Source organism: Streptomyces acidicola, assembly GCF_009377235.1.
Lineage (GTDB): Bacteria > Actinomycetota > Actinomycetes > Streptomycetales > Streptomycetaceae > Streptomyces > Streptomyces acidicola.
In genome coordinates this window covers 1-55847 of record NZ_VMNX01000031.1, presented here as the reverse complement: position 1 = coordinate 55847, position 55847 = coordinate 1, and the positions used below count along the sequence as shown (strand labels likewise).

46 protein-coding genes and 2 pseudogenes are annotated in these 55847 nt (G+C 72.0%); 18 read left to right on the top strand and 30 right to left on the bottom strand.

Features of this window, described 5'->3' with window-relative positions; genetic code table 11:
- From FPZ41_RS11860 to FPZ41_RS11845, 4 genes and pseudogenes are all read left to right on the top strand, one after another.
- A pseudogene (locus FPZ41_RS11860) lies at positions 1-211 on the top strand (2-oxoacid:ferredoxin oxidoreductase subunit beta); the annotation flags it as partial.
- Between the two features lie 84 nt (positions 212-295).
- Positions 296-616, top strand: coding sequence for a ferredoxin (gene fdxA, locus FPZ41_RS11855; RefSeq protein ID WP_152861811.1), 321 nt, complete (start codon positions 296-298; stop codon positions 614-616).
- Positions 617-826: 210 nt separating this feature from the next.
- Entirely contained in the window at positions 827-1861 is a 1035-nt protein-coding gene (locus FPZ41_RS11850; RefSeq protein ID WP_152861809.1) for an AfsA-related hotdog domain-containing protein, read from the top strand.
- A gap of 38 nt (positions 1862-1899) precedes the next feature.
- On the top strand, positions 1900-4929 hold the full coding sequence (locus FPZ41_RS11845) for an AfsR/SARP family transcriptional regulator (protein WP_194236068.1): 3030 nt from the start codon (positions 1900-1902) through the stop codon (positions 4927-4929).
- 40 nt (positions 4930-4969) lie between these two features.
- On the opposite strand, the gene FPZ41_RS11840 is transcribed toward FPZ41_RS11845, so the two are convergent.
- The 14 genes from FPZ41_RS11840 to FPZ41_RS11775 all read right to left on the bottom strand — a co-directional run bounded on the left by FPZ41_RS11840 (position 4970) and on the right by FPZ41_RS11775 (position 22871).
- Positions 4970-5173, bottom strand: coding sequence for a hypothetical protein (locus tag FPZ41_RS11840; RefSeq protein ID WP_322620115.1), 204 nt, complete (start codon positions 5171-5173; stop codon positions 4970-4972).
- A gap of 170 nt (positions 5174-5343) precedes the next feature.
- Complete coding sequence (locus FPZ41_RS11835) at positions 5344-6489, bottom strand: alpha/beta fold hydrolase (RefSeq protein ID WP_152861805.1); 1146 nt, start codon at positions 6487-6489, stop codon at positions 5344-5346.
- A 446-nt stretch (positions 6490-6935) separates the two neighbouring features.
- The gene (locus tag FPZ41_RS11830; RefSeq protein WP_152861803.1) at positions 6936-7829 is read right to left on the bottom strand and encodes a 4'-phosphopantetheinyl transferase family protein; all 894 of its coding nucleotides are present in this window, start codon (positions 7827-7829) and stop codon (positions 6936-6938) included.
- Positions 7762-8628: a 2-oxo acid dehydrogenase subunit E2 gene (locus FPZ41_RS11825; protein ID WP_152861801.1), complete on the bottom strand. Its 867-nt coding sequence runs from the start codon at positions 8626-8628 to the stop codon at positions 7762-7764. The genes FPZ41_RS11830 and FPZ41_RS11825 overlap by 68 nt, the downstream gene beginning before the upstream one ends.
- Positions 8625-8852 carry an acyl carrier protein gene (locus FPZ41_RS11820; RefSeq protein WP_152861799.1) on the bottom strand — a complete coding sequence of 76 codons (228 nt, stop codon included), beginning with the start codon at positions 8850-8852 and terminating at the stop codon, positions 8625-8627. Before FPZ41_RS11820 ends, FPZ41_RS11825 begins: the two co-directional genes overlap by 4 nt.
- A 48-nt stretch (positions 8853-8900) precedes the next feature.
- Complete coding sequence (locus FPZ41_RS11815) at positions 8901-9944, bottom strand: 3-oxoacyl-ACP synthase III family protein (RefSeq protein WP_152861797.1); 1044 nt, start codon at positions 9942-9944, stop codon at positions 8901-8903.
- 111 nt (positions 9945-10055) lie between these two features.
- A complete protein-coding gene (locus FPZ41_RS11810; protein ID WP_322620114.1) occupies positions 10056-13106 on the bottom strand; it encodes a type I polyketide synthase in 3051 nt (1016 codons plus the stop codon).
- On the bottom strand, positions 13103-13402 hold the full coding sequence (locus tag FPZ41_RS11805) for an acyl carrier protein (protein WP_131561244.1): 300 nt from the start codon (positions 13400-13402) through the stop codon (positions 13103-13105). The genes FPZ41_RS11810 and FPZ41_RS11805 overlap by 4 nt, the downstream gene beginning before the upstream one ends.
- A 46-nt stretch (positions 13403-13448) precedes the next feature.
- A complete protein-coding gene (locus tag FPZ41_RS11800) occupies positions 13449-15203 on the bottom strand; it encodes an acyl-CoA dehydrogenase family protein (protein ID WP_152861793.1) in 1755 nt (584 codons plus the stop codon).
- A complete protein-coding gene (locus tag FPZ41_RS11795; RefSeq protein ID WP_152861791.1) occupies positions 15197-16987 on the bottom strand; it encodes an acyl-CoA dehydrogenase family protein in 1791 nt (596 codons plus the stop codon). The genes FPZ41_RS11800 and FPZ41_RS11795 overlap by 7 nt, the downstream gene beginning before the upstream one ends.
- Before the next feature lie 3 nt (positions 16988-16990).
- Positions 16991-18793: a fatty acyl-AMP ligase gene (locus FPZ41_RS11790; RefSeq protein WP_152861789.1), complete on the bottom strand. Its 1803-nt coding sequence runs from the start codon at positions 18791-18793 to the stop codon at positions 16991-16993.
- Positions 18794-19882: 1089 nt separating this feature from the next.
- On the bottom strand, positions 19883-20227 hold the full coding sequence (locus FPZ41_RS11785) for a DUF6059 family protein (RefSeq protein WP_228022686.1): 345 nt from the start codon (positions 20225-20227) through the stop codon (positions 19883-19885).
- A gap of 13 nt (positions 20228-20240) precedes the next feature.
- The gene (locus FPZ41_RS11780; protein WP_152861787.1) at positions 20241-22190 is read right to left on the bottom strand and encodes an HAD-IIIC family phosphatase; all 1950 of its coding nucleotides are present in this window, start codon (positions 22188-22190) and stop codon (positions 20241-20243) included.
- 120 nt (positions 22191-22310) lie between these two features.
- Positions 22311-22871: a DUF2087 domain-containing protein gene (locus FPZ41_RS11775; protein ID WP_152861785.1), complete on the bottom strand. Its 561-nt coding sequence runs from the start codon at positions 22869-22871 to the stop codon at positions 22311-22313.
- 233 nt (positions 22872-23104) lie between these two features.
- On the opposite strand from FPZ41_RS11775, the gene FPZ41_RS11770 reads away from it, so the two are divergent.
- A complete protein-coding gene (locus FPZ41_RS11770; protein ID WP_322620113.1) occupies positions 23105-24538 on the top strand; it encodes a condensation domain-containing protein in 1434 nt (477 codons plus the stop codon).
- 133 nt (positions 24539-24671) lie between these two features.
- On the opposite strand, the gene FPZ41_RS11765 is transcribed toward FPZ41_RS11770, so the two are convergent.
- The 6 genes from FPZ41_RS11765 to FPZ41_RS11740 form a co-directional block, all read right to left on the bottom strand.
- A complete protein-coding gene (locus tag FPZ41_RS11765; protein WP_152861783.1) occupies positions 24672-24923 on the bottom strand; it encodes a hypothetical protein in 252 nt (83 codons plus the stop codon).
- 262 nt (positions 24924-25185) lie between these two features.
- Positions 25186-25470, bottom strand: coding sequence for a hypothetical protein (locus FPZ41_RS11760; RefSeq protein WP_152861781.1), 285 nt, complete (start codon positions 25468-25470; stop codon positions 25186-25188).
- A 159-nt stretch (positions 25471-25629) separates the two neighbouring features.
- A complete protein-coding gene (locus tag FPZ41_RS11755) occupies positions 25630-25896 on the bottom strand; it encodes a hypothetical protein (RefSeq protein WP_152861779.1) in 267 nt (88 codons plus the stop codon).
- A gap of 197 nt (positions 25897-26093) precedes the next feature.
- A complete protein-coding gene (locus tag FPZ41_RS11750; protein ID WP_152861777.1) occupies positions 26094-26372 on the bottom strand; it encodes a hypothetical protein in 279 nt (92 codons plus the stop codon).
- Between the two features lie 85 nt (positions 26373-26457).
- Positions 26458-26733, bottom strand: coding sequence for a hypothetical protein (locus tag FPZ41_RS11745; RefSeq protein ID WP_152861775.1), 276 nt, complete (start codon positions 26731-26733; stop codon positions 26458-26460).
- A gap of 295 nt (positions 26734-27028) precedes the next feature.
- Positions 27029-27289 carry a hypothetical protein gene (locus tag FPZ41_RS11740; RefSeq protein ID WP_152861773.1) on the bottom strand — a complete coding sequence of 87 codons (261 nt, stop codon included), beginning with the start codon at positions 27287-27289 and terminating at the stop codon, positions 27029-27031.
- Positions 27290-27610: 321 nt separating this feature from the next.
- Between FPZ41_RS11740 and FPZ41_RS11735 the strand changes: the two genes are divergently transcribed.
- Entirely contained in the window at positions 27611-27901 is a 291-nt protein-coding gene (locus tag FPZ41_RS11735; RefSeq protein WP_152861771.1) for a chaplin, read from the top strand.
- A 196-nt stretch (positions 27902-28097) separates the two neighbouring features.
- Here FPZ41_RS11735 and FPZ41_RS47015 read toward each other — a convergent pair whose 3' ends face one another.
- Positions 28098-28763, bottom strand: a complete 666-nt coding sequence (locus tag FPZ41_RS47015; RefSeq protein ID WP_194236067.1) for a hypothetical protein — start codon at positions 28761-28763, stop codon at positions 28098-28100.
- A gap of 252 nt (positions 28764-29015) precedes the next feature.
- Positions 29016-29747 carry a hypothetical protein gene (locus FPZ41_RS11725; protein ID WP_152861767.1) on the bottom strand — a complete coding sequence of 244 codons (732 nt, stop codon included), beginning with the start codon at positions 29745-29747 and terminating at the stop codon, positions 29016-29018.
- Between the two features lie 375 nt (positions 29748-30122).
- On the opposite strand from FPZ41_RS11725, the gene FPZ41_RS11720 reads away from it, so the two are divergent.
- The 9 genes and pseudogenes from FPZ41_RS11720 to FPZ41_RS11680 form a co-directional block, all read left to right on the top strand.
- The gene (locus FPZ41_RS11720) at positions 30123-31214 is read left to right on the top strand and encodes a DUF3344 domain-containing protein (RefSeq protein ID WP_152861765.1); all 1092 of its coding nucleotides are present in this window, start codon (positions 30123-30125) and stop codon (positions 31212-31214) included.
- 41 nt (positions 31215-31255) lie between these two features.
- Positions 31256-32500: a glycosyltransferase gene (locus FPZ41_RS11715; RefSeq protein ID WP_152861762.1), complete on the top strand. Its 1245-nt coding sequence runs from the start codon at positions 31256-31258 to the stop codon at positions 32498-32500.
- Positions 32497-33939, top strand: coding sequence for an exopolysaccharide biosynthesis polyprenyl glycosylphosphotransferase (locus FPZ41_RS11710; RefSeq protein WP_322620112.1), 1443 nt, complete (start codon positions 32497-32499; stop codon positions 33937-33939). The genes FPZ41_RS11715 and FPZ41_RS11710 overlap by 4 nt, the downstream gene beginning before the upstream one ends.
- 96 nt (positions 33940-34035) lie before the next feature.
- Positions 34036-35337, top strand: coding sequence for an O-antigen ligase family protein (locus tag FPZ41_RS11705; RefSeq protein WP_152861825.1), 1302 nt, complete (start codon positions 34036-34038; stop codon positions 35335-35337).
- Positions 35334-36992, top strand: a complete 1659-nt coding sequence (gene murJ, locus FPZ41_RS11700) for a murein biosynthesis integral membrane protein MurJ (protein WP_152861759.1) — start codon at positions 35334-35336, stop codon at positions 36990-36992. The genes FPZ41_RS11705 and murJ overlap by 4 nt, the downstream gene beginning before the upstream one ends.
- 58 nt (positions 36993-37050) lie before the next feature.
- Positions 37051-37743: a polysaccharide deacetylase family protein gene (locus FPZ41_RS11695; RefSeq protein WP_152861823.1), complete on the top strand. Its 693-nt coding sequence runs from the start codon at positions 37051-37053 to the stop codon at positions 37741-37743.
- A gap of 4 nt (positions 37744-37747) precedes the next feature.
- Positions 37748-38944, top strand: coding sequence for a glycosyltransferase (locus FPZ41_RS11690; protein WP_322620111.1), 1197 nt, complete (start codon positions 37748-37750; stop codon positions 38942-38944).
- A 400-nt stretch (positions 38945-39344) separates the two neighbouring features.
- On the top strand, positions 39345-39947 hold the full coding sequence (locus FPZ41_RS11685; RefSeq protein WP_152861819.1) for a YveK family protein: 603 nt from the start codon (positions 39345-39347) through the stop codon (positions 39945-39947).
- A 17-nt stretch (positions 39948-39964) separates the two neighbouring features.
- Positions 39965-41083: pseudogene (locus FPZ41_RS11680) on the top strand (GNAT family N-acetyltransferase); the annotation flags it as partial.
- 24 nt (positions 41084-41107) lie between these two features.
- On the opposite strand, the gene FPZ41_RS11675 reads toward FPZ41_RS11680, so the two are convergent.
- Positions 41108-42487 (bottom strand): glycoside hydrolase family 26 protein, encoded by a 1380-nt coding sequence (locus tag FPZ41_RS11675; RefSeq protein ID WP_152861757.1) that lies wholly within the window; start codon positions 42485-42487, stop codon positions 41108-41110.
- A gap of 189 nt (positions 42488-42676) precedes the next feature.
- On the opposite strand from FPZ41_RS11675, the gene FPZ41_RS11670 reads away from it, so the two are divergent.
- Positions 42677-43915: a carboxylate--amine ligase gene (locus FPZ41_RS11670; protein ID WP_322620110.1), complete on the top strand. Its 1239-nt coding sequence runs from the start codon at positions 42677-42679 to the stop codon at positions 43913-43915.
- Positions 43915-45186, top strand: coding sequence for an FAD-dependent oxidoreductase (locus FPZ41_RS11665; protein ID WP_152861755.1), 1272 nt, complete (start codon positions 43915-43917; stop codon positions 45184-45186). Before FPZ41_RS11670 ends, FPZ41_RS11665 begins: the two co-directional genes overlap by 1 nt.
- A gap of 52 nt (positions 45187-45238) precedes the next feature.
- Here FPZ41_RS11665 and FPZ41_RS49845 read toward each other — a convergent pair whose 3' ends face one another.
- The 4 genes from FPZ41_RS49845 to FPZ41_RS11645 all read right to left on the bottom strand — a co-directional run bounded on the left by FPZ41_RS49845 (position 45239) and on the right by FPZ41_RS11645 (position 49450).
- Positions 45239-46123, bottom strand: a complete 885-nt coding sequence (locus tag FPZ41_RS49845) for a chaplin (RefSeq protein ID WP_228022685.1) — start codon at positions 46121-46123, stop codon at positions 45239-45241.
- Complete coding sequence (locus FPZ41_RS11655) at positions 46108-46347, bottom strand: chaplin family protein (RefSeq protein ID WP_322620109.1); 240 nt, start codon at positions 46345-46347, stop codon at positions 46108-46110. Before FPZ41_RS11655 ends, FPZ41_RS49845 begins: the two co-directional genes overlap by 16 nt.
- Positions 46348-46565: 218 nt before the next feature.
- Complete coding sequence (locus tag FPZ41_RS11650) at positions 46566-48509, bottom strand: AMP-dependent synthetase/ligase (RefSeq protein WP_152861753.1); 1944 nt, start codon at positions 48507-48509, stop codon at positions 46566-46568.
- A 134-nt stretch (positions 48510-48643) separates the two neighbouring features.
- Positions 48644-49450 carry an SDR family NAD(P)-dependent oxidoreductase gene (locus FPZ41_RS11645; protein WP_152861751.1) on the bottom strand — a complete coding sequence of 269 codons (807 nt, stop codon included), beginning with the start codon at positions 49448-49450 and terminating at the stop codon, positions 48644-48646.
- 231 nt (positions 49451-49681) lie between these two features.
- Here FPZ41_RS11645 and FPZ41_RS11640 point away from each other — a divergent pair, with 231 nt between their 5' ends.
- Positions 49682-50251, top strand: coding sequence for a TetR/AcrR family transcriptional regulator (locus FPZ41_RS11640; RefSeq protein ID WP_152861749.1), 570 nt, complete (start codon positions 49682-49684; stop codon positions 50249-50251).
- A gap of 13 nt (positions 50252-50264) precedes the next feature.
- Here the strand turns inward: FPZ41_RS11640 and FPZ41_RS11635 are convergent, their stop codons facing one another.
- The 3 genes from FPZ41_RS11635 to FPZ41_RS11625 form a co-directional block, all read right to left on the bottom strand.
- Complete coding sequence (locus FPZ41_RS11635; protein WP_152861747.1) at positions 50265-51854, bottom strand: vWA domain-containing protein; 1590 nt, start codon at positions 51852-51854, stop codon at positions 50265-50267.
- Positions 51855-52015: 161 nt separating this feature from the next.
- A complete protein-coding gene (locus FPZ41_RS11630; RefSeq protein WP_152861745.1) occupies positions 52016-52879 on the bottom strand; it encodes an ABC transporter permease in 864 nt (287 codons plus the stop codon).
- Positions 52876-55668, bottom strand: coding sequence for an alpha/beta fold hydrolase (locus FPZ41_RS11625; RefSeq protein ID WP_152861743.1), 2793 nt, complete (start codon positions 55666-55668; stop codon positions 52876-52878). The genes FPZ41_RS11630 and FPZ41_RS11625 overlap by 4 nt, the downstream gene beginning before the upstream one ends.
- Between the last annotated feature and the right edge of the window lie 179 nt (positions 55669-55847).

Sequence of the window (55847 nt, the reverse complement as noted above, 5' to 3'; positions counted from 1 at the left end):
CGCCACCTCCCCCACCACCGCCTTCGCCCTCTCCCGCCTGGCCGACCCCGACACCCTGCACCACACCCCCATCGGCGTCCTCCGCTCCGTCGACCGGCCCGTCTACGACCACCAGATGTCCGAACAACTGGACACCGCGATCGAACAGAACGGCAAGGGCGACCTCACAGCACTGCTGACCGGCGGGGACACCTGGACGGTCGTCGGCTGATCCGCCCGTTCCGCCCGATCCACCTGATACGCCATAGACAGCAGTAAACCGCCGAATACCGCCACATCCCTGGAGAGGGACAGCATGACGTACGTGATCGCGCAGCCCTGTGTCGACGTCAAGGACCGGGCCTGCATCGACGAGTGCCCGGTCGACTGCATCTACGAAGGGCCGAGGAAGCTCTACATCCAGCCGGACGAATGCGTCGACTGCGGCGCCTGTGAACCCGTCTGCCCGGTGGAGGCGATCTTCTACGACGACGACCTCCCGGACGAGTGGGGCGGGTACCGGACGGCGGACTCCGAGGTGTTCGCCGACCTCGGGTCGCCCGGCGGGGCGAGCGCGGCCGGTCCGCTCCCCAGCGACCATCCGCTGGTCTCCGCGCTGGCGGAGCAGGCCGCGTAGAGTGCACAGAACGCGTCGTACATCACAAAACCCGACTGCGCGCAGCTGATTCCCGCTGCGGTCCAGTCCGGCTCCAGGCCAGATACAGGCCGATACCAGTGGTCCAAGACACCGTGGAGGCGGTGGCGGAATCCCGCCACCGCCCTGTGGCGTTGTGCGCGCCGACCGCATGCCTCGCGCACCACGGGGGAACCGCAGAAGGAGCTGACTATGGACACCGCTCTCACGTCTCAGCCCACAGCGTCGGCGCAACGCCCGACAGGGCTCACCGCGCCCCTGCACCTACTGCACAGACCCAACACCCCGGAGGGCTTCCTGCTGGACGCCACGGCGCCGGTGGAGCAGCACTTCGCGCTCTCCGCCGAGCTGCCGAGCCGGCACGGGACGTTCAATGACGGGCCGGACACCTTCCACGACCTGCTCTTCGTCGCCGAGACCCTGTGCCAGGCCACGCACTTCGTCGCCCACCAGTACTTCCGGATTCCCCCCGAGCACCCCGCGGTCTTCGTCTCCAGCGGGCTCGACATCCTGGACCTCGCCCCGTGGCGTCGTACCGGCCAACCGGCCCACATCACGCTCGACATCACCCTGACCCCCGTGGACGTGGTGGGCGGCGTGCCGCGTGGCCTCGACTGCCGGAGCGGCGTGGCGATCGACGGCGTCAGCTGCGGGAGCGCCTCCGCACGGGTGCAGTTCCTGACGCCTCAGGTGTACCGGCCGCACCGCGAGCACGGCCGCCAGGAGAGCCTCCTGAACGCCATACCGGCGCAACGGCGCCCGCTGTCCCCTGCATCCCTGGGTGGGGCGGCCAAGACGGAACAGCGCGCCGTGCGGCCCGAACTGGTCGGGCGCGGCAGTCCGCGGAACGTCCTCGTGGGTCCGCCCCTGCGGGTCACCCACGGGGAGTTCGTGCTGCCCGTGACCCCGGAGCCCGGACACGAGATCTTCGGGGCCGGGCCCGAGGACCACGTCCCCGGTCCGGTGTTCCTGGAGGCGTCCCGGCAGGCCTCGCTGCTCGTCGCCGCGGAACAGCACGGGCTGCGGCCCGCCCACGCCGTAACGACCCGGTTGCGGGCTTCATTCCGCGGTTTCGGGGACGCCGACCTTCCGCTGACCTGCACGGTCACCTCTCAGGATCCGGTCCGCGACGACGCGGGACGGCCCACCGTCCGCACCCGGCTCGCCTTCAGCCAAGGCAGCCGGGTTCTGTGCACCGCCTCCACCGTCCTGCTCCAGGACTGCTGACCGACCCCCCTCGCGCCACCATGATCAAGGAGCCCATGATGCGTTTCCGGGTACTGGGGCCGGTGAGCCTGTCGCCCCGCACTCCGTCCGCGGCGAAACCACGCGCACTGCTCGCCACCCTCCTGGTGCACGCCGGCGAAGTGGTCCCGGTGCACAGCCTGATCGACGAACTGTGGGGGACGGAACCGCCGCGTACGGCCACCACCACGCTCCAGGTGTACGTGTCCCAGCTGCGCAAGGTGCTCGCCGACGGAAGAGACGAAGGCGACGGCGGTGACGGCATCGACAAACGTGACGCGCGTAGAAGTGAACAGCGTATTGACGCGCGTAGAAGTGACGCGCGTAGAAATGAACTGCGTATTGACGCGCGTAGACGTGACAGGGGGTCCGCCGGCGAGCTGCTGACCCGGGCGCCCGGCTACCTCCTGCAGGTTCCCGAGGGGGAGTTCGACCTGCCCCGCTTCGAACGGCTGCGGACCGAGGGCCGTACGGCGTATCAGGAGGGGGACTTCGGCCACGCCTCCCGGCTGCTGCACGACGCGCTCGCCCTGTGGACGGGACCCGCCCTGTCGGGAATCCCGCACGGCGTACGGCTGGAGTCCGCCGCCATCCGCCTCGACGAACTGCGGATGGAGGTCCTGGAACAGCGGATCATCGCCGATCTGCGGCTGGGCCGTCACCAGGAACTCGCCGGTGAACTGCTGGCCCTCGCCAACGAGCACCCCCTGCGGGAGACCCTCCACGCGCACCTCATGGTGGCGCTGTACCGGACAGGCCGCGGATCCGACGCCCTGCGGGTGTACGGCAAGTTGCGCCGCTCCCTCGTGGAGGAGCTCGGCGTCGAGCCGAGCCCCGCCCTCGCCCGGCTGCACGAACGCGTCCTGCGCCGGGATCCGTCACTGGACTGGCAACCTCTTCGGGACACGGCCGGTACGAGCACTGCACCCGGTACGGATGCCGGTACCGGCATCCGTACCGGTGCTGCCACCGGTACGGATGCTGATCCCGGTACGAATGCGAACGGCGCGGGCCGGGACGGCGGCAGCACCGCGCGCGGCCCGGAGGCTTCCCGGCGCGCGACCGCACAGACCACACAGACCGAGCAGGCGCGGCAGGCCGGGCACACCGGGCAGGAAGGGGGCAGGCCGCTGCTCGTCCCCGGTCCGGCCCCGGTACTGCCCGCCGTGACACCCGGATTCGTCGGCCGCCACGAGGAACTGGCCCGCGGGGAACGTGCGTTGCGAGGAAGCGCCGGGCGCCGGCCGGTGCGGGTGCTGGCCGTGTCCGGGTCGGCCGGCGTGGGCAAGACCTCGCTGGCGCTGCAACTCGCCCACCGGGTCGCCGACCTGTTCCCGGACGGTCAGCTGATGATGCGGCTGCGCGGACCGCAGGGCCGCCCCCTGAGCGCCGCACAGGCCGGGGCGACCCTGTTGCGCCGCCTCGGTGACGACACGCCGGGCGCCCCGCCGACCGATCCCGAGGAGGTGACGGACCGGCTGCGGCGGGCCCTGCACGGGCGGCGGCTGCTGCTCGTCCTGGACGACGCGGCGTCGGTGGAACAGATACGGCCGCTGCTCCAGGCCGCCGCGGACTGCGCGGTGATCCTCACCAGTCGCCGCAGTGCCGCCGCGCTCGACGGCGCGGAGCATCTGCTGCTGGACGCGGTACGGCCGGACGAGGCCGTGGAACTCCTGCTCGCCGCGGGAGGCGAGCGGATGGCGCAGGATCCGGTGGCGGTCGCCGAGATCGCCCGGCTGTGCGGCTGCTTCCCGCTGGCGCTGCGGGTGGCGGCGGCGGCCCTCACGGCACGCCCCCACACCACGCCCGCCGCGCTCGCGGGGCGCCTGCGCGACGAGCGGACCCGGCTCGGCGTCCTGCGCGAGGGCGACCTCGACCTCCGGTCCAGCCTGATGACGGGGTATCAGGAGGTCGGCCCGGCGCTGCAGCGGGCGTTCCGGCTGCTGGCCCTGGCCCCGGCCCCCGACTTCGGGGTGTGGACCGCCGCGGCCCTGCTGGACACGGACCGTTCGGTGGCGGAGGAGACGGCCGAGGAGCTCGTACGGGCCCAGCTGCTGGAGGCCCGTACCGACGGACACACGGTCCGCTACGCCTTCCACTCGCTGCTGCGGGTGCTGGCCACGGACCTGGTCGACGGGGAGGCGGACAGCGCCCGCACGCGACGGGACACCGTCGAACGGCTGGGCCGGACCTACGCGACCCTGGCCCGCCACGCGGACCGGCGGCTCACACCCGGGAGGGACTGGAGAACCTCCCTCGAACCCGCGCCCACACCCGCACCCGCCCCCACACCCACGGGTATGGAGCCGGACGCCGAGAGGATCGTCGGGGCCAACCCTCTGCGCTGGTTCCGCGAGGAGGCCACAGGACTGGTGGAGATGGTGCGGCAGACGCACGCGGCCGGACTCTGGCCCCTGGTGTGGCAGCTCGCGGGGGCCGCCGAGGGGTACTTCCACGCCTGCGCCGCCTGGGAGGACTGGGAGGAGACCCATCGCCTCGCGCTGAACGCAGCACTGCGGGCCGGCGACACCGAGGCGGAGGCCGTGATCCGGTACTCGCTGGGCGACCTCGCCTGGCAGCGTCGCGAGGCCGACCGGGCGGTGCGGCACTACACCGACGCCCAGCACGCCTTCAAGCTGGCCGGTGACCGGATCGGGGCGGCGCGCTGCCGTATCGGTGTGGCGGACATCCTGCTCGGCCAGGGCCGCCTGGGGGCCGCGGCACGGCGGTACGGGCGGGCTCTGGCCCTGTGTTCGGCGGGAGGGGACTCGCGGGGCGTCGTGGCGGCGCTGAACGGGCTGGCCCTGGTCAACCTGCGGCAGGGCCGCAAGGAGGCGGCGATGCGTCAGCTGGCGCAGTGCCGGCGCGCCGCGGAACGGCTCGGGGACCGCCGCTGGGCGGAGTACATCCGCCGCACCGCGGCCCGCCTGACGTCGGACGCTCCCCGCCGCCCCGCCCACACCGCCCACGCGGTCGAGGTCCGGCCGGGCATGTGGCTCATCGGAACGGCCGCCCCCGCCCCCTCCCTCACCCGGGCGGGCGCCGCCTGACGTCGCGTCAACCCGTGGCCCGCGAGGCAGGGGCCACGGGTCAGGCCTCGGTGCGGGACGGGACCGGCGCGGACTCGACGACGTCCGGTGCGCCCCGGTACCCACCGGCAGCGGGAGCGGCACGCCGGGCTCCCGCGTCGGGTTCGAGGCCCAGCGACGCCAGGGAACGCCACGGCAGCGCCTGACTCGGCGTCGTGTCGCGCCAGGGCGCGAACACCGGGGCCGGGGAAGGGAGGGTCTTCACGGAGGCCACCGGGGCCAACGAGGCCACGGACGACACAGACGACGACACGGACGGCACTGACGACACAGACGGCACAGGGGACATGAGAGGCATGGCAGCCACCTTTGGGTAGGTGTTGCGAGGGGACGCGCCGGGAGCGGGCACGGGGACGTACGCGCGAAGGTGGTCGTTCACTCGGCGGAGGGCACCCGCGGCGGGTGCCCTCCGGCCTCGGTGGCGCCTGTGTGTCCGGTGGCGCCCGTGTGTCCGGCGGCGATCCGACCGGACGGGCCGGCCGGGCTCGTGGTCCGGCCGGCCCTGTTCGTGAACCGGGCCCGCAGCAGCGACCCGATCAGCCACTTCCGCATGGCGCCCAGGTGCGCCGGCGAACCGTGGACGTCGTCGAACTCCTTGAAGCGCACGTGGGGCAGCAGGGAGCCGAGCAGCTGACGTTCCGTGGGAGGGATGATCTCGTCCCGGGAGCTGACCACGTACGCGACCGGAACGTCGACGGCGCGCAGTACCTCCGGGGCGAGCGCGAAGTCCTTCAGCCGCGCCCGCAGTTCGTCGTGGTCGGGCGCCCCGGTGAGCCGGCACAGCGTGTCGACGGTGATGCCGGGCACCTGGGGCCACCAGTCGGAGTCGGTGAAGAACCCGCCCACCGGGGCGCCGACGGTGTGGATGCTGTGGATGCGCGCGTCCTCGGCCGCGGCACGCAGCGCGAGGTGGCCGCTGAAGCTGAGGCCGAGGACGGAGGTGCGGGTCACCCGGGCGCGCCCGGCCAGTTGATCGAGCAGGAAGGGCAGCAGCCGCCAGGAGTCGGCGTGGTAGCGCAGGGTGTTCTCGCCGACGCCGGGCATCTCGGTGGCGACCGCCGCGTAACCGAGGCGGGCGAGCCGGGGCAGGAGGGGCGCCCACTGCTCCTTGACGCTGACGATGCCTCCCATGATCAGGACCAGCGGCCGTGGCCGACGGGCGTCGAGTCCGCTCGCCCAGCAGGCGAAGGTGCCGTCCGGGTGGTTGAGGACCATGCGGTCGATGCCGCGCCGGCGCCGCCATTCGTCGAAGGACCGCACGCAGTTGTCCTGGGCCTCCCTGCGGTCGTCGTCGCCGTGGTACGGGAAGCGGGCGAGGGCGTAGCGGCGACAGGCGTCGAGCGGGCGGCCCGCGGAGGCCAGCCGGTCGGCCTCGGCGGTCCACACCCGCGCCCAGGACTCGGGGTGTCCCGGCTCGTCGTTGGTGATCCGGGGCAGTACGGCCGCGACCTGGCGTTCGCTGATCCCCTGGCCACGGGCGTGCAGTTGTGCGAATTCCTTCAGCTCTCCGAGGTGGTCCATCAGTCTCCTGGTGAGGGGACCACCGGCAGCTTCAGCCGGTGGGGGAATCACTTCCCTGGCCTGTGATATTTTCCTTCTGTCCCGAAAGGGATCGGTTCGGGCTGGACCGCAACCTTCGGGTCGGAAGCCCCCCTCTCTTCAGGTGGGGGAGCGGAGTCACGGCTGTTCTCCGTCTCCTCCGGGAGGCGAGGGCCACTACCGCCGGGGGATGCGGCCCGGAGGGCTCGGAGGCCTTCCTGGTCGTACCGGCTGCGGGGCGGACTGTCAGGTCGTACGAGGGGGAGACGGGGCGCCCTCCGGGAGCGGGGGACGTCCCCCGGCAGGGCGCCCCGCCTCTGAACCGATGCTGCCCGCCGTCCCTTAAGCCCGCTTGTCGCACGGCTTAAGCCTCAGTGAGCCCCGTAGGCCCCATGGACCCCAACAGCCCACACAGGCACGGCGCCCGCTCACCAGCCCAGCAGGTCGTCCTCTCCCCCGGGTGCGTCCTCGGGTTCCGCGTCGTCGCCGAGCGCCTCGGATACAGCCGCGACCACGAGCGGATCGAGCATGGCGTGCGCCGCCGGGTCCCGGGGTCCGCCGAAGCCGTTGTCGCTCACCGCGACGCCGGCGACGTAACCGCCGTCGACCGAGAAGGTGCGGAACTGCCATTCGTCCCCGGTGCCGGGTGCCCCTTCGGGGGTCAGGAGCCTGACGGGCCGGTCGCCGCCGCTGAAGCCGAACTCGGTGAAGCGGAGCCTCAGCCCCTGCCCGATGGCCTTGGTGTAGGCCTCCTTGAGCGTCCACAGGCGCACCAGCTCGGTGCCCCGCCGGTGGTGCGGGAGTTGCTCCAGGGCGGTCGTCTCGTGGGGTGTGCAGACGTTACGGTGCAGCCCGCGCGTGTAGAGGGGGCGGTCCGCCCGCTCGGCGTCCACCCCGATCAGTCCCTTGGTGGAGAGCCCGACGAGCAGCAGGTCCTCGGTGTGGCTGAGGCTGATGTCCACCGCGTCACAGCCGCGCAGACAGGGGCGCCCGGTGAGGCCGTACCCGAGTTCGACGGTCTCCGGGGGCACCCGCAGCGCCACCGCGGCGGCGTACTTCAGCAGCGCCCGGGAGGCGGCGAACCGCACCCGCACGTGCGGGTGCGTCAGCTCCAGATACCGGTCCCAGTCCCGGCCCAGCAGAGCACGCAGGCGCGGGCCGCCCGCCCGGTCCGGCCGCCAGTCGGCGAGCCGGGCGTGCAGCACCGCCACCGCGTGCTCCTCCAGGTCCGCGCGGACCTGGTCCCAGCCTCCGTCACGGCCGGAGATCCGAACCGGCTCCCCGAGCGAGGAGCTGGGTGCCGTCCTCCTCCGCGCCGTCATCGAAGCCCTCCAGTGCGTCCTTGAGGTCACCGAGTACGTCGGCGGCGGTGGCGCCGTCGATGACCCGGTGGTCGAAGGTGAGTCCGAGCCGCATCACCGGGGCGACGGCGAGCTGCCCGTCCCGGACGACCGGCCGGTCCGCGACGCGGCCCGCGTTCAGGGTGACCGCGGTGCCGCCGCTGGAGTGGAAGCCGTCGACCGGGCGATGGCCCAGCGAGCTGACCGCGACGGTGCCGAAGATCTCCGGCCGTCGGCGCGGGTCGCGCAGTGCGGCGGCGAAGGCGAGCCGCCCGAGCGGCACCGGCAGCCGGCCGAGCAGCCGGACTCCGCGGAACTCGGGCAGTTCCTCGGTGCCGGGGCCGCGGTAGCGGTCGACGCGCTGCTGGATGTCGTCCAGGCCGGCGCTCTCCAGGGCGGGCAACAGCGCGGACAGAACGGTCCGCTCTCCGCCGACCGTGCGGTCCAGCGCCAGCTTGGCGGTGACCTCCGCGAACCGTACGGTCCGTGGTCCGCGCAGCCCGAACAGCCGCGCCGGGACCAGTGCCGCGTTGGCCTCCGGGTGGCGGTGCAGTACACGACCGGTGGCGTGCAGCAGATAGGTGACGACGGAGTAGCGCAGGCCGGTGGCCCGGGCGCCGGCCCGGTGGGCCTCGATCCGGGTCATGTCGATGTCGGTGTCGAGGTGGACGGGCCGCTGCCGGGCGGCGTGTTCCAGGAAGTACAGGGTGTGCCGCCGCCGGCGCTCGGGGTGCACCCGGGAAGGGACCGGCCGGGTCCCGTCCGGCCGGGACCCGGTCATGCCTCGGCCGCCAGCCGGTGGATCTCACCGAGGCTGCGGGCCTCCAGCAGTTTGCCGACGGGCAGCGAGCGGCCGGTGGCCTGCTCCAGGGCGGTGACCAGCTTCAGCAGGTACAGCGAGTCCCATTCGGGCAGTTGGTCGAGGTCGACGGAGACCTGGTGCTCCTCCAGCGGCATGCCGAGCTCGTCCCGGACGAGACGGACGAAGTCATCGATGGTGTGCATGGGGTACGGCCCTCCCGGGCGGGTGCGTGCGGACGGCAGATGGGGGCGTCAGATCTTTTCGAGCGCGAAACCGGACTTGATCCACTTGCTGGACTCGACGGCGACCGCCAGCGCGCGCTGGCCCGGGCCGATCTTCTCCAGCAGCCCCTCCAGTTGGAGGAAGGGCAGGGCGTTGCCGTTGTTGCCGGTGTCCGCGACGCAGGACACCTCGACGGCGTCGGGCAGGTCGAGCTGCTCGGTGATCCGTCGTGTCATCCGGCCGGACAGCTGCGGCGGCAGCAGGAAGTCCACCTGCTCCGGGGACCAGTCGAGGTCCTCCAGCAGCTCCCAGAGGATCTCCACGGCCATGACGGGGACGGACTCCTCGATGGCCTTGTAGTCCTCGCGTACGGCCTGCCGGTCGTCGTACCGGTCGGCGAGCCCGAACCAGTCGATGACCTGGCCGGGTTCCCGGCCGAGGCCCGTGAACCGGTTCAGCACGCCGCGCAGCGCGAGCCGCTCGCCGCGCGCCTCGGAGGTGACCACGGCGGCACCGGCTCCGTCGCCGAACAGCACGTAGTTGACGAGGTCGCTGGGGGCCGCCCCGGACAGGTCCCGGTCGAGGTCCAGGTGCTTGCTGCAGACGTCGCCCCCGATCACCAGACCGGCCCGGTGCCCGCCGCCGGTGACGAGGGTGCGGCCCAGTTCCAGGGCCTGGACGGCGCCGGCGCAGCCGGACTGGAGCTGGTAGGTGGGGATCTGGTCCAGGCCGAGCTGGTCGGCGACGTGGTTGACGGTGGCGGGCATGAGGTGGTCCGGCGTCGCGGTGCCCATGACCACGAAGTCGATCTCGTCCGGGGCGAGTCCGGACGCGGTGAGCGCCTGCTCGCCGGCCCGCGCACACAGATCGGCGAGCGACCAGCGCACCTCACCGCTGACCAGGTCCCGGGCGAAGTGCCGGGTCCGGGTGCCGATGAACACGTCGATCCACTCTTCGTTGACGCCGAGCGTCCGGGCGAGCATCGCGTTGTCGACGGGGTCGCCCGGCAGGGCGGTACCGACCCCGGCGAGGTGGGCGACGGAGGGTGAGGAGGCTTGCTCGGGTGACTGCATGAGAGGGGTCCTTCCTGGTACGGGGCGATCCGGGGCGGAGAAGGCGAGCGAACCCGCCCGTCCCACCACCCCTTGAGCGGGGCGGGTTCGCGGGGCGGGTTCGCGGAGCGGTCAGGCCACGGCCGAGTCGGTCCGGTCCTGGAGATAACCGACGAGATCACCGACGGACGACAACCGCGGCAGCAGATCCTGCACGCTGATCTCCTCAAGGCCGCTCAGCCGCTCCTGGATCCGGTCCTTCAGCTCCATGACCATCACCGAGTCGAAGCCGAGGTCCTCGTAGAGCAGGGAGAGCGCCGACACCTCGTCCGGCGCGTATCCGCCGACCTCCGCGACGGCCTCGATCACGGCACGGGCCACCGGATCCGCCGCCTGGTCCTCCCCGGCGGAGGGCAGCACGGCCGTGCGGACGGCTCCGTGTCCTGAGGCGGCCGACTGCTTCTGTGCGTACGGCCGCACGGTGTGCGCGGCGTCGTCGGTCACGACACCGAGGTCCGCCGGAGCAACGGCCCGTACAGGGGTACGGGTCCAGAACCGCTGGGTGTCGGAGAACGCGTACGGCACCAGCCGCTGCGCCACCCGCTCCTCCTCCGGGTAGGCCTTGTCCCAGTTCGGGTCGACCCCGCCGCGGAAGAGTGCGGCCACGGCTTCGGCGAACGCCCGGCCGTCGGCCTCCTCGTCCGGCACCGGAGCCACGGTGTGGACACCCTCCCCGGCGACGGTGCGCAGGGTACGCGCCATGCGGGTGAGCACGGGACGGGGGCCGACCTCCACCAGGTGGGTGGGCCCGGCCTCCAGCAGCCGCGTCATGGCGTCGCCGAACAGTACGGGGGCGCTGATGTGCTCGGTCCAGTACTTGGCGTCCATCGGCTCGGCCTCCAGCAGCCGTCCGCGCAGGGTGGAGTACACCGGGAGCGTGGGGACGCCGCCGCCGATCTCGTCCGCGAGCGCGGCGAACCGGTCCAGCATCGGTGTCATCAGCGGCGAGTGGAAGGCGTGGGAGACCTCCAGCCGCCGGGTTTTGACGCCCCGTCCGCGGAGCTCGTCCTCGATCCGCTCCAGCGCCGCCAGGTCCCCGGAGAGCACGGTGGCCTGGGGGCCGTTCACCGCGCCCACCCCGACCAGGGGTTCCGTGTCCACGAGCTCGGTCAGCTCGGTGAGCGGAGCCCGTACGGCGAGCATCCCGCCGCCCTCGGGCAGCTCCTCCATGAGGGCGCCCCGGGCGGTGATCAGCCGGGCCGCGTCCTGAAGCGGGAAGACGCCGGCCAGCACGGCGGCGGCGTACTCACCGACGCTGTGGCCGAGCAGCAGCGCGGGCCGCACCCCGAGTTCGGTGAGGCTCGCCGCCAGGGCGTACTCGACGGCGAACAGCGCGGGCTGGGTCCAGCCGGTGCGGTGCACGGCCTCGTCGCCGGAGAGCAGCTTCTCGCGCACCGAGCCGCCGGTGTGCGGGGCGAGTGCCGTGTCGGCCTCGTCCAGGAACCGTCGGTACAGCGGCGACTGCCGGTACAGACGCGCGGTCATCGCCGGGTACTGCGAGCCCTGCCCGGTGAACAGCAGCGCCACCCGCGGCTTTCCCGCGGGCCGGTCGGAGAGCCGGGCCAGCAGGTCGTCGTCGGCCGCGGCCTCGCGCAGCCCCGCGGCCAGTTCGCCGGTGTCCGCGGCGGGCAGCGCGAAACGGTGGCGGTGCCCCGTCTTGGCCCGGTTGCTGGACCAGCACAGCGGCCCGACCGGCGTCCTGCGCCGCTGTACGGCATCGGCCTGCACCAGCAGGTTGCGACGCAGCGCCTCCAGCGAGGGGGCGGTCAGGGTGAAGACCCCGGTGCCCAGACCCGCGGCGCCGCTGTCGGTGTGCCCGGACTCCGGGTCGCCCGCCTCCGGACGTACGGCGTGCGCGGGCGCGGACTCCAGGAGGGCGTGGGCGTTGGTGCCGCCCATCCCGAAGCTGCTCAGGCCCCCGATCGTCGGCCCCGAACGCAGCCGCAGCGGGGCCTTGAGGAGCCGCAGCCCCTGCTTGGCCAGTTTCAGGGCCGGGTTCTCCTTGGCCGCGAACCGGCTGGCGGGGACCACCTTGTGATGCAGGGACAGGGCGACCTTGATGAGGCCCGCGATGCCCGCCGCGCCCTCGGCGTGCCCGATGTTGCCCTTGACGGAGCCGATGGCCATCGGACGCCCGGAGCGCCCGGAGTGCAGATGGCCGAGGGCCTTGACCTCGATCATGTCGCCCAGGACGGTGCCGGTGCCGTGCGCCTCGGTGAAGGCGACCTCGGACGGCTCGACTCCGGCCCGGCGGTAGGCGGCGGCCACCACTTCCTGCTGCGACCAGCGGTTGGGGGCGGTGATGCCGTTGCTGCGGCCGTCCTGGTTGACGGCGGTGCCGCGGATCACCGCGTACACCTGCTGGCCGTCGGCAATGGCGTCCTCCAGCCGGCGCAGCACCACCGCGCCGACGCCCTCGCCCCGGCCGATGCCGTCGGCGTCGGCACTGAAGGGCTTGCACCGGCCGTCGGGGGAGGACAGCCCGGCCTGGGTGTAGAAGATGCCGAGTGCCGGGGTGAGCGCCACGTTGACTCCCGCGGCGATCGCGGTGTCGCACTCCTCCGCCAGCAGGGCGTTGCAGGCGAGGTGGACGGCGACCAGCGAGGAGGAGCAGGCGGTGTCCACCGCCAGGCTGGGGCCCTTGAGGTCGAGGTGGTACGAGATCCGGTTGGCGGTCATGCAGTAGCCGTTGCCGGAGCCGAGCTGGGCGGTGACGCGGGCGTAGTCGGTCATGTGGAGCTGCGCCCACTCGTTGCCCATGATGCCGACGAAGACCCCGGTGTCGGTGCCGGCCAGCCGCTGCGGTGCGACGCCGGAGTCCTCGACGGCACGCCAGGCGCACTGCAGCAGCAGCCGCTGCTGGGGGTCCATCGCCGCCGCCTCGCGCGGCGAGACGGTGAAGAACTCGTTGTCGAAGGCGTCCGGGTCCGAGATGAAGCCGCCCTCGGTGGTGTTGGAGTGCCCGTCCTCGCCCGTGGGCGAGTGGAACTCACGGGCGTTCCAGCGCTGCCCGGGCACCTTGTCGACCCCGTCGCCGGACCGCATCAACATGTCCCAGTAGGCGCCGGCGTCCGGCGCCCCCGGGAAGCGGCAGTCGATGCCGACGATGGCGACGGGCTTCACCGGCTCCCGCCTTCCATGGACTGAAGTTCCTCGACGAGGTGACCGGCCAGCGCCTCGATGGTCGGGTAGTCCCAGGCCACCGTGGGTTCGAGGACGAGGTCGAAGTCCTCCTCGATGTCACCGCACAGGCTCAGCGCGGCCACGGAGTCCAGCCCGTACTCGGCCAGCGGCACGGTGGGCTGGATCTCGGACGGCGACCGCTGGAGGTACAGAGCGATCCGGTCGGCGAGCCAGCTGCTCAGCGACTCGGCGGTGGGCTCGGTGTTCGCGGTGGGGTCGGTCGCGGGAACAGACATGGTGCAACTCCTCGGTGAAGGCGCGTCGGGTCCGGGCGGGCGGCGGTCAGCCGGCCAGCGGGGTGTCGTAGAGGTCGTAGCTTCGGCGTTCGTGGAAGCGCCGGAGCACTTCTTCGTGCACCCGGCCCTCGCACCCGGGCGGCAGGTCGGCCGGGCGCTGCCCGAGCCGGCGGGCCAGCCGGTGCAGTGCGGCGGCCACCCAGGCAGGGTCGGCCAGGAAGGGGTCGTCGCCGTCGCGGGCCCCGCGCCAGACGCCCAGGACGGACGCCGCCGCGAGGAACACCGCGTAGCGGTCGGCGAGCGCGAAGCTCGCCGGGCTGGCGAGTGCGGTGCGGTCCTGGGGGGACAGGTTCAGGCTGTCCTCCTGGATCTGCCGCAGCTCGTCCAGCATCCGCATCACCAGTCCCTGCACCGCGAGTTCCTCGGGGGAGCCGCTGGGCAGGTCGTCGGCGGCGGCGACCAGGGAGGCGCTCAGGCTGTCCCGGCCGCTGGCCAGGGCGAGCCGGTCGAAGGGGATGCCGCCGGGCAGTGACTCGCGGGGGCGGAACAGGCTCTGCGGTGCCTCGTCCCCCGAGAACCAGGCGCGCCGGGCGAGCCGGGACAGCTGGGGGATGATGGTGGCCTGGCAGGCGGCCGAACCGGCGTGGCCGAGGCTGAGCACCGGCAGGTCGCGGACATGCTTCTGGAAGATGCCGAACTCGCCCTCGCGGATGTAGAACCGCGCCCCGAGCACGATCGACAGGTCGTACATGGTGTCCGTGAGCATCTTGGGCACCAGGTACTTCACCGCCGCCGCGTACACGCTGGTCTCGTCGGGCAGCAGATGCACCGCCCGGGTGCCGACCAGCGCCAGGCTGTCGCAGGTGAGCAGGTCGAGGAAGGCACCGGTGAGGGTCGCGGAGGCGTGCGGGATGTCCATGACCGACCGCCGGTAGAGGCGGCGTCCGACGGCGAATCCCACCACCGTGCGCAGGCTGGTGTCGAGGGCGCCGATGGCCATGCCGGGCACCGCGCTGCGGGTGATCTGGAAGGAGCGCAGGGCCAGTTCGACGCCCTGGCCGCGGGCGCCGACCAGGGCGCTGTCGGGTACGGGGCAGTCGGTGAAGTCCAGCCCGGACAGCTTGCAGCCGCGGACGCCGACGGCGCTGTAGCGGGGCAGGACCTTGAAGCGGTCCTGGTCGAGCTGGTCCCGTTCCGCCAGCAGCACCGAGTGGCTGCGGCTGCCGGGGCTGTCGTCGGTGCGGCTGAACAGGGCGAAGGCGTCGGCCCGGTCCGCGTTGTTGATGACTTCCTTGCGGCCGTGCAGCCGGAAGCCGCCGGGCACCGGGTCGGCCCGGAACTCGTTGCGTACGAAGTCGTTGCCGTGGGCGAGTTCGTGGTAGGCGACGGAGACCTTGGAGCCGCCAAGCAGCAGCTCGGCGAGCCTGCGCCGCTGCTCCTCGTTTCCGGCCGTCCACACGTTGGCGGCGGCCATGAACGAGGTGATGCCGTAGCCGAGGCCCAGCGCCACATCGCGCCGGAACACCTGCCGCATCACCCGTGCGAGGGAGTCCAGCCGGTCCAGCCGCCCGCCGAACTCGCCGGGCACGAACTCGGCGTTGAGGACCAGGTCGTCCAGGAGCCGCTCACCGGCGGCGGGCAGTTCCCCGGCCTCGTCGGCGGCCAGCAGCCCGGCGGTGCCGAGCGGGTTGGCCGGGTCGTGGGGGTCGCCGAAACGGCTCTCCAGCTCGGCGACCCGGGCCTGGACCGCGCTCTCCTGCGCCTCGTGCGCGGCCGGGTCGACCGCGGGATCACTCAGCATGACGTCCCCTCAGATGGGTCGGATTCGTCGGTGTGCGGGCTCGCGCCCCCGTGCATCCGGAACGGCAGCAGCGAGAACAGTTCGCCCGCGGTGCGGGTCGCCCGCAGCCGGTCCAGCAGGTGCGGGTAGGCGTCGGGCTCTCCCGCGTCGGGCTCGCCCAGCCGCGTCAGCAGCCGGTCGAGTACGGGCCACAGCCACACCCCGTCGCTCCAGAGCGCTCCGGTGCGTCCCGTGCTCGCGGCGCGGTGGTTGTGCGCCCACAGGCCGAGGGAGGCGGCGCCCGCGAGGCACAGGCTGTACTGCCGGGCTACGTCGAAGGCGGCGGGCGGGACGTCGGAGACCACCGTGCGGTAGGCGTCCATGGCCTCGTGGACCCGGCCGGTGGCGGCGAGCAGCCGTTCGGCCGCTGCCAGCGCTCCCTTGAGTTCCGGCCGCAGGGCGGCCTCGGAGCGCAGCGCCTCCACCGAGTCCGGCAGCGTGGCCATGATGCCGGAGCCACGCCGGGCCACCAGCGACAGCCGTGTCGGGTCCAGCGGAGGCAGCGGCGCGGAGAGGTCGAACGCGCGGGCGGCACCGGCCGTGTCGCCGCTCCCCCGCTGCCAGCCGCGGCCCAGCGAACGGAACTGGTTGACCAGGGAGTTGAGGTTGACGAGGGTGTTGCCGTCGAAGAGGCCGACGATACGGTGGTCGCGGTCGACCTTCTGGAACATCCCCAGCGCGTGGACGTCCTTGAGGAACGCCCGCGCCCCGAGCAGCCGGGTCAGCTCGCCGATCAGGGCCTCGGTGCCGGTGGGCACCAGGTACTTGGTGGCCGCGGCGGCCACGCTCAGCTCGTCGGGGATCGTGTGCACGGACCGGGCGGCCACCGTGGCCAGCGCCTCCCCGGCCAGTACGTCGGCCGCGGCGCAGGCGAGCACGTGCCGGGCCTGCGGCAGGTCCACCAGCCGCCGCCCGAACAGCTCGCGCCGCTCGGCGAAGTCCAGCGCGATACGCAGCGCGTGGTCGGCCGCGCCCAGCGACAGCGAGGCGCACATGGTGCGGGTGAGCTGCAGCGCCTTGAGCACGGTCTCGACGCCGCCACCCTCGCCGCCGACCGCCGCGTCCGCCGGAACCGGAGCATCGTGGAAGGCGATGCCGCTGATGTCGGCGCCCCGGATGCCGTGGGTGCGGATCTTGTCGAGGCAGCGGTAGTGCTCGCCCTCGGTCAGCGGCCGCTTGTCGACCAGCAGGACGGTGAAGCCTCGCGGCCCGCCGTCCGGGCCGGTCCGGGTGAGGACGGAGAGCAGGCTGCCCCGGGTGGCGTTGTTGATCAGCCACTTCTCGCCGCTGACGCGCCAGCCGCCCTCGCCGTCGGGCTCACCCTGCACGTCCCCGGCGAGCAGGTCGCTGCCGTGGGCGCGCTCGGTGAGGGCCAGCGAGACGGGCACACCCGCGCGGATGTCCTCGGCGAGCCGGCGGCCCTGCTCGGGGGTGCCGGAGATCCAGACGCACACCCCGCCCAGATAGGTCTTGCCGTGCCCGACGGCGACGGTCAGATCGCGGCGGGCCACCACCCGCATGACCTGCATGACGGTCTCGTAGTCGGTGAGCCGTCCGCCGTGCTCGGCCGGGATGTAGAACTCCGCCAGGCCCCAGTCCTCCAGCACCCGGCAGATGTCCGCCGGGAACTCCTCGTTCTCGTCCAGTTCCAGGCAGCGGGTGTAGGAGAAGTCCGTGCCGGGGTCCTCGGGATCGCCGAGCAGCAGCTCCAGCTCCTGCGCGACGCGGTAGGGAGGATGCTCCATGCCTCAGCCCACCTCGGCCGGCGCCGGACCGTCGGCCTGGGCGGCCTGCGCGCCCGCTTCGACGAGCGCCGCGACCGCCGGGTCCAGCACGGAGTGCAGGGCGCCGACCGCGCCTTCGAGGAACAGCTTCCGCATCAGCGTCCGCTGGGTCTTGCCGCTGGTGGTCTTGCGTACGGTGCCGGGGCGGACGAACAGCACGTTGCCGACCGGCACGGCGAACTCCCTGCCGACGTGCTGCTGGACCTCGGCGGTGACGGTCTTCAGGTCCGCGCCCGCCGCGGCGGCCCGGATCTCGTGGATCACCACGAGGTGCTCCTGGCCGCCGGTGTCGACGGCGAAGACGGCTCCGGTGCCGATCGCCGGGTTCAGGGCGCGGACGGCGCTCTCCACGTCGTACGGGTAGATGTTGCGGCCGTTGATGAGGACCATTTCCTTCAGCCGGCCGGTCACGAAGAGTTCCCCGTCGCCGAGGACTCCCATGTCGCCGGTGCGCAGCCAGGTACCGAGGTCCTCCTGGTCCACGATCCGGGCGCCGAAGATCTCGGCGTTCACCTCCGGCCGCTCCCAGTAGCCGGAGGACACGCTGGCGCCGCGCACCCAGATCTCCCCGACCTTCCCCTCGGCACACTCGACCAGGGTCTCGGGGTCGACGATCCGCACCTCGAAGTCCTCGGCCCGTGCCACGCCGCTGCTGACCAGGGTGCGCCGCAGAGCGCCCAGGTAGGGGCCCTCCACCACACCGCGCTCCAGACCGGCCGCGTCCACCTCACGCAGCAGTGCGGCACGGTTCCTGGGGATGCCGGTCACCAGCAGCGTGGTCTCGGCCATGCCGTAGCAGGGGAACATGGCCTCGGGCCGGAACCCGTACGGCCCGAAGCGCTCGGTGAACGCCTTGACGGTCTCGGCCCTGACCGGCTCGGCGCCGTTGCAGGCCGTGCGCCACGACGACAGGTCCAGCCCCTCCAGCTGTGCGTCGGTGATCCGCCGGACGCACAGGTCGAACGAGAAGTTGGGGCCGGCGCTGGCGTTCACGCCGTACTCGCTGACCAGCTCCAGCCAGCGGACGGGCCTGCGCAGGAACGACACCGGGGGGATCAGGACGCCGGTGGTGCCCAGCCACAGCGGCTGCAGCACATGCCCCATGAGACCCATGTCGTGGTAGAAGGGCAGCCAGCCGCCGACCATCGACTCCGAGGTGTTGCCGGTGGAGCGGGCGATGGCCGCCTCGTTGGCGAGCAGGTTGCCGTGCGTCACCATCACGCCCTTGGGCTCGCTGGTGGAGCCCGAGGTGTACTGGAGGAAGGCCAGGTCCTTCGGGCTCAGCCCCGGGTCGCGCCAGGCATCCGCGTCGCCGACAGCTCCCTGGTCCGTGGCCAGGCAGGCCACGTCCGAGAAGCCCTCGGCCTTCAGCCACGCCTCCACCTCGGGGGCGTGCTCGGCGAGGGTCAGCACCGCGCCGACGCGGGCGTCACGGACGATCCCGGACACCCGGCGGAAGTGCTGGCCCTGCTCGGAGGGCAGCGGGGCGGGCACCGCGACGGCTCCGGCGTAGAGGCAGCCCACGAACGCCTTGACGAAGTCCAGGCCGGACGGGAAGAGCAGCAGGACCTGACGCCCCGCCAGCCCGCGTTCCTGCAGCCAGGACGCGATGTCCCTGGCCGTGCGGTCCAGGCCCAGATAGGACAGCCGTTCGGGTTCCTTGCCCTTGACTCCGTCCGCGAGGAACAGGAACGCGTCGCCGTCGCCGCGTTCGTCCGACCGTGTCAGCACGAGCTCCGCGAATGAACCGAATTCCGCCACCGTCATTCCCCTTGCCTCGAAGCGCCTCGTATCGCGTTGAAACCGGTTGAACAGACCGGCCGAACGGCTGACCTACCGGCAGGCCGCACTGCCTGCCGGAGCTGTCGTGCCGATGGTCGGACCCGCCTCTAAAGCCCCTCTTGCGGCTCCACCGGCAGCCCTCTCTTGCGGCTCCACCGGCAGCACCCGCTCACGGCTCTGTCAGCGGCCCCCGATCACGGCCCGGTCACGACCGTCGCCCACGGCCCGGTCCCCGGCCCCGGCCTACGGCTCTGTCACCGGCCCTCGCTGACGGCCCAGTCACGGCCGTCACCCACGGCCCAGTCGCGGCCGTTGCCCACGGCTCAGTCACGGCGTCGCTCACGGCCCAAGCTCGGCCGTCACCCACGGCTCAGTCACGGCGTCGCTCACGGCCCAAGCTCGGCCGTCACCCACGGCTCAGTCACGGCGTCGCTCACGGCCCAGTCACGGCCGTCACCCATGGCCCAGTCACGGCCGTCACCCATGGCCCAGTCACGGCCGTTGCCCACGGCCCAGTCGCGGCGTCGCCCATGGCCCAGTCACGGCCGTCACCCATGGCTCAGTCACGGCGTCGCCCATGGCCCAGTCACGGCCGTCACCCATGGCTCAGTCACGGCGTCGCTCACGGCCCAGTCACGGCCGTTGCCCACGGCTCAGTCACGGCGTCGCTCACGGCCCAGTCACGGCCGTCACCCATGGCTCAGTCACGGCGTCGCTCACGGCCCAGTCACGGCCGTCACCCATGGCTCAGTCACGGCGTCGCTCACGGCCCAGTCACGGCCGTTGCCCACGGCCCAGTCACGGCGTCGCTCACGGCCCAGTCACGGCCGTCACCCATGGCTCAGTCACGGCGTCGCTCACGGCCCAAGCTCGGCCGTCACCCATGGCTCAGTCACGGCGTCGCTCACGGCCCAGTCACGGCCGTCACCCACGGCCCGGTCCCCAGCCCCTGCTTACGGCTCTGTCACCGGCTTCCCTGGCGGCTCCGTCACCAGCCGCTGCTCAGGGCTCCCTCACCAGTCCTCTGGCGGCCCTGTCACCGGCGCCCCTCTCACGGCTGCCGAGGCGGCTGCCTCACTCCCGTCGGCCGGGCTTCCCCTCCACGCGCCCGGGACCCTCCAACTGCGCCCACAGCTCCCGTTCGCCCGGGGAGAGCGGCGCGTCGGCGACCAGTCGCTCCGGATGGGCGCCCGGCGGCGCGTCGAGCGGGCGGATGCCGCCCAGAGACCTGGGATCGTCGTCACCGAGCCACCACTGTTTCGCCTGGTCCACGGAGACCGGCGGAACCATGCCGAACATGACGGCCAGCGCGCCGAAGCCGTCAGCCAGGAACGTGGCGGTCCCCCGCCACACCCGCCACGCCGCCCGGCGCACGGTCCACCACCACATGCCGGGCCACCGCATGCCGGGCCACCGCATGCCGCCGCCCACCTCAGGACGCCGGCCGGCCGAAGTCCGCCGTCAGGCGGACGTGTGCCGGCGGCGTGGGCAGCTGCTCCCCGGTCAGGTCGTGGCGGAACGACACGGTGCCGTCCTCGTCCTCGCCCGTCTCCGCGAAGCCCACGGACGGGTACAGGGTGCGTACCCGGTGGTTCTTCGCGGTCGGACGGTAGCGGGCGTGCACGGCTCCGGCTCCGCGTTCCCCGGCCTCGCGCAGCACGGCGGCCAGGCAGGCCTCTTCGATGCCGCGGGCGAACACCCGGCAGCTCAGCAGCATGTTGTCGATGTGCCAGCCGCCGTCCGCGCCGACGCCGCTCACCAGGACGACCCCCACCAGCCCGTTGTCACCGAACCGGTCCGCGGAGCGGATCGCCAGCACCAGCCCGTCGTCGGAGTCCCGCCGGGCCCGTACGTCGGCCTGCTGGAGCCGCTCGGTGGTGAGGTTGAACTGGTTGGTGCGCAGCGTCACCTGGGAGACCCGGGCGATCTCGTGGTCCGCCACGGGCGAGAGGGTGACCTCGACGCCGAGTTCCGCGAGGTACTCCTCCATGGAGCCCGCGCTCTCCATGAGGTCCTGGCGGGCCGCCTCGGTGCGGTACTGCGTCGCCCGGGCGCGGTCCTCGGCGGTCAGCTCCCGCAGGTCGAACCAGCCGTCGGCGAGCAGCCGCTCGATGTGCAGGGCGGGTTCCTCGTCGAGCCGGACCACGGCGACGCCGGGCAGGCTGCGGGCCACCAGACCGCACTCGAACGGCGAGTCGTCGGCGAAGACGAAGCTGTCCACACCGAGGTTGAGCTTGCGGGCGATGGCCAGCAGATTGCTGTCCTTGGGGTCCCAGTTGGCGACGACCTGCACGAAGTCGCCGTCGCGCAGCACCATGTCGGGGTGGTCGCGCAGCACGTCACGGACCGGCTCGATGTCGTTCTTGCTGCAGACCGCGAGCAGTACGCCCTGGGCGCCGATCTGGCCGACGGCCTTCTGGAAGCGGCCGAACGCCTCACCGCGGTAGGTGGTGGCGGCGGCGATGCCGTCGGGGCCGTCGTCGCCGAGGATGCCGTCCCACAGGGTGTTGTCCAGGTCGACCACCAGCACCTTCTTGGTGCGTCCGCGCAGGGCACGCGCCAGGTGGCCGGCCTCGCGGGCGTACCCGGCCAGCAGTTCCTCACCGAGATGCACCTTGGCGTAGGCGGCGAGCCGCGGCTCGTTGACCGGGCCCGAGGAGGCGATCAGCGGATCGAGGTCCACGACGTGGACGCGGTCGTGCTCGGCCGCCAGCCGCAGCAGTCCCGCGTTGAACTCCCGCCAGACGACCCCGAGCCGGGCCCGCGACCGGGAGTCGACCAGGCTGCGTAGCCGGCTGCGCAGCAGCGGCACGGTGTTGAGCACCAGGGTGCCGCCACCGTGCGTGACATACCGCTCCGCGAGTTGCCGGATCAGCGCCAGCTTCGCGACGGTGACCCGCTCCACATCGTCCACCAGCCAGGGATGCGGCAGCTCGTCAAAGACGATTTCAGAATCAAGCACACACAGCGCCAGATCGGCACCCGAGGCGTACAGCTCGCTGCCGGTGTCCTGGAGATCGCGGTACCACGAGTCGTAGTCGCCCTCGTGCAGCTTCAGCAGCATTCCGTGGCGGGCGAGTTCGGCGGTCAGCGGGGCCTTGAGCCCGCTCAGGGTGGAGTGGCCGGTGACCGCGACGGAGAACGTGTCGGTGCCGGGGTGCTCGCGCAGCACCTGCTCCGGGTCGAGACGGGCGAGCAGCTGTCCGGCGCGCACCAGGTCGGGCGCGGGCGGCCCGGCCGGATTCCCCGCCGCGGCCAGCTCGGCCAGCAGACCGGGCACCTCGTCGTACGCGCCGGCGAGGCGTCCTTCGGCATGGAGGGCGCGCAGCCGGTCCAGCGGTCCGGTCCGCTCGCCCACGGCGGTGCTCGCAACCGTGCCCATGGTGTCTCCCCTTCACAGAATCGCGCGTCGCTCACCACCACTGACCGGTGGCCACGCCGACCCTGCCGGGCACGTCTTAAGGGGCCCTTGAGCGGACCGTAAGCCCACCCCGAACTCGTGTCAGGTCTGGGCGGCCCGCCAGTAGAAACCGAACTGCCGCCGCAGGTGCCCGAGGTCCACCAGATACCGCCGCAGCGTCACATGGTCGACCGGTGCGTCCTCGCACCAGACCTGCAGCTTCTCGTTGACCGCCCGTTCCGGGTACTCGATGCCGGGCTCGAAGGTCCGCTCGGCGATGTGCCGGATCACGACCACCTTGCGCTGCCACTGCGCCGGCAGCCGTACGAGACGCCCGCCGCGCACGAAGGTCCGCAGCACCGCCTCGGTCCCCTCGTCCCCCGCGCCGGACCCTTCGACGCCCTCCCGGGCGACCCGCTCCTCCTGTACCCGCTCCTCCCGTACCTGCTCCCGGAAGTGCCCGTACGCGACGCTCAGCCCGCCGTCCGACGTCGAGATCACATCCTCGGCCTGGAGCCTCCGCAGCGCCGCGGCGGTGTCCTTCGAGGACAGCCCCGCCGTCTCACCGACCTTGGCGGGGGTGTCCGCCCCGAGGGCCACGGCCGCGAACACGCGAACCTTCTTCTCATCGGTGAACATACGCATCAGTCGGTCGGTAGCCATGGTGCGGACGCTAACCGCCACGCTCACGGAACCGAACCGAATTTCTTCATCCGTTTGCCCCAATGCCCGGCCCGCCGGAGACGAAAACCGCTGAGCATCGTTGTTCGACATGCCACCCGATCCATTGAAAAGCCGGGATACCGCACGTGTCGGTGTGTTTCCGTCGCGGACGCGGCATTCCCTTGACTGATCCGGTCGAACCGGATCTGCCCCACCCGTGAACGGAGACACCCGTGCGCATCACCGACATGCATCGCTGCGAGATCCGACCCGGACGGCTCGTCGAGTGGACACTCAGTCCGGCGACGGTCGAGGCGGCGGCGAGCCTGCCGGAGGACTCGCGGCCGCCGGCGTACATCCAGGAGTCGCACATCAGAACGGTCCGCTCGGTGCGGGATGACGGCCTGTTCGTACCGACCTGGGTGGGCACGGCCTTCGACATCCCGGGCACGGTCGATCTCGACATCCTGCAAGAGGCACTGCGCAGCTGGACGCTCCGGCACGAGACGCTGCGCAGCGGCTTCCGCTGGACCGGCGAATCCGACGACGAGATGCGCCGTTTCACACTCGACGCCGACGCGGTGTCCCTGCACCGCGAAGTCATCGGCGACTTCTCCGACCCGACGGAGGTCGCCCAGTACCTCCAGGACCGCTTCGACGTCACGGCGGACGCACTGCGCTGGCCGAACTTCCTCTACACGGCGGTCGTCCGGGACGACTCCACCAGCGTGTACCTGGCCTTCGACCACAGCAACGTGGACTCGTACTCCGTCCAGCGCCTCCCGGCCGACATCCACGAGCTCTACACGGCGGGCGTCGAGGGCCGCAGCGTGGAGCAGACACCGCCCGGCAGTTACGTCGACTTCTGCGAGATCGAGCGGGCGGACGCCGACCGGATCGACGCCACCCACGAGGTCGTGGCCCGCTGGCGGGAGTTCATCAACCGCTGCGGGGGGAAGCTGCCGGACTTCCCCCTCGACCTCGGCCTGGCCCCCGGCGAGCTCCCCTCCCAGCGGCTCATGAACGAGATGCTCGTGGACGCGGACGACGCCGCCGCCTTCGAGTCGTACTGCCGGCCCTTCGGCGGAGGCCCGGCCGGCATCCTGGCCGCCACGAGCCTTATCGTCCACCAGCTCGGCAGTGAGTCCGTCTACCGCACGGTCGTGCCGTTCCACACCCGGGTGAAGTCCCGGTGGTCGGACTCCGTGGGCTGGTACGTAGGCGGCGCACCGCTTGAGGTTCCCCTCACCCGGACCCCCGACTTCGCGAGCGCCCTGCGGGCGGTGCAGGCCGAGTTGCGGGCCAACCGGTCCCTGGCGCGCATTCCCCTGGCCCGTGTACTGCGCCTGCTCGGCGCCGACTTCCGCCCGACCTCACCCGACCTGTACTCGATCGTCTCGTACGTCGACGCCCGTGGCCTGCCCGGCTCCGACCGCTGGGCCGAGCTGTCGGTCTACGGACTGATGAGGGTGTCGTACGGCGACCAGGTGTGCGTCTGGCTCAACCGGCTCCACGAGGGCCTGTGGTTCGCCTGCCGCTACCCCGACACCGACATCGCGTACCACAACATGCGGCGGTACACCGAGCGGCTGCGGGACATCATCGTCTCGGTGGCCCACGAGAAGCGGCTGGCCGACCGGAAGCCCGAGCCGATCACCGTCGGCTGAAAGCGGAACAGTGGAGAGACCGCCGGGTGCACCGTCCGGCGGACTCCTGACACCCTTGTGGGCCCGGAGGTCATACCTCCGGGCCCACAAGGGATAAAGGGATGTCTGCGCCCCATCGGGAGGGGCGGAACCGCTACTTGACGACCGGGAGCCCCTTCAGGAGGCCGCCGGGCACCATCTGAGGCAGGTTGGCCACGCCCTTGCCGTGCTTCGTCCGGCCGCCGACCGGGAGGGCGCCGGTGCCTTTCTGGGCCTGGGCAGCGGTGTTGCTGAGCCCATTGAGCGGCAGCGCCACGTCCGCGGGCTGAGCGGCGAACGCGGGCGAAGCGGCACCGGCGACGACGAAGGATCCGGCGAGGAGTGCGGCAACCTTCAGCTGCTTCATGTAGGTTCCTTTCTTCGGCAACACGCGGTCACCAGAGGGGAATTCAGTTCCCAGGCATCGCATGCCCGGCCTCACTTCGCCATGGCCAACGAACGGCCGACAGCGGTGGAAACCCTCCCGGGCCAAGTTCCTGGAACTCATATGAAAAGACCTGTTGCTCGCTTCGCCGCCGGGCCGGGAGACGAACAAGGATGGCCGGGACCCGGTATCGGGTCCCGGCCATCCTCTGCTGCCGGAAGGGGAGGACTTACGCGGTCGGACGTCAGGAGCTCTTGCCGGGGACGACGACATCGCTGACGCAGCTGACCTGACTCTGCGCAGTCGGGCAGGTCTGCGTCGAGTCGTTGACGACGGTGACGTTTCCGGCCTTGTCGGTGGTGACCTTGTACTTGCCCTGGTCCACGCAGCGAACCTGGCCGTTACCATCCTCGACACACCTGCCGGCGCCATCAGCGGCGAAGGCCTGGACGGCACCGCCGCCGACCAGAGCAAAGCTCCCCAGGAGTCCCGCTGCCGCTACCGCCGCAATCTTCTTCGAGTTGAGCATCTACCTTTTCCTTTACGGTCAACCCCCCGTGATGGACGGCGGAGTCGTTCCGGACACTTGGACCGGCAAAAAGCCAGGGGCAGGCCCCGGGGCTCGGACACCTGGTCCGAGCCCCGAGCCCTGCCTAGATCACCTGAGCAGCGATCACTTGAGCAGCGATCACTTGAGGTTGTTGAGCTGCGTGCAGGTCAGCGACTCGCGCTCGCTGTTGTCCTGGTTGGCGATGCCGAGGATGGCGAGGTTGACGTTGACGTCGTCGATGTTGATGAGCCCCTGCTTCGACTCGTTCTGCTCGCAGGACTGGTTCTGCTTGTTGTCGATCTTGACCTTGGCGTCCCCGTCCGCAGCGTGACCGACACCGGCGCCCAGGAAGCTGACGCTGCTGAGCATGGCCACGATGACTGCGGCCTTCTGGTACTTGCGCATTACCTCTCCGTTCTCAAGCAAACACAGTCCGCAATGGACCGGTCACTGACAGTCGATCACTGTAGGTGCCGTTTACGGCAGTTGTTAGGCGAAACGCCCAATCACGCAAGTTTCGTGAAAAAATATATTGTCGCGGTATCGCCGTACCGCCGCACACGCATCCACGAGCCGACCACACCCCGCCGGGCAACGCGGCGTCAGGACTTCTTGCCGGAGCCCGCGACGTCACTGACACAGGTGGCCCCGCTGCTTGAAGGCGGGCAGTTCTGCGTCGAGCTGTTGACGACCTGGACGCTTTCGTACGTGTCGGGGAGGGCATCGCGCTTGACCACGTCCTCGCAGCGAACGTGACCCCGGCCGTCGTCGACGCACTTGCCGGCGCCATCAGCGGCGAAGGCCTGGACGGCACCGCCACCGACCAGAGCGAAACCTCCCAGGAGTCCCGCCACCACCGCGATCTTCTTCGAGTTGAGCATCTGACTCTTCCTTTACCGGGACACGACTCGGGGCCCGGACACCTGGTCCGAGCCCCGAGTCCTACTTAGATCACCTGATCAGTGATCACTTCTTGCCGAGAGAGAAAGCCTGCGTGCAGGACAGGGACTTACGCTCACTGTTGTCCTGGTTGGCAAGGCCGAGGATGGCGGCGACGTTGACGTTGATGTCGTCGACGTTCACGAGCCCCTGCGTGTCCTCGTTCTGCTCGCAGGACTGGTTCTGCTTGTTGTCGATCTTGACCTTGCCGTCCCCGCCCGCAGCGTGACCGACACCGGCACCCAGGAAGCTGACGCTACCGAGCATGGCCACGACGACTGCGGCCTTCTGGTACTTGCGCATTACCTCTCCGTTCTCAGATAGACACAGCCCGTGGTGGGCCGGTCACCGACAGTGGCTAAAGTAAGTCAGCTATGCGGCTTTTGACAGGCGAAACGCCCAATCGCGTAAGTTTCCTGAAAAAATGCACGTCGTGTCGCCGGTGCACGCACACCGGGCGGCCGAGTGCGGGCGGCCGCATCCGGCCAACTGCCCCGCAGGCAACGACACCGCGCCGCCCGGATCGGCATCCGGACGGCGCGTCATGTCACCACAGGGCAGGGCGCCCCGATGCGGCACTAGATCACCTGATCGGCGATCACTTGCCGATCTGGGTGCAGTGCAGGGACTCGCGCTCGCTGTTGTCCTGGTTGGCGATGGCGGCGAGCAGGGCGACGTTGACGTTGATGTCGTCGACGTTGATGAGCCCCTGCGTCTCTTCGTTCTGCTGGCAGGACTGGTTCTGCTTGTTGTCGATCTTGACCTTGCCGCCGTCGTGCGCGGTGGCGACGCCTGCACCCAGGAAGCTGACACTGCCGAGCATGGCCACGACGACTGCGGCCTTCTGGTACTTGCGCATTACCTCTCCGTTTCCTATGTGGACACGATCCGCGATGGACCGATCACTCACAGTCGTCAACGGTAGGTGACGATTATGGCTTTTATCGGACGAAACGCCCAACTCATCCTGGTTTCCTGAGAAAGTGCGCACACCGTGGAGCTTCTGTGCAGGTATCGGAAGACCGAGCGCGGCGCCACGTCGAGCCGACCGTGCGCGAGGGTCTGTACAAAAGGGTGATCCAGGCACAAACGTCGTGACTCGCCCGGAGTTGCCGCGTTGAACGGGCAGTGCGGTCGCGTGTACTGCTGCCGCACTTACCGAGTCAATAAGGAGAACGTGATGTCTCGCATCGCGAAGGTTGGCGCTGTTGCTCTCGGCACGGGCGCCGTGGTGCTCAGCGGGGCAGGTCTCGCCACGGCGGACGCCAGTGCCAAGGGCGCGGCGATCGGCTCGCCCGGCGTCCTGTCCGGCAATGTGGTGCAGGCCGTGATCGAAATGCCGGTCAACGTGTGCAACAACACCATCACCGTGGTCGGCGCTCTCAACCCGAACGTCGGCAACGTCTGCAAGAACGGCGACGAGAAGAAGGACGAGAAGAAGTCCTCCAAGAAGGCGCGCCACGTCCGCTGACGTCTGTCGTCACGCCCCGAAAGCCCCGGCACTCCGAGCGCCGGGGCTTTCCCCGTGAACCCACGTCACGGCCCTGAACTCACGTCACGGACAGGCATCACCGGCCGCACAATGGACGGCATCACCGGCCGCACACACGGAGGGACGGCCCTCGAAACTCACCGAGGGCCGTCCCTCCGAACTGCGGGGCTCAGCCCTACATCCACAGGTTGCCGTGCACCGGCTTGGCCTCGTTCAGCGCGGCCGCGGCCTCCTTCGCCGTGGGGATCAGCGAGCCCTGCGCCCCTCCGGTCAGGCCGCTGGGGACCCGGGTGGTCAGCCCGCCGCTGAGGTCGGTGGTCGCCAGGTCGGGGACACTGCCGGCGATCGGCGCCTGGGCGGGGGCGGGGTTGGCAGCCGGAGCCTGCGCCGGAGCCGGGTTGGCGGCAGGCGCCTGAGCCGGAGCCGGAGCCGGGTTGGCAGCCGGAGCCTGCGCCGGAGCACTGGCCACAGCCGGAGCACTGGTCTGGGCCTGAGCGTTGTAACCCGTGGACGCCTGAGCCGGAGCCGGGTTGGCAGCGGGCGCCTGAGCCGGAGCCGGGTTGGCGGCAGGCGCCTGAGCCGGAGCCGGGTTGGCAGCAGGCGCCTGAGCCGGAGCCGGGTTGGCAGCCGGAGCCTGCACCGGAGCACTGTTGCCGACAGGTGCCTGAACCGGAGCGCTGTTGGCCTGGGCCGGAGCGCTGAAGCCGGCCGGCGCCTGGTCGGGAGCGCTGTAGGTGGGCGTCTGCTCGGGAGCAGTGGCCGCCAACGCGGGTGTGGCTGCACCGGCGGCGAGCAGGGACCCGGTAACGACGGCGGCAGCAGCCTTCAGGGACTTCATCATGTTCCTTTCTTCGGCGACGCAGGCCGCCGGAGGGGAATTCTGTCGCCGTGCCTAACGATCCCTGGCCGGGGCGGAAACCGGAGTGCCGGAAATTACGGATTCCTCATATGAGATCTCCGAAAACCGGGCCCCGCGAACGGGAAAGACGGGGATGCCGGGATGCCGGGATTAGCGCTGGAAGAACAGCAGTCGTGGTGCCGGCCCAGGGAGCCGGCACCACGACTGGACAGCACGAGCCATACCGTACGGCGCTCAGAAGATCGACAGCAGGTCCTCCAGCAGCGGCGTGATGACGGGGAGAGTGACGGGCGATACCGGAGGTGTCGCGGTGGACGTCGACGTCGATGTCGATGTCTGCGTGCTGGACACAGCCGGATCGGACGAGGTCACCCCTTCCAGGCCGCTTCCGAGCAGCCCCTTGACGAGCTCTTGCAGCGCGGTCAGCAGGTCGCCCGCCTGCGGAAGCACGTCGCTGGAACCGGAGGTGAGTCCCTCCAGGAGCTCGTCGACGGCCTCCATGACGTCGTCCAGCACGTCCTGCACCTGGTCCAGCGCGTCGTCCAGCACATCGCGCACTGCGTCCAGTTCGTCGCTCGCGGGGGCGGAGGGGGCCTGCGGCAGCACACTCGTCGTCGGGGCCGTCGCCGTCGGGGTGGCCGTGAGGGCCGGAGCCTTGGCGGTCGCCTCGGTCAGTGCGCGCTTCGCGGCATCTCCCAGTCTCCTGGCCTCGTCGGGAGGCAGTCGGCCGTCGTCCGCCTTGAGCACGGCGTCCAGCAGGTCGGCGACCGGGGCGAGTTCCCCGCCGTTGATCTTTCTGACTTCCGTGAGAAGCGCGTCCTCGCGGTAGAGCCACGCATTGGACGACGCCGCAGCGTTGCGCTCGCGGGCCGAGTCGGCCGCCACTGCGGCGGGGCCGGTGATCCCGACCAGGAGGGCGGCGCACAGCGCGCTGGACGCGATGTGCCGTGCGGACAGAGCAGGCATGGGTCTTCCCTTCGGCGGGCGCTGAAGTCTTGAGCCCACCGTGAAAGCGCCCACGGCTTCCCGCAACCGATCACGCGCGTCCGGCGCCCCCGCGCTTCCCTCGGTCGCCGCGTCCTGCCTGATCAGACGATACGTCAGGCCTACCGCGACCCGGCCCCCGTTCGGCGGAACGGCTCCGGCCGCCCCTCCGCCGCGGGAAACCAGGGATCTTCACGTTTCACGATTCCGACACACTTATTGGTTTTCATCGAATATCACCGTCTTTGTCCGGTTGGTGATTAGAGTTGCGAACCGCCCGACGCAGTCCTCAGCACGGACACTTCGCACGCGTGCCGCTGCTGCCACCGCCACCGTTCCGAAAGGGCACCGCCGGTCATGCGCCATTCCCTGGGTCCGCTGTTTCCTCGTGCGGCTGTGGGCGTCCTCGTCCTTACGGCGATGTGGGCACCCGGCAGCTCCACGGCTGCCGCGCCGGCCGCACCGCCCGCGCCGGAGGCCCGCAGCATCCCGTTCACCCAGCGCTACCGCGCGGTGCAGCACGGCGGGATCGTACGCGCGGCCAATTCGTCCGTCACCTGCGAAACGGCCGCGTCGTCGTGTACCGGCGCCCGCGAGGGCCGCGCGGCGGCGAACGGCGACTTCGAGATGACCTACATCGATGTCGACAGCGACCCGAACACCTACAACTCCAGCCACGGCGAGCTCCGTCTGCCCAAGGAGGCGCGCGTGACGTACGCGCGTCTGTACTGGGGTGGCAACCTGCGTGTCGGCGAGCAGAAACCGCCGGAGGACAACGGGCGGGTGCTCATCGCGGAGGCCGGCGGCGCGTACAAGGAGGTGCTCGCGGACTCGGTGGTCGGACACCAGGCGGAGCACGGCGCGGACGCCTTCCAGGCCTCCGCGGACGTCACGTCGCTGGTGCGGTCCACCGGTCCGGGGCTCTACACCGTGGCCCAGATCAACGTGGCCAGAGGCCGCTCGGCCGCCGGCAGCTGGGGCGGCTGGACGCTCGTGGTGGCGTACGAGAAGGAGTCGGAGCCGCTGCGGCACCTGGCGATCTGGGACGGCTTCGACGCCCTCACCGCCGACCGGGACCAGGAGGTCCGGATGTCGGAGATGGCGTTCCCGGAGGGCGCGGGCGGGCGGGTCGGCCTGGTCGCCTACAACGGGGACCGCGGCTCTCCGGGCGACGCGTTCACCGTGGCCGCCGGCGGCCAGGGCGAGACCGCGCTGGGCGACGCGGCCAACCCCCAGGACGACGTTCTGAACTCGACGATCAGCGAGTTCGGCGAGGCCGGCCCGGACCGTGCTCCCGCCCATCCGAACACGTTCGGCTACGACTCCGACGTCCTCGATCTGCGTGAGGGCATCCGGCGCGGCGGTGACCGGCTGACGTTCCGGATCGCCTCGCGACGGGCCCCCGCCTGGGTCGGAGCCCTCTTCGTCGCCGTGGACGCCAGGTCGTGACGCACACCGTCCCGCACCGCGTCCGTCAGCAAGGAACCCCCATGAACCTGTCACCGTCGGTCGCTCCTTCGCGTCCTTTGCACATCCTGCACATCACCCAGCCCGTGGACGGCGGGGTGGCCCGGGTCGTGACGGACCTGATGCGGGCCCAGCTCGACGACGGACTGCACGTCACCGTCGCCTGCCCGGACGGTGGTCTCGCCTCCGGCCTGAAGGCCCTCGGCGCGGACGTCCGCCACTGGCAGGCGACGCGTTCGCCGGGGCCCACGCTCGTGCAGGAGGTACGGAACCTGCGGCGCGTCCTCGCGGACGAACGGCCCGACCTGGTGCACGCGCACAGCGCCAAGGCGGGGCTGGCCGCGCGGCTCGCCGTACGTGGGCGCATCCCGACCGTGTTCCAGCCGCACGCCTGGTCGTTCGAGGCCGTCGGCGGGGTCACCGCCTCACTCGCCCTGCGGTGGGAACGGTGGGGCGCCCGCTGGGCCGACCGGGTGGTGTGCGTGAGCGAGGCCGAGCGGGTCACCGGGGAGCGGGCCGGGGTACGGGCCCCGTGGCGGGTGATCGCGAACGGAGTCGATCCGGGACGCTTCCGTCCCGCGGCGCTCGGTGCCGTACGGGCCGGGATTCCGCTGCTCTCCGGGCTCGGTGCGGACACGCCGCTGGTCGTGTGCGTGGGGCGGCTGTGCCGGCAGAAGGGGCAGGACATCCTGCTGGCGGCGTGGCGGTCGGTGGTCCGGCAGGTGCCGGGGGCCCGGCTCGTGCTGGTCGGCGACGGTCCGGACGCCGGGGCGCTGCGGGCGCTCGCGCCCGACGGCGTGCTGTTCGCCGGCGCCGCCCAGGATGCCGTGCCCTGGTACCAGGCCGCCGATCTCGTGGTCCTGCCGTCCCGCTGGGAGGGCATGGCGCTGGCGCCGCTGGAGGCCATGGCGTGCGGCAGGCCCGTCGTGGCGACCGATGTGGACGGGGCCCGCGAGAGCCTTCCGTCGGGTCAGGAACCCGTGCCCGCCGAGGATCCGACGGCGCTGGCCCGCACGGTGACCCGGCTGCTGCTCGACCCGCCGCTGCGCGAGTCCCTCGGTCATCTGGGGCGCCGTCACATTCTGACCAATCACGACGTGCGGCACACGGCGGGTGCCGTGACGGACGTCTATCTCGAACTGCTGGGCGACGGAAGCGGTACGGAAGGCGAAGGCGCGGCCCTCTCCGGTCGCGCGCCGCGCTCCGCGTCCGTCGAGCACACCCCCTGCGGGGAAACCACCGAGTACAGGGAGTCCATCCACTCGTGACTGCGGAAAGTACCGTTCCCTCCCCCGGCGGACAGCCAAGGGAGTACGGATCCTCAACTGTCTCGGTCATCACTCCGCGCGGAACCACCGGTGGGCCCCGGTTCCCGGCCACGCGACGCCCCGCCCTGCGGAGGCACCTCGCGCGGCTGGCGCTGCTCGCGGTGGACGCGGGGGCGGCACTCCTCGTCGCCCTCGCGCTCACCGACGCCGGGACACCGTGGCGCCCGCTGCTGGTGGCCGGGATACTGCTGGCCGTCGTGTGCCTGAACGCGCGGGCACTGCTGTACCGGCCGCCCGCCGTGCCCGCGGTGCTGGACGAACTGCCTGCCGTCTGCGCGCGGATCGCCGTCGGCTGGGCCGTGCTCGCGGCGGCGGTGGCGGCGTACTCCCCGGACCATGTGCTGTCCGCCGGCACCCTCGTCCTCGGCTGCGCCCTGCAGTCGGCGGCGAGTTGCGCGGGCCGGGGCGCGGTGCACTGGCAGCGGCGCCGGGCGCTGCTGCGCAGGCCCGGTGCGGCTCTGGTGATCGGGCCCGCGGCGACCGCGCAACGCGTGGCCGCCGCGTTCCTGCGTCACCCCGGCTGCGGGCTGCGGCCGGTGGGCGTGGTCGCCGGCCAGCCGGCCGGGGACGAGGGACTGCCGGTGCTCACCACCGACGAGGAGGTGCGGCGGGCGATCGTCCAGAACGGCGTCCAGGCCGTCCTCGTCGTGGGCCCCCGCACCGAACACAGGCCGTTGCTGGCGGCCCTGGCCGCCGCGGGGTGCGCACTGTGGCAGGTGGACGCGGAGTCGCCGTCGTACGACCGGGGCGGTGAACGTCTCGCCGGATTCACGTGTCGCCAAATGCAGTTGACGGAACGTCATGAGGGCCTGCACAAGCGGGCGCTGGACATCGCCGTCTCCGGGGCGCTGCTGCTTCTGGTCAGCCCGCTGTTGCTCACCACCGCCGTGGTGCTGCGGCTGAGCGAAGGGCCCGGAGTGGTGTTCCGGCAGGAGCGGATCGGCAAGGGCGGGCGGACGTTCACGCTGCTGAAGTTCCGCACGCACCGCCCGGCCGACGCGCACGAGGCCGCGACCCGCTGGAGCGTGGCGAACGAGCACGAGATGCGCTGGTTCTGCCGCTTCCTGCGCAGGACGTCCCTGGACGAGCTGCTCCAGTTGTGGAACGTCCTGCGCGGCGACATGAGCCTGGTCGGGCCGCGTCCGGAACGCCCCTACTTCGTCGGCCAGTTCAGCGAGCTCCACCCGGGCTACGCGGACCGCCACCGCATGCGGACCGGCATCACGGGCCTCGCCCAGGTCCACGGGCTGCGTGGCGACACCTCCATCGAGGACCGCTCGCGGTTCGACAACGCGTACATCGACGACTGGTCGCTGTGGCAGGACGTCTGCATCCTGCTGCGCACGGCGGTCGCGCTCGTGCGTCCCACGGGGAGCTGAGCCGTGGCCCTCCCGCAAGCTCTCGGCCCCACACGCGCAGGGTGGTACCTCCCCCGTGCCGCGTCGCCCGCCCTGCCGGTGGTGGCGGTGATCGCCATGCTGGCACTGCCCGTCGCCCCCGGCGGCGAGGGCGGGGCGAACGCGGCCGACGCCGTGTCCGGGCTGCTGGTGCTGTGGTGCGGAATCCGTCTCGTACGGGACCGCCGGCGGCCTCTGTCCCGGACAGCCGCGGTGGTGCTGGGGCTGCCCGTCGTCGGGCTCGCGGCGGGGGTGGCCGGGGCCGTGACGCCCGAGGCCGGGCTCACCGGGCTCACCCGGTACCTGCAGATCTTCGTGCTGGTGCCCGCGGCGGTTCTGCTGAGCGTGCGGGGCCGGGCGGACTTCCGGTTGCTGGCCTGGTCGTTCGTCGGGCTGGGGCTGTGGCAGGGGGCCGTCGGCGTGCATCAGTACGTCACCGGGACCGGGGCCAGTTACGTGGGTGAGGACATCCGGGCGGTGGGCACCTTCGGGGCCACGGACGTCATGGGAATGGCAACGGTCGTGTCGTTCGGGCTGGTGTCCGCGGTGGGGCTGGCCCTGGGGCCGTGCACCGTCCGGCAGCGGACGGCTGCCGCGCTGTGCGCGGTGGCGCTGGTGGCGCCGCTCGCGCTGTCGTTCAGCCGGGGAGCCTGGATCGCCACGGCCCTCGCGTGCGGACTCCAGGTGGTGCTGGCGGGGCTGCGACGTGCCGTGGGGATCTTCGCGGCGGTCGCCGCCGTCGGCGTGATCCTCGTGGGCGGGCTCGGCATCGGCTCGGCGCTGCTCCAGGAGCGGATGAGCAGCATCACGCAGGTCACGGACGCCCCCGACCAGTCGGTCAACGACCGGTACACGATGTGGGCGGCGGCCGTCGACATGTGGCGCGAACGGCCGCTGACCGGCGTGGGGCTGAAGTCCTTCCCCGAGTACCGGGACGGGCGGGCCTCGCTGGCGCTGTCCTCCGGGAGCGAGACCGCGGGAGCCGGGGTCGCGTACCGGAGGCAGCCGCTGCTGTCGCCGCACAACATGTATCTGCTCGTGCTGAGCGAGCAGGGGCTCATCGGGTTGCTGGCGCTGGCGGGGAGCTGGCTGGCGCTGCTGGTGTGCGCCCTGCGGCGGCTGGCGCGGGCACGGCATACCGGCGTCGCGCCGTCGAACGGGTCCGGTGGGGTCGACTGCGGCCTCGTCGCGTGCGGGCTGATCGTGTGGCAGCTGGTCGACTTCGCGTACGCCGACATCGGCGGGCCCTCGACCGTGCTGACCGGTGTGGTCCTGGGGCTCGTGGCGTGGTGGGCCCTCGCGGACACGGCGTTCTCCTCGCGCACGTCCCATCAGGTGCCGGCCGGTGCCGCCGAACCGGAGGGGGCCACAGCGTCATGACCGCAACGCCTCCCCGGGTGACCGACAGTGCCGCGGCGGCGCCCGAGCCCGGGTCCGTGCCGGTGCCCGCCGCCCGGTCCACCGCCGAGTCCACGGATGCGGCCCCGCCGAGCGGCCGGTTCCTCGCCAGGGCGACCCTCGTCACCGCCGCGCTCACGGCCGTCGGGTCGATGCTGGGCCTCGGCCGCGACCAGGCGTTGTCGTACCTGTTCGGGGCGGGCTCGGAGACGGACGCCTTCCTGGTGGCCTGGACCATCCCGGAGTTCGCGGCCACCCTCCTCATCGAGGACGGGATGGCCCTCGTCCTGGTGCCCATGCTCAGCGTGGCCGTGGCCCGCCGCGCACAGGGCGCCCCCGGCGATCCGGTGCGCTCGCTGGTCGCCACCACGCTGCCCCGGCTGTCGCTGGCCTTCGCGGCGGTGGCCGCCCTGCTGATCGCCGGAGCTCCGTACGTGGTGGCGGTGCTCGCGCCCGGGCTGTCCGATCCCGGGCTCGCCGTGCACTGCACCCGGCTGACCGCCACCTGTGTGTTCACCTTCGGCCTCGCCGGTTACTGCAGCGCCGCGCTGCGGGCCCACCGCCGGTTCACGGCACCCGCGGCGATCTACGTGGCGTACAACGCGGGCATCATCACGGCGATGTTCGCCCTGGGCGAGGCCTGGGGAGTGCGTGCGGCGGCGGTCGGGGTCGCGGTGGGCGGCGCGCTGATGATCCTGGCCCAGCTTCCTTCGCTGCTGCGGGAGTTGAGGCGCAAGTCGGCCGTGTCCGCGGCGGCGGTGGCCCAGCCGGAGCGCCCGCTGGAACTCGCGCTCGTCAGCACGGTCCTCCTCTTCGCGCTGTGCCGTCAGTCCCAGGTGCTCATCGAGCGCTTCCTCGGCTCCACCCTCCCGGCCGGGGCCATCTCGCACCTCAACTACGCGCAGAAGGTGGCCCAGATCCCGATGACGTTCTCGCTGATGCTGTGCACCGTCACCTTCCCGGTGGTGGCGCAGGCACTGGCCGAGGGCGACACCGAGCGGGCGCGCAAGAGGGTGGAGAAGGACCTGACGCTGGTCGCGTCCATCGTGCTGTTCGGCGCGGCGGCGATCGTCGCGTGTGCGCCGCAGATCACCGAACTCCTCTTCCAGCGCGGTGCGTTCACCGCGCAGGACACCGCCGCCACCGCCGCCGTGATGCGTGTGTACGCCCTCGGGCTGCTGGGCCACTCGATGGTGGGCGCGCTCATCCGCTCGTACTTCTCGTCCCGGCGGCCGACCTGGTATCCGCTCGCCGCGATGGCCGCCGGGATCCTCGTGACCTCCGTGATCGGGGCCCTCACCGCCGGCAGCTGGGGCGTGTGCGGGCTCGCCGCCGCCAACGCCGCCGGGATCACCGTCACGGCCCTGCTCCTGCTGCACGGCGCGGGCGGCCGGGGAGTCCCGATCCGGGTCCGGCAGGTGGTGGCCGGCATCGGCAGGCCCGTACGGGCGGCCGTGCTCGCCGGCACGGCGGGGCTGATCTGCGCGAGCAGCGTGGACTCCCCCGTGCTCGGGCTCGCCCTGGGCTGCTCAGTCGTGTCCGTCGTCTTCGTCGCGCTGGCCTGGACTGGGGCCGGCGGCATCACACCCGCACTCCGTTCCGTCACACGAAGGCTTCCACATGCCCGTAACCGCTGACCCGACCGAGCCGACCGCCCGCACCAGACCCGCATTCGGCACCTGCCTGTGGGTGGCGATGTACCACTCCGTGGGCGACACCTCCGACGACCCCTACCGCCTCACCGTCTCCCCCGACCGCCTCGCCCGGCAGCTGGGCTGGCTGCGCCGCCGGGGGCTGCGCGGGGTGAGCATGGCCGACCTGCTCGCCGCCCGGACCCGCGGCAAGGGACGGAACCTGGTGGGGCTCACCTTCGACGACGGGTACACGGACTTCGTCGACCTCGCCCTGCCGCTGCTGCGCCAGTACGGCTTCGGCGCGACCGTCTTCGTCCTCCCCGGGCGGCTGGACGGCGAGAACGCCTGGGACCCCCTCGGCCCGCGCAAACGCCTGCTGGGCAAACAGGGCATCCGGGTGGCCGCCGCCACGGAGGGCATCGAGGTCGGCTCGCACGGGCTCACCCACGTCGACCTCACCAAGGCCGACACCGAGACGCTGCGCGCCGAGGTCGCCGACAGCCGGGCGCTGCTCTCCGAGCTGATCGGCACGGACGTCCACGGCTTCTGCTACCCGTACGGGGCCCTCGACCGGCGGGCCATGGACGCCGTACGGGACGCCGGGTACCGCTACGCCTGCGCCGTCGACCCCGGCCCGCTGAACGGCGTCCACGCCCTCCCCCGCATCCACATCGGGGAGAACGACACCTCCGTACGCCTCTTCCTCAAGCACCGGCTGCACAGGCTGCGCCGCCGCCCCGTCGAGGGGGCCTGACGACGTGAAGGCCCTGCACATCATCACCGGCCTCGGCGTCGGCGGCGCGGAGCAGCAACTCCGGCTGCTGCTGCGCCATCTGCCGGTCGAGTGCGATGTGGTGACGCTCACCACCCCGGGCCCGGTCGCCGCCGGCCTCGCCGTCGACGGTGTGCGCGTCACCCATCTCGGCATGGGCGGCAATCGCGACCTCACGGCCCTGCCCCGCCTGGTGCGGCTGATCCGCGCGGGCCGCTACGACCTCGTGCACACACATCTGTACCGGGCCTGTGTGTACGGCAGGATCGCCGCCCGCCTGGCCGGTGTGCGGGCCGTCGTCGCCACCGAACACTCCCTGGGCACGTCACAGATGGAGGGCCGCCGGCTCTCCGCCGGGGTCCGCGCCCTGTACCTCGCCAGTGAGCGTCTGGGCCACGCCACCGTCGCCGTCTCCCCCACGGTCGCCGAACGGCTGAGGCGGTGGGGCGTGCCGGGCCCGCGCATCGAGGTCGTACCGAACGGCATCGATCTGGCCCGCCTCCGCTTCGACCCCGCGCTGCGCGAACGCACCCGCAGACGGCTCGGGCTGCCGGAGGACGCGTACGTCGTCGGAGGCGTCGGACGGCTCGCGGCGGGCAAACGCTTCGACGTCCTCGTCCGGGCGCTGGCCCGGCTCCCCGAGGATGTGTGGCTGCTGCTGGTCGGCGGCGGCCCGCAGGAGAGCGTGCTGCGCCGGGCCGCCCACCAGGCGGGGACCGCCGACCGGGTGCTGCTCACCGGCGAGCGGCCGGCGGGCGGCTCCCCGGGCGCCGATCTGCCGTCACTGCTGTCCGCCATGGACGTCCTCGCCTCGCCCAGCGCCGAGGAGGCCTTCGGGCTGGCCGTCGTGGAGGCCATGGCGGCCGGGCTGCCCGTGCTCTACGTCTCCTGCCCGGCGGTCGAGGACCTCGCCCCGGGCACGGCGCCCGGCTCCCGGCGCGTGCCGGGGGACGCGGACTCGTTCGTACGCGCCCTCCTGGACGCCCGCGCCCAGGGCTCGCGGTCCCGGGCCGTCCCCGCCGCCGCCCAGCACTACTGCATCACGCGCAGCGCCGCCCAGCTCATGGACGTGTACGCGGCCGCCGTCTCGGAGCGACCCCGGGGAAGTTCAGGCACGCCCCCGGAGCCGCTCAGCCCGCCTTCCGGAAGCCCGTCCTCGTCCTTGGGAGTGAGTTCCGCTTGACTTCTCCCCCAGCTGAAGCAGGGGAATTCAACCTTCGCAGGTTGAGCTTTCTGCTTCACAGCCCGTTGCCGGCCCGAATCAACGGCCAAGGTTGGTGTACCAACCATCGGTCTTGCACAGGCACCACAGACCTGACGTCCCGCCAGCCCGGCGGTAGACCGGCTCAAGGCTTGGCTATCGCCCCGAACCGGCGCAGCGAGCCTACGGTCTTTCGCCCTGAGGGCGAATCTCCGCTTCTTGCCCTACTCCGCAGGAGTCCGTTTCCTCCCCGGCCTGAAGGCCGGGGTATCCACGGAGGAACCCGATGACCGACACCGCCAACAAGGCCGACAAGACCGGCAACGCCGACAAGACCGACCATACGCCCGGAATCTCCCAGGCGACCGCCGCTCTCGCCCGTATGAAGGCCCTGCCCGCCTGGTGCCTGCTGGTGGCCGGCGTCGTGCTCGGCGGGGTGGCCGGCGGCACGTACGGCGCCGTCAGGCCCTCGACGTACACGGCCACGAGCTATGTCGTCGCCGTGCCCGCGAAACAGTCGGACACCCAGGCCGCGCTGGGCTTCGCGCAGGCCTACGGGCGCGTGGCCACCCAACTCGCGGTGCTCGGGGACGCGCAGGTGTGGGCCGGAGTGCCGGTCGCGACGCTGCGGGACAGCGTACGGACGGCGACCTCTCCGAACGCGCCCATGGTCTCCGTCTCGGCCACCTCCACGCGCCGCGACCTGGCCGCCGACATGTCCAACGCCGTCTCGCGCGCCCTGACGCGGCACGCGAACCACGCCGAGGACAGCACGCACGTCACACTCCATCAGTTCGCGCGCGCCACCCGGCCCATGGAGGCCTCCTCCGCCTCGGCGACGGTGACGGGGCCGGTCGGGGCCAGCGTGGGCGGGCTGCTCGGAGGCCTGCTCCTGCTGGTCCGCCCCCGGCGCACGACCGACGCCGGTCCGGCCGCGTCCGTGCCGGGCCCGGCCACCGCCGCCGACGCGCAGCGAAAGCTGTGACCGGCACACTCCGGGCCGTGGACGACGGCACCGATCGCCCTCGCGGTGCCCTGTACGCCGAACTCTGCACCGACGAGCGCGAGTTCGCCGGGCTGGGCCCTGCCTGGACCCGCCTGCACGGGCGGTGCTCCGCCGCCACACCGTTCCAGAGCCACGCCTGGCTCCACTCGTGGTGGCTGTCGTACGGCAGGCGCGGGCGCCTGCGGATCGTGCTGGTGCGTGAGGGCGGGGAACTACTCGCTGCCGCTCCCCTCACGTTCGTACGGTCGCCGCTGCCCGCCCTGGTCCCCCTGGGCGGCGCGATCTCCGACTTCGCGGACGTCCTCATCGACGACGAGCGGGCCGACCACGCGGCCGTGGCCCTGACCTCGCAGCTGTCCGCCCTGGCCCGTACCGCGCTGATCGACTTCCGCGAGGTGCGGCCCGGTGCCGCCGTGGAGCGCGTGTACGACCTGTGGCGCGGTCCCCGGCGGCGGGTCGCCGACTCGGTGTGCCTGGAACTGCCCGCCTGGCCGATGGAGGAGCTGCTGACGCGGCTGCCGGCCGCGCGGGCCCAGCGTGTCCGGGCCAAGCTCCGCAAGCTCGGCCACCTCGGTGTCGAGCCGCGTGCCGTACCGCACGACGAGGTGGCCACGGCGCTGCGCACGATGCTGGACCTGCACCGGTTGCAGTGGCAGGGCCGCACCGTGACCGCCGAGCACATCCGGCCCCGGTTCCACGAGCACCTGGTCCGCTCGGTCGGCCCGATGGTGAGGTCCGGAGACGCCGTGGTGACCGAGTTCCGTCTCGACGGTGACGTCCTGGCCGTCGACGTGACCCTGCTGTCGCGGGAGTTGGCGTGCGGCTATCTGTACGGCGCCCATCCCGGGCTGCGCGAGCGGAAGGCGGACGTCGCCACGATGCTGCTGCACGCCTGCGCCGAGCTCGCGAGCGGCGGCGGCCACCAGGTGCTGAGCCTGCTGCGCGGGACCGAGCCGTACAAGCTCCACTGGCGCCCGGAAACCGTGGTCAACCAGCGGCTCCTGCTCGCCCGGCGGCGTACGGCACCGCTGCTGTCGGCGGCCGTCTGCGAAGCGGCCGCGCGCAGCCGGGGCAGAAAGCTGGTCCGTCGTCGCAGGGAACGCGGGGCGGCGGGCCGTGACCGGCCCGCCGCCCCCGGGTCAGTCGTCGCGCGGCCACCAGCCGAAGCGCAGGCAGAGCGCCTCGCCGAGCCAGTCCTCGACCCAGTCGCCCAGATCCACCGGCGTGCAGTGGGGCGGGCGCACCGGCGTCGGGGCGACGGGCGGCGTGGGGGCGACGGGCGGCAGCTCCGGCACGGTGCCGGGGCGGCCGGAGAGCACGGAACGGTAGACCTGGGACGCGTTCGGGTTGGCCTCGCACTGCCACACACCGTGCGGGCAGTAGTCGGTGATCGTGTTGTACAGCGGCCTGTGCCGGTCCATCCAGGCGAGCATGCCCCTCATGTACTCCGCGTTGTCACCGTTGCGGAACAGCCCCCATTCGGGATACGAGAAGGGCTTTCTGCGGGCCTTCGCGAAGTCCACGTGTGCCTGGAGCCCGTAGGGCTCCTTCACCTGCTGGTCGAACGACAGCCCGCTCGGCTGGTCATACGAGTCCATACCGATGATGTCGACCGAGTCGTCCCCCGGGTAGCACTGGGTCCAGGGAACGGCGTCCCGGCCGCGGTTCGGCGCCCAGTCGAACCTGAACCTCTGCCCCGGCACGGACCGCATCGTCGTGACGATCCGCTTCCAGTACCGCTTCCAGTTCTCCGGGTCCGGCCCGCAGCGATGGGTGTACACAATGCCGTTCATTTCCCAGCCGAGCACGATGACGGTGTCCGGCACCTTCAGCCCGACGAGCCGCTCGGCCAGCCTGCGGAAGTGGTGGTCGAACTCCCCGGCCGCCCCGCGCCCCAGCAGCCGGCGGACCTCGTCGTCGGGAACGCCCTCCTCGTTGCGCTCCATCATGGGCACGTTGAGGACGAACATGCGGCCGGCCTTCTGCCGGCGCCACTCGGCCCACACGTCCAGGAAGCTCGGCGCGCCCTCGATGTTGTGCCACCGGTCGCCCGGCAGATACGTGTGCCCCACGCGCGGCTCGGTCCCGCCCAGCCAGTCGCTGAACCGGTCGATATCGGCCACGCCCCGGGAGCCGTAGTCGAGGTAGGCGCCGAAGGCCGGGACCCGCCGGTCGGGGTTGCCCGGCACCATCGGCGCCATCGGGGCGACCGGGAACGGCGGGAACGGCGGAAACGGCGGAGCCAGCGGAACCGGCCGAATCAGCGGGACAGCCGGGACGGGCGGCACGGCCCGGGTGACCGGTGTGGATGACACCGGCACCGGGGGCGGCACCGCGACCGGCTGCTGCCGGCCCGCCGGGACCGCCGGCCCGGCCGGGGCGGATGCCGGAGGGTCGCCGCCCGGCACGGGCCCGGCGCCGACGGCGCTCCCGGTTCCCGAGACGAGCACGACCGACGCGGCCACACCGGCGACGCACGCCAGCCGTCCGCTTCGGGGTCGCCGTCGCTGTGGGCCCATGCACGCTCCTTTCCGCAGCTCCTGCGCTGTCGCCCGCTGCTGTTCGCTTCCGCCGCTTCGCTTCTCACGGTTCTCCTACTGACACCCAGTCACATGAATACGGACTCCGCCAGCCGAACCTCCGGCCTACGGGTGGCTCCCTCACCCGCTCAGGTGATCCGTCCCGAACGACCCGAAAGGAAGTAGTCCGTGTCACTGCTCGACACCCGCGTCCCCGCAGTTGTGCTGCGGATCGACCGGAATCCCTTCCACCACGGAACGCTGGGAGCCGTGCGCTCCCTCGGCCGGGCCGGTGTGGAGGTGCATGTGGTCGCCGAATCCGCCGGTCCGCACGCCCGGTCGCGCTTCGTGACCGCCACGCACGCCCCGCCGCCGCCGGGCGCGTCCCCCGACGAGTTCGCCGCCGTCCTGCGCCGCCTGGCCGCCCGGATCGCCCGGCCCGCCGTCCTCATCCCCATGGACGACGCGAGCGCCATCGCGGTGTCCCGGCTGCGCACGGAACTCGCGGACGGCTATCTGCTTCCCGACCAGCCCGCCGACCTCGCCGAACGGGTGGCCGACAAGGCGGAACTCGCCGCCGTGTGCGAGCGCCTGGGCGTTCCGCATCCGGTGACGCTGGTCCCGGAGAACGCCGCCCAGGCAGCCGCCTTCGCCTGGCAACTGGGGCTGCCCGTGGTGGCGAAGTGGAGCCGGCCGTGGCGGGTGCCCGTCGGGACGGGGCTGCGCAGCACGCAGGTGGTGCGCTCGGCGGACGAGGCGCAGGCGCTGTTCCGGCGGACGGAGGAGGCGGGCAGCCGACTCCTGCTCCAGGCGTTTCTGCCGCCCGGGCAGGACCGTGACTGGTTCTTCCACGGGTACGCCGACAGCGGCGGCGTGGTGCGCGCCGGCGGCTCCGGCCGCAAGCAGCGTGCCTGGCCGGCGGGCGCGGGCCTGACCACCGTGGGCCGCTGGACGCCGAACCCCGAGGTGCGGGCGCAGGCCGAGCGGCTGGTGAGCGCGCTCGGCTACCGGGGGGTGTTCGACCTCGACTTCCGCCGGGACGGCGCGGGCGCGTACCACCTGCTCGACTTCAATCCGCGCCCCGGCGCCCAGTTCCGGCTCTTCGCGGACACGGCCGGAGTGGACGTCGTCCGCGCCCTGCACCTGGATCTGACCCACCGCGCGGTCCCGGACGGCAGTCCCCTGCCCGGCCGGGACTTCGTCGTGGAGAACTACGCGCCGCTGGCCGCGCTGCGTCCGCGCCGCCGGCGCGAACTCGCCTGGCACGCCCGGGACGACCTCGTGCCGGGACTCGCGCTGTGGGCGCTGTGGTGCCGGCACGCGGTGCGTCGCCTGTCGGAACGCAGACCCGCTCCCGAGGTGCGGATCGTACGCCAGACGGGCGCCCCGACCTACCGGAACGATGACGAGAGAGCGAGCAACTTCTGATGTACGACCTGTTGGTGGTGGGCGCCGGCCCCTACGGACTGTCCATCGCGGCCCATGCCGCGGCCGCGGGCCTGAGCCTGCGTGTCGTCGGGCGGCCCATGGCGTCCTGGCGGGACCACATGCCCAGCGGCATGTTCCTGAAGTCGGAGCCGTGGGCGTCCAACCTCTCCGACCCGGAGGGCAAGTGGCGCCTGGAGGTGTACTGCGCGGAGCAGGGCACCACGGCCCGGCACGGCGAGCCGATTCCGGTGGACATGTTCGCCTCGTACGGCCTGTGGTTCGCACAGCACGCCGTACCGCCCGTCGACGAACGGATGGTGCAGTCCCTCCACTTCTGCCCCGGCGGCTTCGAGGCCGTCCTGGACGACGGTGAGACGCTGCGCGCGAAGACGGTGGCACTGGCCGTCGGTGTCATCCCGTTCATCGAAGTACCGTCCGCGCTGCGGTCCCTGCCGCCGGCGCATGTCTCGCACAGCAGCGAGCACAGTGACCTCGACCGCTTCCGGGGCCGGGACGTCACGGTGGTCGGCGGCGGCCAGGCGGCTCTGGAGACGGCCGCGTTGCTCGCCGAACAGGGCACGCGGACCCGGGTCCTGGTGCGCGCTCCGCGCCTGGTCTGGAACGGCCTTCCCACGCCCCTGGAGCGCTCGGCGTGGCGGTCGGTCCGCTCACCGCAGAGCGGCCTGGGCATCGGCTGGCGCAACTGGTTCTACTCCGAGCGGCCGGCCTGGTTCCACCGCCTCCCGGAGGCCAAGCGCACGCACATCGCGGCGACGGCCCTCGGCCCGGCGGGCGCCTGGTGGGTGCGGGACCGGGTCGAGCCGCTCATCGAGGTGCGGCTGGGGCAGCGGATCACGTCCGCGCACGAGTCCGGCGGCCGCGTACGGCTGGAGATGGCGGGCCTGGGCGGTGAGCCGGCGACGCTGGAGACCGAGCACGTCATCGCGGCCACCGGCTTCAAGGCCACCTGCGACCGGCTGGGTCTGCTGGCGGAGGACGTCCGCGGGGGCCTGGCGGCCGTGGCCGACGGATCGCCCTCGGTCGGGCGGGACTTCGAGTCGTCGGTGCCGGGACTGTTCCTCGCGGGCCTGACGACGGCCTCCGGCTTCGGTCCCGCGATGCGCTTCGTGCTCGGCGCGACGTTCACGGCGGGAACGCTGGTACGAGGGGTACGGCGGCGGCTGTACTCAGGGGTGCCGGGTACGCGGATTCCGCGGCCGGGGAGCCGGGCCCGGCTGGCCGGGACGGAGACCGTCGTCCGGGGCCAGTGACGGACCGGGCGGGCATCGGGTGCCGGACGCGGGGCGTCCGGCACCCGTGGCGTCACCGGTGGGAGGCCGCTCGGCTCCGCCGGTACAGGAGGGCACCGCCCGCGATCAGCACGGCGCTGGCGGCCGAGGCCGCGAGCACGCCCTCGGCGCCGGTCTCCGCCATGGACGGCGGAGTGACGGAGGGCTTGCCCACGGGGGTCGTGGGCGGCTCGGGCGGGGTCACACGGGAGGTCCCCGGCGGCTGGTGCCGGGGCTTGTCCGGGGTCTCCGGGGTGTCAGGAGTGTTGGGGGTGTCCGGGACGTCCGGGCTGTCCGGGTGGTCCGCGGGCGGGTTCGCGTGGCCCTTCGGGGGTGCGTCGTTGACGCACTTGTTGCCGAACGTGCTGTTGAGCACGGCGAGCACGTCCACCGTGTTGCCGCACGCGTTGACCGGCATGTCCACCGGTACCTGGACGAGGTTGCCGGAGCCGACGCCGGGCGAGTTGCGGGTCTCACCGACCGCGGAGGCACCCGAGGGCTTGTCCGAGCCCGACGCGGCGCGCTCCTCCGAGGCACCGCGCTCTGCCGACGTACCGCTCGTTCCCGTGGAACCGTGGGACGCCGGACGAGCGGCCGATTCCGGACCGCGCGCTCCCTTCCCGCCGTCGCGCTCGGAGGCACCGTGGCGGGAGGCGTCGCGGGACTTGGACTCATTCGACTCATTGGCACAGGAGTTGCCGAAAGCCGAGTTGCCGACACCGACGATCTCGACGGTGTTGCCGCATACGTTGATGGGAATGTGCACGGGCGCCTGAACGGTGTTGCCCGACAGAACGCCGGGCGAACCCTCGGCGACGCCCTTCGCATTCGAATCCGCGAGCGCCGAGGTGTTGTACAGGGACAGAATGCCCGTCGCGGCCGCCGCCGCAACCATTCCCTTGCTCAGGGTCTGTCGCAAAGTCTTTTTTCTTCCTGCTCGTAGAAGGGGGAAAGGCCGACCCCGGCGCCGTGAGGACGCTCCAAGGCCGACCAGAACACAGCCGGAATCCGGACCACGTTGCCGGCGAGGAAACCCGCGGAGTGGGCTGCGCAGCCCGTGGCTTTCGCGTCGGCTATGGCCGGGGCGGGCATGCCTATGGCCGTGATCGCGCCGGCGACGGCGGCGCTCTGTCTGACCTTCACGTGTATCCCTTCCTTACGGTCATGCACCCATGACGGATGAAACCGAGCCGTCACGTTCGAACGGCTCGCACCATGGGCTGCAGGCTGTAAACGAGGGATGGTCGAATGAAGAAACCACGGAACGCGCGGGTACTCGGCGATTCACCCGAATGCCACGCCAAAATCAACTGGCCGGATCAGCCCCGGGTTTCCGGCCGGACAAACGTCTGCTCGACCCTTCAGCCCCCGTACAGCGCCTCGATCTCGGCCGCGTACCTCGCCGTCACCGCCTGGCGGCGGATCTTGAGGGAGGGGGTGAGCAGGCCGTTGGCCTCGGTGAACTCGCCCTCCACGAGCCGGAACTCGCGGATGGACTCGGCGCGGGAGACCGCCTGGTTCGCGTGGTCCACGGCCTTCTGGACGTCGGCGCGCATCCCGGGGTCGGAGGCCAGTTCGGACAGCGGGGTGTCGGCGGGCATCCCGTGGACGTGGAGCCAGTGGGCGACGTCCTCGGGGTCCAGGGTGATCAGGGCGGCGACGAACGGGCGGTTGTCGCCGACGACGACGCACTGGCCCACGGGCGGGCGGCTGCGGAGCCGGTCCTCCAGGACAGAGGGGGAAACGTTCTTGCCGCCGGAGGTGATGAGGACGTCCTTCTTGCGGCCGGTGATGGTGAGGTAGCCGTCCTCGTCGAGTGAGCCCAGGTCACCGGTGGCGAACCAGTCGTCGGTGAGCACGGCGTCGGTGGCGGTCTCGTTGTTCCAGTACCTGCCGAAGACGATGCCGCCCTTGATGAGCACCTCGCCGTCGTCGGCGATACGGACCGCGGTGCCGGGGACCGGCCGGCCGACCGTGCCCGGGCGGGGGCTCAGGGGCGGGACGATGGTGGCTGCGGCGGTGGTCTCCGTGAGGCCGTAGCCCTCGTAGACCATGATCCCGGCGGCGTAGAAGAACAGGTTGAGGTCACGGTCGAGCGGGGAGCCGCCGCTGATGGCGTAGCGCACGCGGCCGCCGAGCTCGCCCCGGACACGGCGGTAGACCAGCAGGTCGTACAGGGCCCAGGCGGCGTACAGCGCCGGGCCCGGGCCCTTGCCCCGGCCGAGGAACCGGTCCATGTACGCCTGTCCGAAGCGGACCGCGACGCGGTGCGCGCGGTCGAAGGAGGCTCCGCGGCCGATGCGCTCGGCGGTGGCGCGGCCGGTGTTGTGGATCTTCTCGAAGAGATACGGCACGCCGACCAGGAAGGTGGGGCGGAACTCCTTGAGTGCGGGCCGGAGTTCGTCGGGCTTGATGCTCGGGCAGTGGCCCAGCTCGATGCGGGCCATGCCGCAGGCGATCTGGATCGTCCGGCCCAGGATGTGGGCGAGCGGGAGAAAGAGGAGGGTGGCGGCGACCTGGCCGGTGACCTCCTTGAAGAGGGGGTGGAGCAGCTCGACCGTGTTGGCGGCCTCCGCGTGCAGGTTGGCGTGGGTGAGCACGCAGCCCTTCGGGCGGCCGGTGGTGCCGGACGTGTAGCAGACGGTCGCGATGGTGTCCGGGGTGAGGGCGTCGCGGCGCTTGGTGATCTCCTCGTCGGGGATGTCGCGGCCGAGGTCGGCGAGTTCGGCCAGCGCGCCCTCCGCCGTGTCAGCAGCGGACGCCGGCGTGATCTGCCAGCAGCGCGGGGGCGCGGGGTGCTCGGCGGTCGCGGTGCGCACGGCCTCCGTGTTCTCGGTGGTCTCCGTGATCACCATGCGTACACCCGAGTCCCTTACGATCCACTCGATCTGCTCGGCCGACGAGGTGGCGTAGACGGGGACGCTCTGGCCTCCGGCCGCCCAGACGGCGAAGTCGAGGACCGTCCACTCGTAGCGGGTACGGGACATCACCGCGACGCGGTCGCCCGGTGCGAGGCCCGCCGCGATCAGTCCCTTCGCGGTCGCGGTGACCTCGCGGGCGAACTCAGCGGCCGGGACCGGGCGCCAGGTGCCCGACTCCTCGCGGCGCAGGACGACGGCGTCGGGCGCCTCGGCCGCGTTGATGAAGGGGAGGTCGGCGATGCTGCCGGTCCCGGGAGGCCGGGCGAGGGACGGGGTGCGTGCCTCACGGACGACGCCGCGCTCGTCGCGGACGACCTCGACCGTGGCGCGGTCCGCCAGGTCACCGCGCTTCCTCGCCTGGTTCAGGTCCTTGCGTACGCCCATGACGGCTCCCGGTCACGGCTGCGCTGACGCCTGCCGTACGTACTCGCTCCGCACTCGCTCTGCTTACCGGGCAGTCAACTTACCGGCGCGTAGGGGAAATGCAATGGGTTCCGCTCATTCTTCCCGGACGCCTGTCACGTGGTGGCGGGCTGTGTCGCCGGTTCCGGCTCCAGCACCGGGCGGGTGATGCGCTTGGTGATCGCGGCGACCAGGGTGCGCGGGCGCCTGGGCGTCAGATGCGCCACGATCTGGTTGCTCAGGCCGGGGGTGACGTAGGCGCGGCCGCGGTCGAGGGCGCGCAGGGCGGCCCGTACGACGGGTTCGGGTGCGGCGAAGTTGCCGCCCACGGCCGCCCGGCGGGTGCCGATCGTCTCGAAGAAGCGCGTCTCCACCGGGCCCGGGCACAGGGTGGTGACCTTGATGCCGCGGCCGCGGTACTCCTCCCTCAGCGCGAGCGAGAAGTTGAACACGAACGTCTTGGTGGCGCTGTAGACGGCGAAGTACGGGCTCGGCTGATAGCCCGCCGTGGAGCCGACGTTGAGGACGGCGCCCGAGCCGCGCTGGAGCATGCCGGGCAGCAGGGCGTGGGTGAGGTCGACCAGCGCGACGACGTTCACCATCAGCTGGTCGTGCTCACGGCGGGGGTCGATCTCCTCGAAGCGGCCACAGGTGCCGAAGCCTGCGTTGTTGACCAGGACGTCGACGGTGAGGCCACGGGCCGCGAGCTCGTGGGCTATTCGGTCGGCCGCGTCCGGTTCGGCGAGGTCCTGGGGCACCACGTGGGCCTGGACGCCGTGCGCCGTGCGCAGCCGCTCGGCCGTTTCCTCCAGACGGTCGCGGGAGCGGGCGACGAGGACCAGGTCGTGGCCGCGCGCGGCGAGCTGGTCGGCGAACTCGGCGCCGAGTCCGAAGGACGCGCCGGTGACGAGGGCGAGAGGCATGGGGGTCCCTTCGGGAGAGGGCATAGAGAGGACACGGAGAGCATTTGGAAGCGACCTGAGGAATCGCTACCCGCTACATGAGCGTAGCTATTTTTCCATTAACTGCAACATCGATGATGCAGATAGTGTCTGATCTGGAGCTCCGGCGTATCGTCTGGGCGGAAGCACTGAGATGAAACAGTGAGCTGAGGCTGCGGGCTGAAGCTGTGGGCGGACGGAATGGAGGCACCCATGGGCCGGGCGTTGCGGGCCGACGCGGAGCGGAGTGTGCGGGTGATCCTTGAAGCGGCCGAGCGGGTGCTCGCGGCCGATCCGGGCGCCACCCTGGAGCAGATCGCGGAGGCGGCGGGCGTGGCCCGGACGACGGTGCACCGGCGGTTCGCGAACCGTCAGGCGCTCCTGGAGGCGCTCACCGAGTCCGCCGAACGGCAGCTCGCCGAGGCCATTGAGGAGGCCCGGCCCGACACCGCGCCCCCGCTCGTGGCGCTGCACCGGGTCACCGCGAACGTGCTGCGGGTCAAGGGCGCGTGGAGCTTCGCGCTCGGCCACCCGGCGGCCCAGGCCTGTACCACCGGTACCGTCTGGGCCGGCGTCAACGCCCGCTGCCTCGAACTCTTCGGGCGGGCCCAGCGCGAGGGGCTGTTCCACCCGGACGCCGATCTGGAGTGGACGCGGCAGGTGTACTACGCGCTCATCGGGGAGGCGTTGCACGACGCACGGGGGCGGGACCCGGAGTCACTGGCCGCGCTCGTGGCCGACACGTTGCTGCACGGCGTGGGGCAACGGCCGGGCGCCGTCTGACGGGAGAGTGGCCTCAGTCCGGGTACCCCCGGGCCGCCACCCCGATCGCCTCCGCGAGGCCGTGCAGGTCCTTGTCCTCGCGGAGCCGCGCCAACTCCTCGGCCCGGTCGGCGAGTTGCCGCAGCGACGGGCGTCCCGGGAGTGCGCCCCGGCTGTCGCTCTGCCTGTCGCCCTGGCGGAGGGCGTCGGCGAAGTACCCGGCGACGGCGGCCACCCGGAGGCCTTCGGGTGAGGTCCACAGGTCGTCGTGGAGGGCACGTGCCTCCAGGTCGCCCGACTCCTCGTGCGGGGTGCGGGTGTCCGGGTCGAGCCAGCGGACGGTCGCCGTGGCCAGGTGGCCCGAGGCGCCGGGCCGGGTGCGGACGGCGTAGAGGGCGGTGACCGTGTGGCCGGGGCCGACCTCGCCGCCGTCGACCCGGTCGTCGCGGAAGTCCTCGTCGGCGACCTGGCGGTTGTCGTAGCCGATGAGGCGGAACTCGGCGACCGTCTCCGGGTCGAACGCCACCTGTGCCTTGGCGTCACGGGCCGTGAGGTCGATGGTGCGCGGGAGTTCCTCGCTGAAGAGGGTGCGGGCCGCGTCCTCGGTGGAGACGTACGTCGTGTGGCCGTCGCCCTTGTCGGCGAGGCGCTCCATCAGGGCGTCGCCGTAGTCGCTGCCCACGCCGACGCCGAAGAGGGTGATGCCGTGCTCGCGGCGGGCGCCGGCGATGCGTTCCAGGATCGTGTCCGCGTCGGTGTCGCCGGTGTTGGCGAGGGCGTCGGAGAGGAGGACGACCCGGTTCGTCGCGCCCCCGCGCAGGCCTTCGACGGCCGTGGCGTACCCCGTCTCGACGCCCGCGCCGAGGTTGGTCGAGTCGGTGGGCTCCAGTGCGCCGACGGCGTCATGGACGCGGTCGCGGTGTCCTCCGAGGCGGGTCATCGGCAGGACGGTCTCGGCCTCGTCGCTGAACGTCACGATCGCGACCGAGTCGTTGTCGCGCAGCCGCTCGGTCATCACGTCGAGGGCGTCCTGGACCAGGTCGAGTCGGCCCGGTTCGCCCATGGAGCCGGAGATGTCGATGACGAACGTGAGCGCCGCGGGCGGGCGTTCACTCTCGTCCTCCTGCGGCCGGGTGGCGAGGCCGACCCGGACCAGGGACCAGTCCCCGCTGTCGGGGCCGGCCGTGCGGGCGCCGTCCACGGTCACGGAGAAGCCGTCGCCGTCGGGACGCCGGTAGTCCTGGCGGAAGCTGTTGACGAACTCCTCGGGCCGGATCGTCGACGGGTCGGGCGTGTTCCCCTCGGCGAGGGTGCGGCGCGCGTAGCCGTACGAGGCGGTGTCGACGTCGAGCGCGAACGTGGAGAGATAGTCCGGGGACGGGGCGAACTCGCGGGAGGTGTCGCCCCGTTGCTCGCCGGTGTCCTCCCCCCACTGCTCGTCCGGGGCGGGGGCAGGGCCCGGGGCATAGCCGCCGCGCTTGTTCGAGCTGTCCGACGAGTAGCCGTGGCCGCCGTCGTCGCTCCCGCTGCACCCCGTGAGCAGCAGGCCGCCCGCCGCGGTGAGCGCCAGCAGCCCGGCGCGCAGTCGTCGTACCCGGAGTCGTACCCGGTACCGCTCCAGCATCCGTGCCCCCCTTGGTCCGTTGGTCCCTTGGTCCGTTGACGCCGACATCTGTGACTGTGACGGGCGAGAGGGCCGGAACGTGCGGCACGGGGGGTTGCGGATGGGTTGCGAAGCGGCCACGGCGGGGGCCCGTCGAGACCGGTGGGTGATCCTCCGTTGACCTAGGAGACCACGTCCTTCTGGGCGAAACCGCGGAAGGCCAGGGCGAACAGCACGAGGGCGTACGTTATCGAGACGGCCACGCCCTGGATCATCTCGTTCCACTGGAGCTGTGGCTGGACGGCGTCCAGCCACGCGTACTGCCAGTGCGCGGGGACGAAGGCGCGCCAGTCGCCGAGGGCCGTCACCTCGTCGAGCACATTGCCCGCGATGGTCAGGCCCACCGCGCCGCCGACGGCGCCCAGCGGCGCGTCCGTCCTGGTGGAGAGCCAGAACGCCAGCCCGGCGGTGACGAGTTGGGACACGAAGATGTACGCCGCGACGATCGCGAGGCGCTGCGTGGCCGTACCGATGGGCATCGTGCCCCCGACGGGGAGCTCCAGCGGGCCCCAGCCGTACGCGGCGGTGCCGACGGCGAGCGCGATGACCGGCAGCAGCACGATCGCGGCCAGGCTGAGGGTGAGCCCGACGACGAGCTTCGACCACAGCAGGCGGGCGCGGGGCACCGGCGCCGCGAGGAGATAGCGCAGCGACGACCAGTTCGCCTCCGAAGCGACCGTGTCCCCGCAGAACAGCGCGACCGGGATCACCAGGAGGAAGCCCGCGGAGGCGAACAGGTTCACCGCGGCGAAGTTCGCCCCCGACGCCGTGGCCGTGTCCATCAGGCTCACCCGGCCGTTGCCCGGGCCCGGTCCGCCGCCGATCTGGAAGGCGACGAGCAGGACGACCGGCAGGGCGGCCAGGATGCCGAACATGACCATCGTGCGGCGCCGCTTCAGCTGCCGTACGAGTTCGACGCCGAGCGGCAGGGTCCGCCCCGCCCGGTAGCCGGAGGCCACCTCGCGCGGCTTGGCGAGTGTGCTCATCCGGAGCCTCCGATCAGGGTGAGGAACGCGTCCTCCAGGCGGCGGTGGGGGCCGAGGGAGGCTACGGGGACTTCCAGTCGTACGAGTTCGACGAGGAGCCGGGCGGCGGCCGCGGAGGGCTTCTCGGCGTCGGGCGCGAGGGCCACGGAGACCGGGCTGTCCTGCCCGGCGCCGTCCACGGCCACGGCCGCGGACACGGCCGGGTCACGCGTCCCGTCACCGGCGGCGGCCGCGGCCGCGGTTGTCGGCGTCGGCGTCGGCGCCGACGGGACCAGCCGTACCAGCAGGCCGCCCTCCGCCCGTACCGCCGACTCCACGTCCGGCAGGGCCGCGACCTTCTCCACCACCGGGTCGGCGATGTCGGAGGCCAGGCCGACGAGCAGGGTGTCGCCGCCGCCGATGATGTCGCCGACGGGGCCCGCCTGGACCAACCGGCCCTTGTCCATGACCACCAGATGCGTGCAGGACTGCTCGACCTCGGCCAGTAGGTGGCTGGAGACGATGACCGTGCGGCCGGCCGCCGCGTAGCGGATGACGACCTCACGCATCTCGCGGATCTGTGGCGGGTCGAGGCCGTTGGTCGGTTCGTCGAGTATCAGCAGGTCTGGCAGGCCGAGCATCGCCTGGGCGATGGCGAGGCGCTGGCGCATGCCCTGGGAGTAGGTGCGGACCGCGCGGGACAGGGCGTCGCCGAGGCCCGCGATCTCCAGGGCCTCGTCCAGGTGGGCGTCCTCGGGCGGGCGGCCCGTGGCCCGCCAGTACAGCTCCAGGTTCTCGCGGCCCGACAAGTGCGGCAGGAAGCCCGCGCCCTCGACGAAGGCGCCGACGCGGGACAGCACCGGGGAGCCCGGCCGGATCGCGTGGCCGAAGACGCGGATCTCGCCGCCGTCCGGCTTGATCAGGCCCATCAGCATGCGCAGGGTCGTCGTCTTGCCCGCGCCGTTCGGGCCGAGGAGGCCGAGCACCTGGCCCCTCTCCACCTGGAAGGACAGGTCCCGGACCGCGTACCGGTCCGTCGACTTGGCGTACCGCTTGCTCAGGCCGGTGATCTGGAGCGGGACGTCGGCCAGCTCCGGGTCGGGCGCGGGCGTGACGGTCCGGCGGCGGCCGGTCAGCAGCAGCACGAGCGCCGTAGCCGCGCCGGCGAGCGGCAGCCACCAGACCCACGAGGGCAGTGGTGCCGTCGCGGTCTCGTCGCCCAGGGCGGACGGCACCCGGAGGTCGCCCTTCAGCGAGATCGTGTACGTCGCCGGGGCGGTCGGGGAGGCGTAGCCGAGGTCCGTGGCGGCGAGGACCAGGCGCAGCCGGTGGCCGTCGTCCACCTCGTGGTCGATCGCCGGCAGGGTGATCGTCACGTCCTTGCCGGACTGGGCGTCCTCCACCCGGACGGGCGTGACGAGCTGTGAGGGCAGCACCTGCTGGGTGCCCCGCGGTCCGACGTCGTAGACCTTCGCGAAGAGCACGGCGTCCTCGCTGGTCGACTTCACGTGGACCGTCGCCGTGGGCGAGCCGGTGATCCGCAGGTCGTCGGTGAAGGGCTTCGACTCGAACGCGGCGAACTGGCCCGGGAAGTCGAGGGACACGCCGAGCCCCAGCGAGGAGAGCTGGGAGAGACCGCCCGCGCTGCCGAGGCCCGGCAGGGCCGAGACGGCGGGCGGGTTGGCTCCGGCCGGGTTGTCGAAGGTCTGCTCGCGGCCGGACAGGGGAACGGGGCGCATGCCGCCCGCCAGGCCGGGGTACGTGTCGGAGCTCTCGCCGGTCAGCCGCACGGTGCCGTCGCTGTCGGCCCTGCCGACCGGGCTCGAGACGCGGAAGGCGGGACCGGTGTCCGCGCCGGCCTCGTCCTTCAGATAGCGGTCGAACCACGAGGTGATCCGCGCCTGCACGCGGTCCGTCTCCATGTCGCCGCCGTCGTGCCCGCCCGCGATCCAGTCGACGTCCACGGGGGCGCCGTTCGCGCGGATCGCCTTGGCCGCGGCGTCCGCCTGGCCGAGCGGGAAGAGGGAGTCCGTCTGGCCCTGCATCAGCAGCGTGGGCACCTTGATGCGCTCACCGACGGCGCTCGGGCTCCGCTCCTGAAGCAGTTTCACCGCCTCGGCGTCCGGTGTCCCCGACTCGGCGACCCGCTCGTACATCGTGCAGAGCTGGGCCTCGAACTTGTCGCAGCCGCCGCCCGTGTTGAGGAAGATGCCGGCCCAGAGCTTCTTGAAGACGCCGTTCGGGAACAGTGCGTCCGCCAGGTTCCAGTACGTGATCGCCGGGGCGATGGCGTCGACCCGCTGGTCGTAGCCTGCGGCCAGCAGCGAGATCGCGCCGCCGTACGAGGCACCGGCGAGGCCCACGCGCGGGTCGCCGCTCTTGTCGAGTTCGACCTCGGGCCGCTTCGCCAGCCAGTCGATGAGGCGGGAGACGTCGGCGACTTCGCCCTCCGGGTCGTTCAGCCCGATCTTCCCGGTCGACTCACCGAAGCCGCGGGCCGACCATGTCATGACCGCGTACCCGTCGCGGGCGAGGTCCTCCGCCTGCTGCCGTACGTCGTCCTTGCTGCCGCCGAAGCCGTGCCCGAGCAGCACGGCGGGGCGGCGGCCCGAGCCCGCGGTGAAGTACGAGGTGTCGATCTTCACCCCGCCGCCCATGGCCATGACTCTGTCGGCCCGGTTCACCTGCGGCGCGTCGTCCGAGGCGACGGCCGTCCACACGCCGGTGCCGGCGAGCACGACGACGGCGGCGGCCGCAGCCGTCGCCGCCCAGCGCCTCGGGCCTCGCAAGGCGGGCAGTCGAAGATCCATGCGTCAACGGTAAGCGCGTCCGCCGACAGCCGAGGCCGCCCCCGGTCGGAAGTGGCCTACATCCCACAGGCGTACGGGTTCCTCGGCGTGTACTGCGATCGCGGTATGGGGGCCGGGTGGTACGTGCTGGAGGGTTACGCGCTGGAGGGTTGCCTCGCCCCCGCCGCCCCTACCCGTCC

What these genes read in the sequence shown, in the direction of transcription:
- FPZ41_RS11850 (WP_152861809.1), top strand. Translation starts at nt 827, where the DNA reads ATGGACACCGCTCTCACGTCTCAGCCCACAGCGTCGGCGCAACGCCCG.
- FPZ41_RS11795 (WP_152861791.1), bottom strand. Translation starts at nt 16,987, where the DNA reads ATGGAGCATCCTCCCTACCGCGTCGCGCAGGAGCTGGAGCTGCTGCTC.
- FPZ41_RS47015 (WP_194236067.1), bottom strand. Translation starts at nt 28,763, where the DNA reads ATGATGAAGTCCCTGAAGGCTGCTGCCGCCGTCGTTACCGGGTCCCTG.
- FPZ41_RS11820 (WP_152861799.1), bottom strand. Translation starts at nt 8,852, where the DNA reads ATGCACACCATCGATGACTTCGTCCGTCTCGTCCGGGACGAGCTCGGC.
- FPZ41_RS11740 (WP_152861773.1), bottom strand. Translation starts at nt 27,289, where the DNA reads ATGCGCAAGTACCAGAAGGCCGCAGTCGTCGTGGCCATGCTCGGCAGT.
- FPZ41_RS11755 (WP_152861779.1), bottom strand. Translation starts at nt 25,896, where the DNA reads ATGCGCAAGTACCAGAAGGCCGCAGTCATCGTGGCCATGCTCAGCAGC.
- FPZ41_RS11825 (WP_152861801.1), bottom strand. Translation starts at nt 8,628, where the DNA reads ATGACCGGGTCCCGGCCGGACGGGACCCGGCCGGTCCCTTCCCGGGTG.
- FPZ41_RS11805 (WP_131561244.1), bottom strand. Translation starts at nt 13,402, where the DNA reads ATGTCTGTTCCCGCGACCGACCCCACCGCGAACACCGAGCCCACCGCC.
- fdxA (WP_152861811.1), top strand. Translation starts at nt 296, where the DNA reads ATGACGTACGTGATCGCGCAGCCCTGTGTCGACGTCAAGGACCGGGCC.
- FPZ41_RS11765 (WP_152861783.1), bottom strand. Translation starts at nt 24,923, where the DNA reads ATGAAGCAGCTGAAGGTTGCCGCACTCCTCGCCGGATCCTTCGTCGTC.
- FPZ41_RS11780 (WP_152861787.1), bottom strand. Translation starts at nt 22,190, where the DNA reads ATGGGCACGGTTGCGAGCACCGCCGTGGGCGAGCGGACCGGACCGCTG.
- FPZ41_RS11630 (WP_152861745.1), bottom strand. Translation starts at nt 52,879, where the DNA reads ATGAGCACACTCGCCAAGCCGCGCGAGGTGGCCTCCGGCTACCGGGCG.
- FPZ41_RS11830 (WP_152861803.1), bottom strand. Translation starts at nt 7,829, where the DNA reads ATGACGGCGCGGAGGAGGACGGCACCCAGCTCCTCGCTCGGGGAGCCG.
- FPZ41_RS11650 (WP_152861753.1), bottom strand. Translation starts at nt 48,509, where the DNA reads ATGGGCGTACGCAAGGACCTGAACCAGGCGAGGAAGCGCGGTGACCTG.
- FPZ41_RS11785 (WP_228022686.1), bottom strand. Translation starts at nt 20,227, where the DNA reads ATGCGGTGGCCCGGCATGCGGTGGCCCGGCATGTGGTGGTGGACCGTG.
- FPZ41_RS11760 (WP_152861781.1), bottom strand. Translation starts at nt 25,470, where the DNA reads ATGCTCAACTCGAAGAAGATTGCGGCGGTAGCGGCAGCGGGACTCCTG.
- FPZ41_RS11725 (WP_152861767.1), bottom strand. Translation starts at nt 29,747, where the DNA reads ATGCCTGCTCTGTCCGCACGGCACATCGCGTCCAGCGCGCTGTGCGCC.
- FPZ41_RS11715 (WP_152861762.1), top strand. Translation starts at nt 31,256, where the DNA reads ATGAACCTGTCACCGTCGGTCGCTCCTTCGCGTCCTTTGCACATCCTG.
- FPZ41_RS11835 (WP_152861805.1), bottom strand. Translation starts at nt 6,489, where the DNA reads ATGGACCACCTCGGAGAGCTGAAGGAATTCGCACAACTGCACGCCCGT.
- FPZ41_RS11845 (WP_194236068.1), top strand. Translation starts at nt 1,900, where the DNA reads ATGCGTTTCCGGGTACTGGGGCCGGTGAGCCTGTCGCCCCGCACTCCG.
- FPZ41_RS11775 (WP_152861785.1), bottom strand. Translation starts at nt 22,871, where the DNA reads ATGGCTACCGACCGACTGATGCGTATGTTCACCGATGAGAAGAAGGTT.
- murJ (WP_152861759.1), top strand. Translation starts at nt 35,334, where the DNA reads ATGACCGCAACGCCTCCCCGGGTGACCGACAGTGCCGCGGCGGCGCCC.
- FPZ41_RS11705 (WP_152861825.1), top strand. Translation starts at nt 34,036, where the DNA reads ATGCTGGCACTGCCCGTCGCCCCCGGCGGCGAGGGCGGGGCGAACGCG.
- FPZ41_RS11685 (WP_152861819.1), top strand. Translation starts at nt 39,345, where the DNA reads ATGAAGGCCCTGCCCGCCTGGTGCCTGCTGGTGGCCGGCGTCGTGCTC.
- FPZ41_RS11745 (WP_152861775.1), bottom strand. Translation starts at nt 26,733, where the DNA reads ATGCGCAAGTACCAGAAGGCCGCAGTCGTCGTGGCCATGCTCGGTAGC.
- FPZ41_RS11790 (WP_152861789.1), bottom strand. Translation starts at nt 18,793, where the DNA reads ATGACGGTGGCGGAATTCGGTTCATTCGCGGAGCTCGTGCTGACACGG.
- FPZ41_RS11695 (WP_152861823.1), top strand. Translation starts at nt 37,051, where the DNA reads ATGTACCACTCCGTGGGCGACACCTCCGACGACCCCTACCGCCTCACC.
- FPZ41_RS11665 (WP_152861755.1), top strand. Translation starts at nt 43,915, where the DNA reads ATGTACGACCTGTTGGTGGTGGGCGCCGGCCCCTACGGACTGTCCATC.
- FPZ41_RS11675 (WP_152861757.1), bottom strand. Translation starts at nt 42,487, where the DNA reads ATGGGCCCACAGCGACGGCGACCCCGAAGCGGACGGCTGGCGTGCGTC.
- FPZ41_RS11640 (WP_152861749.1), top strand. Translation starts at nt 49,682, where the DNA reads ATGGGCCGGGCGTTGCGGGCCGACGCGGAGCGGAGTGTGCGGGTGATC.
- FPZ41_RS11735 (WP_152861771.1), top strand. Translation starts at nt 27,611, where the DNA reads ATGTCTCGCATCGCGAAGGTTGGCGCTGTTGCTCTCGGCACGGGCGCC.
- FPZ41_RS11720 (WP_152861765.1), top strand. Translation starts at nt 30,123, where the DNA reads ATGCGCCATTCCCTGGGTCCGCTGTTTCCTCGTGCGGCTGTGGGCGTC.
- FPZ41_RS11645 (WP_152861751.1), bottom strand. Translation starts at nt 49,450, where the DNA reads ATGCCTCTCGCCCTCGTCACCGGCGCGTCCTTCGGACTCGGCGCCGAG.
- FPZ41_RS11635 (WP_152861747.1), bottom strand. Translation starts at nt 51,854, where the DNA reads ATGCTGGAGCGGTACCGGGTACGACTCCGGGTACGACGACTGCGCGCC.
- FPZ41_RS11815 (WP_152861797.1), bottom strand. Translation starts at nt 9,944, where the DNA reads ATGCAGTCACCCGAGCAAGCCTCCTCACCCTCCGTCGCCCACCTCGCC.
- FPZ41_RS11625 (WP_152861743.1), bottom strand. Translation starts at nt 55,668, where the DNA reads ATGGATCTTCGACTGCCCGCCTTGCGAGGCCCGAGGCGCTGGGCGGCG.
- FPZ41_RS11750 (WP_152861777.1), bottom strand. Translation starts at nt 26,372, where the DNA reads ATGCTCAACTCGAAGAAGATCGCGGTGGTGGCGGGACTCCTGGGAGGT.
- FPZ41_RS11800 (WP_152861793.1), bottom strand. Translation starts at nt 15,203, where the DNA reads ATGCTGAGTGATCCCGCGGTCGACCCGGCCGCGCACGAGGCGCAGGAG.